The 57,671-nt window shown below is 71.8% G+C and carries 46 protein-coding genes (2 of these 46 only partly in view); 35 read left to right on the top strand and 11 right to left on the bottom strand.

The features are described 5' to 3' along the window. The 3 genes in view from ABT137_RS18895 to ABT137_RS18905 are tightly spaced (at most 7 nt apart) and all read right to left on the bottom strand, a layout consistent with a single transcriptional unit that may run on beyond the window. Positions 1-98, bottom strand: partial view of an ABC transporter ATP-binding protein gene (locus tag ABT137_RS18895; protein WP_351710124.1) — the start only. Its footprint begins 565 nt before the window's first position; only the first 98 of its 663 coding nucleotides appear in the window; it begins with the start codon at positions 96-98; the stop codon falls past the left edge of the window. Next, the gene (locus tag ABT137_RS18900) at positions 85-819 is read right to left on the bottom strand and encodes an ABC transporter ATP-binding protein (RefSeq protein WP_351710127.1); all 735 of its coding nucleotides are present in this window, start codon (positions 817-819) and stop codon (positions 85-87) included. The genes ABT137_RS18895 and ABT137_RS18900 overlap by 14 nt, the downstream gene beginning before the upstream one ends. Before the next feature lie 7 nt (positions 820-826). Beyond that, the gene (locus tag ABT137_RS18905; RefSeq protein ID WP_351710130.1) at positions 827-1,462 is read right to left on the bottom strand and encodes a hypothetical protein; all 636 of its coding nucleotides are present in this window, start codon (positions 1,460-1,462) and stop codon (positions 827-829) included. Positions 1,463-1,615: 153 nt separating this feature from the next. Between ABT137_RS18905 and ABT137_RS18910 the strand changes: the two genes are divergently transcribed. After that, positions 1,616-2,938: a HAMP domain-containing sensor histidine kinase gene (locus ABT137_RS18910; RefSeq protein ID WP_351710133.1), complete on the top strand. Its 1,323-nt coding sequence runs from the start codon at positions 1,616-1,618 to the stop codon at positions 2,936-2,938. Between the two features lie 59 nt (positions 2,939-2,997). Here ABT137_RS18910 and ABT137_RS18915 read toward each other — a convergent pair whose 3' ends face one another. The 3 genes from ABT137_RS18915 to ABT137_RS18925 all read right to left on the bottom strand — a co-directional run bounded on the left by ABT137_RS18915 (position 2,998) and on the right by ABT137_RS18925 (position 5,893). Beyond that, entirely contained in the window at positions 2,998-4,092 is a 1,095-nt protein-coding gene (locus tag ABT137_RS18915; RefSeq protein WP_351710136.1) for an ABC transporter substrate-binding protein, read from the bottom strand. A gap of 62 nt (positions 4,093-4,154) precedes the next feature. Next, entirely contained in the window at positions 4,155-5,036 is an 882-nt protein-coding gene (locus ABT137_RS18920; protein WP_351710139.1) for an ABC transporter permease, read from the bottom strand. After that, entirely contained in the window at positions 5,033-5,893 is an 861-nt protein-coding gene (locus ABT137_RS18925) for an ABC transporter ATP-binding protein (RefSeq protein WP_351710142.1), read from the bottom strand. Before ABT137_RS18925 ends, ABT137_RS18920 begins: the two co-directional genes overlap by 4 nt. Before the next feature lie 257 nt (positions 5,894-6,150). Between ABT137_RS18925 and ABT137_RS18930 the strand changes: the two genes are divergently transcribed. After that, the gene (locus ABT137_RS18930; protein ID WP_351710145.1) at positions 6,151-7,845 is read left to right on the top strand and encodes an ATP-binding protein; all 1,695 of its coding nucleotides are present in this window, start codon (positions 6,151-6,153) and stop codon (positions 7,843-7,845) included. Next, positions 7,842-8,531 (top strand): response regulator, encoded by a 690-nt coding sequence (locus tag ABT137_RS18935; RefSeq protein ID WP_351710148.1) that lies wholly within the window; start codon positions 7,842-7,844, stop codon positions 8,529-8,531. The genes ABT137_RS18930 and ABT137_RS18935 overlap by 4 nt, the downstream gene beginning before the upstream one ends. Before the next feature lie 6 nt (positions 8,532-8,537). On the opposite strand, the gene ABT137_RS18940 is transcribed toward ABT137_RS18935, so the two are convergent. Then, positions 8,538-9,320 (bottom strand): COG4705 family protein, encoded by a 783-nt coding sequence (locus tag ABT137_RS18940; RefSeq protein ID WP_351710151.1) that lies wholly within the window; start codon positions 9,318-9,320, stop codon positions 8,538-8,540. Positions 9,321-9,489: 169 nt separating this feature from the next. Between ABT137_RS18940 and ABT137_RS18945 the strand changes: the two genes are divergently transcribed. The 4 genes from ABT137_RS18945 (at position 9,490) to ABT137_RS18960 (ending at position 14,238) form a co-directional block, all read left to right on the top strand. Beyond that, positions 9,490-10,653 (top strand): sensor histidine kinase, encoded by a 1,164-nt coding sequence (locus ABT137_RS18945; RefSeq protein WP_351710154.1) that lies wholly within the window; start codon positions 9,490-9,492, stop codon positions 10,651-10,653. Next, on the top strand, positions 10,650-11,312 hold the full coding sequence (locus ABT137_RS18950) for a response regulator (protein WP_351710157.1): 663 nt from the start codon (positions 10,650-10,652) through the stop codon (positions 11,310-11,312). The genes ABT137_RS18945 and ABT137_RS18950 overlap by 4 nt, the downstream gene beginning before the upstream one ends. Before the next feature lie 194 nt (positions 11,313-11,506). Further along, complete coding sequence (locus ABT137_RS18955; protein ID WP_351710160.1) at positions 11,507-13,282, top strand: hypothetical protein; 1,776 nt, start codon at positions 11,507-11,509, stop codon at positions 13,280-13,282. A 119-nt stretch (positions 13,283-13,401) separates the two neighbouring features. Further along, complete coding sequence (locus ABT137_RS18960) at positions 13,402-14,238, top strand: COG4705 family protein (RefSeq protein ID WP_351710163.1); 837 nt, start codon at positions 13,402-13,404, stop codon at positions 14,236-14,238. A gap of 36 nt (positions 14,239-14,274) precedes the next feature. On the opposite strand, the gene ABT137_RS18965 is transcribed toward ABT137_RS18960, so the two are convergent. Continuing rightward, complete coding sequence (locus tag ABT137_RS18965) at positions 14,275-15,768, bottom strand: sensor histidine kinase (RefSeq protein WP_351710166.1); 1,494 nt, start codon at positions 15,766-15,768, stop codon at positions 14,275-14,277. Then, entirely contained in the window at positions 15,765-16,526 is a 762-nt protein-coding gene (locus ABT137_RS18970; protein WP_351710168.1) for a response regulator transcription factor, read from the bottom strand. The genes ABT137_RS18965 and ABT137_RS18970 overlap by 4 nt, the downstream gene beginning before the upstream one ends. A gap of 599 nt (positions 16,527-17,125) precedes the next feature. Between ABT137_RS18970 and ABT137_RS18975 the strand changes: the two genes are divergently transcribed. From ABT137_RS18975 to ABT137_RS19000, 6 genes are all read left to right on the top strand, one after another. Continuing rightward, positions 17,126-18,715, top strand: coding sequence for an IucA/IucC family protein (locus ABT137_RS18975; RefSeq protein ID WP_351710171.1), 1,590 nt, complete (start codon positions 17,126-17,128; stop codon positions 18,713-18,715). Between the two features lie 17 nt (positions 18,716-18,732). After that, the gene (locus ABT137_RS18980; RefSeq protein WP_351710174.1) at positions 18,733-20,463 is read left to right on the top strand and encodes an IucA/IucC family protein; all 1,731 of its coding nucleotides are present in this window, start codon (positions 18,733-18,735) and stop codon (positions 20,461-20,463) included. Beyond that, positions 20,460-21,671 (top strand): type III PLP-dependent enzyme, encoded by a 1,212-nt coding sequence (locus ABT137_RS18985; protein WP_351710177.1) that lies wholly within the window; start codon positions 20,460-20,462, stop codon positions 21,669-21,671. The genes ABT137_RS18980 and ABT137_RS18985 overlap by 4 nt, the downstream gene beginning before the upstream one ends. A gap of 41 nt (positions 21,672-21,712) precedes the next feature. Next, positions 21,713-22,993 carry an MFS transporter gene (locus ABT137_RS18990; RefSeq protein WP_351710180.1) on the top strand — a complete coding sequence of 427 codons (1,281 nt, stop codon included), beginning with the start codon at positions 21,713-21,715 and terminating at the stop codon, positions 22,991-22,993. A 508-nt stretch (positions 22,994-23,501) separates the two neighbouring features. Next, a complete protein-coding gene (locus ABT137_RS18995; RefSeq protein WP_351710183.1) occupies positions 23,502-24,755 on the top strand; it encodes a COG4705 family protein in 1,254 nt (417 codons plus the stop codon). A gap of 311 nt (positions 24,756-25,066) precedes the next feature. Next, positions 25,067-27,535 (top strand): transglycosylase domain-containing protein, encoded by a 2,469-nt coding sequence (locus tag ABT137_RS19000; RefSeq protein WP_351710186.1) that lies wholly within the window; start codon positions 25,067-25,069, stop codon positions 27,533-27,535. Between the two features lie 51 nt (positions 27,536-27,586). Here ABT137_RS19000 and ABT137_RS19005 read toward each other — a convergent pair whose 3' ends face one another. Next, the gene (locus tag ABT137_RS19005; protein ID WP_351710189.1) at positions 27,587-28,267 is read right to left on the bottom strand and encodes a hypothetical protein; all 681 of its coding nucleotides are present in this window, start codon (positions 28,265-28,267) and stop codon (positions 27,587-27,589) included. A 64-nt stretch (positions 28,268-28,331) separates the two neighbouring features. On the opposite strand from ABT137_RS19005, the gene ABT137_RS19010 reads away from it, so the two are divergent. The 17 genes from ABT137_RS19010 (at position 28,332) to ABT137_RS19090 (ending at position 49,410) form a co-directional block, all read left to right on the top strand. Continuing rightward, on the top strand, positions 28,332-28,823 hold the full coding sequence (locus ABT137_RS19010) for a CGNR zinc finger domain-containing protein (protein ID WP_351710192.1): 492 nt from the start codon (positions 28,332-28,334) through the stop codon (positions 28,821-28,823). Between the two features lie 214 nt (positions 28,824-29,037). After that, entirely contained in the window at positions 29,038-29,748 is a 711-nt protein-coding gene (locus tag ABT137_RS19015; protein WP_351710195.1) for a DUF1275 family protein, read from the top strand. Positions 29,749-29,937: 189 nt separating this feature from the next. Next, positions 29,938-32,058: a DUF8189 domain-containing protein gene (locus ABT137_RS19020; protein ID WP_351710198.1), complete on the top strand. Its 2,121-nt coding sequence runs from the start codon at positions 29,938-29,940 to the stop codon at positions 32,056-32,058. Positions 32,059-32,072: 14 nt separating this feature from the next. Then, on the top strand, positions 32,073-33,362 hold the full coding sequence (locus ABT137_RS19025) for an ABC transporter substrate-binding protein (protein WP_351710201.1): 1,290 nt from the start codon (positions 32,073-32,075) through the stop codon (positions 33,360-33,362). A 1-nt stretch (position 33,363) separates the two neighbouring features. Continuing rightward, on the top strand, positions 33,364-34,299 hold the full coding sequence (locus ABT137_RS19030; RefSeq protein WP_351710204.1) for a carbohydrate ABC transporter permease: 936 nt from the start codon (positions 33,364-33,366) through the stop codon (positions 34,297-34,299). Further along, the gene (locus tag ABT137_RS19035) at positions 34,299-35,159 is read left to right on the top strand and encodes a carbohydrate ABC transporter permease (protein ID WP_351710207.1); all 861 of its coding nucleotides are present in this window, start codon (positions 34,299-34,301) and stop codon (positions 35,157-35,159) included. Before ABT137_RS19030 ends, ABT137_RS19035 begins: the two co-directional genes overlap by 1 nt. Next, positions 35,156-37,213, top strand: a complete 2,058-nt coding sequence (locus ABT137_RS19040; protein ID WP_351710210.1) for an alpha-galactosidase — start codon at positions 35,156-35,158, stop codon at positions 37,211-37,213. Before ABT137_RS19035 ends, ABT137_RS19040 begins: the two co-directional genes overlap by 4 nt. A 40-nt stretch (positions 37,214-37,253) precedes the next feature. Then, the gene (locus ABT137_RS19045; protein WP_351710213.1) at positions 37,254-38,027 is read left to right on the top strand and encodes an SDR family NAD(P)-dependent oxidoreductase; all 774 of its coding nucleotides are present in this window, start codon (positions 37,254-37,256) and stop codon (positions 38,025-38,027) included. Positions 38,028-38,067: 40 nt separating this feature from the next. Beyond that, entirely contained in the window at positions 38,068-38,823 is a 756-nt protein-coding gene (locus ABT137_RS19050; protein WP_351710216.1) for a FadR/GntR family transcriptional regulator, read from the top strand. Beyond that, positions 38,820-39,965, top strand: a complete 1,146-nt coding sequence (dgoD, locus tag ABT137_RS19055) for a galactonate dehydratase (RefSeq protein ID WP_351710218.1) — start codon at positions 38,820-38,822, stop codon at positions 39,963-39,965. Before ABT137_RS19050 ends, dgoD begins: the two co-directional genes overlap by 4 nt. Beyond that, positions 39,962-40,792, top strand: a complete 831-nt coding sequence (locus ABT137_RS19060) for a hypothetical protein (protein ID WP_351710221.1) — start codon at positions 39,962-39,964, stop codon at positions 40,790-40,792. Before dgoD ends, ABT137_RS19060 begins: the two co-directional genes overlap by 4 nt. Before the next feature lie 45 nt (positions 40,793-40,837). Further along, the gene (locus ABT137_RS19065) at positions 40,838-41,473 is read left to right on the top strand and encodes a bifunctional 4-hydroxy-2-oxoglutarate aldolase/2-dehydro-3-deoxy-phosphogluconate aldolase (protein WP_351710224.1); all 636 of its coding nucleotides are present in this window, start codon (positions 40,838-40,840) and stop codon (positions 41,471-41,473) included. Continuing rightward, entirely contained in the window at positions 41,470-42,471 is a 1,002-nt protein-coding gene (locus tag ABT137_RS19070) for a sugar kinase (RefSeq protein WP_351710227.1), read from the top strand. Before ABT137_RS19065 ends, ABT137_RS19070 begins: the two co-directional genes overlap by 4 nt. 394 nt (positions 42,472-42,865) lie before the next feature. Then, entirely contained in the window at positions 42,866-44,689 is a 1,824-nt protein-coding gene (locus ABT137_RS19075; protein ID WP_351710230.1) for a glycosyl hydrolase family 28-related protein, read from the top strand. 207 nt (positions 44,690-44,896) lie between these two features. After that, entirely contained in the window at positions 44,897-45,067 is a 171-nt protein-coding gene (locus ABT137_RS19080) for a hypothetical protein (protein WP_351710233.1), read from the top strand. Positions 45,068-45,292: 225 nt separating this feature from the next. Further along, positions 45,293-48,313 (top strand): alpha-mannosidase, encoded by a 3,021-nt coding sequence (locus ABT137_RS19085; RefSeq protein ID WP_351710236.1) that lies wholly within the window; start codon positions 45,293-45,295, stop codon positions 48,311-48,313. A 98-nt stretch (positions 48,314-48,411) separates the two neighbouring features. Then, positions 48,412-49,410 carry a hydroxyacid dehydrogenase gene (locus tag ABT137_RS19090; RefSeq protein WP_351710238.1) on the top strand — a complete coding sequence of 333 codons (999 nt, stop codon included), beginning with the start codon at positions 48,412-48,414 and terminating at the stop codon, positions 49,408-49,410. A 34-nt stretch (positions 49,411-49,444) separates the two neighbouring features. Here ABT137_RS19090 and ABT137_RS19095 read toward each other — a convergent pair whose 3' ends face one another. Further along, positions 49,445-50,365: an NADP-dependent oxidoreductase gene (locus ABT137_RS19095; protein ID WP_351710240.1), complete on the bottom strand. Its 921-nt coding sequence runs from the start codon at positions 50,363-50,365 to the stop codon at positions 49,445-49,447. Positions 50,366-50,778: 413 nt separating this feature from the next. Between ABT137_RS19095 and ABT137_RS19100 the strand changes: the two genes are divergently transcribed. The 5 genes in view from ABT137_RS19100 to ABT137_RS19120 are tightly spaced (at most 8 nt apart) and all read left to right on the top strand, a layout consistent with a single transcriptional unit that may run on beyond the window. Next, positions 50,779-51,756: an ABC transporter permease gene (locus ABT137_RS19100; RefSeq protein ID WP_351710243.1), complete on the top strand. Its 978-nt coding sequence runs from the start codon at positions 50,779-50,781 to the stop codon at positions 51,754-51,756. Beyond that, positions 51,753-52,694 carry a carbohydrate ABC transporter permease gene (locus ABT137_RS19105; protein WP_351710246.1) on the top strand — a complete coding sequence of 314 codons (942 nt, stop codon included), beginning with the start codon at positions 51,753-51,755 and terminating at the stop codon, positions 52,692-52,694. The genes ABT137_RS19100 and ABT137_RS19105 overlap by 4 nt, the downstream gene beginning before the upstream one ends. Positions 52,695-52,702: 8 nt before the next feature. Further along, a complete protein-coding gene (locus ABT137_RS19110; protein WP_351710249.1) occupies positions 52,703-54,358 on the top strand; it encodes a type 2 periplasmic-binding domain-containing protein in 1,656 nt (551 codons plus the stop codon). After that, positions 54,355-56,340, top strand: coding sequence for a DUF2264 domain-containing protein (locus ABT137_RS19115; protein ID WP_351710252.1), 1,986 nt, complete (start codon positions 54,355-54,357; stop codon positions 56,338-56,340). Before ABT137_RS19110 ends, ABT137_RS19115 begins: the two co-directional genes overlap by 4 nt. Further along, positions 56,333-57,671, top strand: partial view of an alpha-mannosidase gene (locus ABT137_RS19120; protein WP_351710255.1) — the beginning only. The gene runs 1,769 nt beyond the window's last position; the window shows 1,339 of its 3,108 coding nt (coding positions 1-1,339); the start codon lies at positions 56,333-56,335; the stop codon falls past the right edge of the window. Before ABT137_RS19115 ends, ABT137_RS19120 begins: the two co-directional genes overlap by 8 nt.

Genomic DNA, 57,671 nt, shown 5'->3' on the forward strand with positions numbered 1-57,671 from the left:
TCCAGGTCTGCGCCGTGCACGGCAACGACCGCCTGCGGGCCCCGGCCGAAGGTCAGGGCCGCCTCCGCGCAGCCGACGAGCATCTCATCCGACGGCATCGTGCGCCTCCTCGCGGTCCTGCCGCCGGGCGTCGGTGGCCTTCCCGTCCGTCAGGGTGATCACCCGGTCCGCGATGCGGACGGCTTCCCGGCTGTGCGTGACGATCAGCACCGCGCACCCCTCCGCGGCCCGCTCCCGCAGCATCGACAGGACCAGCTGCTCGGTCTCGCCGTCCAGTTCACCGGTCGGTTCGTCGGCGAGCAGGACGGCGGGCGCGTTGGCCAGCGCGACGGCGAGCCCGGCCCGGGCCAGCTCTCCGCCGGACAGCTGGCGCGGCAGGGCATGCGCCCGGTCGGCCAGCCCCACCCGGGCCAGCAGTTCCCCGGCCGGGACGGGGGCCCGGCGGCCCCGCGCCCGCTGCGGCAGGCGCACGTTGTCCCGCACGCTCAGGTGCGGCAGCAGGTTGCGGTTCTGCAGCAGGACGCCGATGTGCCGGGCCCGCAACCGGGCCCGCTCGGTCTCGGGGCGGTGGCTGATCCGTACGCCGTCGACGTGGACCTCGCCGCCGGAGGGCTCGTCGAGTCCGGCCAGGCACGCCAGCAGGGTCGACTTGCCGGCCCCGGACGGGCCCACGACCGCGACCGTCTCGCCGCGCCGCACCCTCAGGGACACCCCGCGCAGCGCGAGTGTCTCCTCCTCCCCGGCCCGGTAGAAGCGGTACAGCTCGCGGGCCGTGAGGACATCGTCGGTGACGCCGTTCAGGTGTGTGCCGTCGGGCATGGTGCGCTCACCGCCAGCCGAAGGAGTCGCTGACGATCCGCCACGGGTCGACGTTGTCGGCCTTGACCGGCCCCGACAGGGTCAGGTCCACCTCGTGCCCCGCGCGGTGGAACGCGTACCGCTCGAAGGCGTCCCGCACCACCTTGCCGGTGACCGGGTCCTTCGCCGAGTCGCCCTGATAGGTCAGCAGGACCGCACGGCCGGCGTGCCGGGTCACCTCGCTCACCTTGGGTGAGGAGAACTTCGGCACCTGGGTGCGGAGTTGGGGTACGACCGCGTTGGTGACCGAGCCGGCCGTGGGCGCGGCGGAGACGGAAACCGCGGTGATCGTCACGGTGTTGAGCTTGTCGGTGAACGCGGTCGTGCCGCCCTGGCTGGTGCGGGCCCAGCCCTCGGGCACCTTCAGGGTGAAGCCGGTGAAGGAGCCGCCGGCAGGCCGGTAGGAGACGTACACCTGGTTGTCGGGGATGTCGCCGGGCGGGTTGGACTCGGTGGGTGCGGGCTTGTTCTGTCCGCTGACGGTGGTCGGACCGGACGCGGGGCCACCGGAGCCGGCGTGCGACCCGGAACCGGAACAGCCGGCCGTCACCGCCGCCACGAGGGTCAGCCCGACGACCGCGTACGTCCTTGTGTGTGCTGCCATGGCCAATGCCCTCCAGAGGAGCCTCGGACCGGACGGTCATGGCACCGACGCTAGGAAGCGGCCGGTTAACGCCCCGCCCGCCGAGGGTTAGACGACGGCAAAAGCGTGTGGCGCGGCGCATCCGCGCAGGTGAGCGGCGCGCATGATGAGGGCATGAGACAGCGCGTGGTGCGAGTCGCCCTGACCGCCGCTCTGGTCGCCGTCGTCCTCCTCGCCGTCCCGCTGGCCCTGGCGATCAGGTCGTCCCTGTACGCCGACCAGCGCGACACCCTGGAACGGTCGGCCCTGGCCGCGGCCGTACGCGTGAGCCCGGACTTCGTGACCGGCGACCCGGTGGAACTGCCCGCGCCCCCGGCCGGCGGGCGGCTTGGCCTGTACGACCCCCAGCTGCGACTGCGCGCGGGCAGCGGCCCACGGCCCGGCGACACCCCGGTCCGGCAGTCCCTGGGCGGTGCGGCGGTACGGGGCCGGGCGGGCGCCGACCTGGTGGTGGCCGTGCCCGTCTCGCACGCCGAGAAGGTGATCGGCGTCGTACGGGCCTCAACTCCCGCAGCCGCCGTACGCAACCGGGTCTTCGCGGCCTGGACGCTGCTGCTCGGAGTGGCCGCTCTCGCGCTGGCCGTCGCCGTCCTCGTCGCCCGCCGGCAGGCCCGGGCGCTGGCCGCGCCGCTGGAGGACCTCTCCCGCCACTGCCGGGCGGTGACCGAGGGCGACCTGACCGCACGGGCCGCCCCGAGCAGCGTCGCCGAGATCGACCAGGTCGCCCGCACGCACAACGAGATGCTGCACAGTCTCTCCGAACTCCTGCGCCACGAACGCGACTTCACCGCCAACGCCTCCCACCAGCTGCGCACCCCGCTCACCGGCCTGCAACTCGCCCTGGAGGCGGGCCTCGCCCAGGACGACGACGCCCGGTTGCGGCCCGTGCTGACCGAGGCGCTGGCCACCACGCAACGCCTGCACCGCACGGTGGAGGAGGTGCTGCGCCTGTCCCGCTCCGGAGAGACGGCTCGCCCCGCCTCCGGGACGGTCGCCGTACGACAGCTGCTGCGGGAGACGGAGGAGCGGTGGCACGGCCTCTTCGCCCAGGACGGCAGACGCCTGGAGTGCGCCGGCCAGGACGCACCGGCCGACGTCCGTGTTCCGGGCGCGTCCGTGTCGGAAGTGCTGGGCATCCTGCTGGACAACGCCCGCGTGCACGGGCGCGGCACGGTCCGCGTGGCGGTGCGGGACCTCGAAGACGCCCTCGCCTTCGACGTGAGCGACGAGGGCGCCGTGACGGGCGAGCCGTCCCGGCTCTTCGACCGCGGCCGCACCGGGGACGGGCACGGAACGGGCATCGGCCTGGCCCTCGCCCGTGACCTGGCCGTCTCGCTCGGCGGCCGGCTCTCCCTGACCGGCCGGCACCCGGCAACGTTCACCCTGCTCGTTCCCGTCGACCAGGACGAGACGCAGGGGGTGGGGACGGTGGGGTGAGCATGCCGCGGGGCCGCTCGGGTGGATGTCAACCTGAGCGGCCCCGTGTCCGGTGGGGATCAGCCGGTCGGTCCTGCCGGTGTCGTGGTGGTCTTGAAGCCCTCCGTCTTGTCGGCCTGGAGGGCGAACGTGTTGGTGAACGTCTTGCTGAGATCCACCGCCCCCTTCACGTTGCCGACCAGCTGCTCCGTCGCCAGGGAGGTCTTCGGGCCTCCGGCCGGCATGATGCCGTCCGGGAGGAACTGTCCCTTGTCCTCGGTCAGGGCGGTGATGTAGTCGGCCTTGGTCACCAGCTGGTTCGACACGAACGACGCCGGCAGCTTGTTCGCGATGTCGGCCGCGCTGTGCGTGTTGATCCAGTGCATGGTGGCGACCAGCGCGTCGACGACCTTCTGCACCGTGTCTTTGTGCGCGTCCACCCAGTCGGTGCGGGCGAGCACGCCGGCCGCGGGGTAGGCACCGCCCATCGCCGCCGTGGCGCCCTGCGTGGTGGCCAGGTCGATCGCGGAGGTGCCGACACCCTTTTTCTGGATCGCGGCGACCGTCGGCTGCGTCGTCATCACGCAGTCGACCTTGCCGTTCTGCAGGGCGGCGATGGCCGTGGAGCCCGCGCCGACCCCGATCCGGTGAAACTGACTCGTCTTGACGCCCTTCTTGGCGGCCAGGAACTGGGTGAGCGTGTCGGTGCCCGAGCCCAGGTCGGTCACGCCCAGGGTCTTGCCCTTGAAGTCGGCGCCCGAGGCGACGCCCGACTTCTTGGTGCACATCTCCCGCTCGCCCGGCGCGCCGGAGAGCTGGACGACGTCCTCCACCGCCTTGCCCTTGGCCTGGAACTCGATCGTGTGGTTGTACCAGGCACCCGCCATGTCCACCTGCCCGGAGGCCATGGCCTCCTCCGCGCCGACACCGCCGTCCTGCTCCGTGCTGAGCTGTACGTCGACGCCGTACTTCTTGTAGAAGCCGAGGTTCTGGGCGAGCTGGTAAGGCAGGTAGATCTGCTTGTCGATACCGCCGACCATGAGCTTGACGGTCGGTGTGCCGCCGGAGCCGCTGCTCGCGGTGGTGCTGCCGGAGTTGCCGGAACAAGCGCTGACCGCGCCGAGGACGAGAACGGCGAGGAGCGACGCGGCGATGGTGGCGGGTCGTCTGGACATGGCTGGCCACATTCCTTTTCTGGGGTCGAACAGGGAAGAGCGAGGGAGGGGGAGAGGGCGGGTCAGAGTGCGTTCGACGCCTCGGACGGGGCCGGCGGGCGCCAGGACAGCAGCCGGCGTTCGAGCTTGCCGATCACCCACTCGGCGCCCAGCACGATGACCGAGATGACGAGCATCGTCGCGAACACGCCGTTGGGGTCGAAGTTGTTCTGCGCGGTCTTGATGACCAGGCCCAGGCCGCTCTGCGCGCCGAGCACCTCCCCGACCAGCGCGCCGACGATGGCGAAGCCGAAGGCGCTGTGCAGGCTGGCGATGATCCACGTGAGCGCGGAGGGCACGGTGACGTGCCGGATGATCTGCAGCTGTGAGGCGCCGAGCACCCTGGCGTTGGCGAGGATGTTGCGGTCGACCTCGCGCACGCCCTGGAAGGCGTTGAAGAAGACGATGAAGAACACCAGCACCGCGGCGAGCAGGATCTTCGGCAGCACGCCGATGCCGAACGCGACGATGAAGATCGAGCCGAGGACGATCCGCGGGATCGCGTTGACCATCTTGATGTAGGGGCCGAGGACGTCCGCGAGGAAGCGGCTCTGGCCCAGCGCGACACCGAAGACCACGCCGGCGACGGCCCCGAGGACGAAGCCGACCAGTGCCTCCTGGATCGTCGTCCAGATGTTCGCGTAGAAGGACCCGAACTCGGTGCCGTGCTGGAAGAGGTCGGCCAGCCGCCTGGCGATTCCGGATGGTTGCCCGAAGAAGAACGGGTCGACGATCCCCCAGGTGGTGAACGCCTGCCAGCCACCGAGGACGAGGACCGCGAGACCGATGCGGCCCGCCCACACCAGGGCGACGCGGCGCCGGCGGGCGCGCTTGGCGGCCGCCCCGGCCGAGAGCGGTGCGCCGCCCTTGAGAGGAGCGGGGGAAACAGCGGACGTCGTGCTCATGCCGTACCTCCTGCGGTGCGTGCGTAGGCGCGCTCCACCTCCTCGCGCAGCGAGTCCCAGATCCGGTGCTGAAGTTCGATGAAGCGGGGCTGGAAGCGGATCTCCTGGACCGAGCCGCGCGGGCGCGGCAGGTCGATGTCGAAGACCGCCTTGACCGACCCGGGGCTGGACGTCATGACGACGACCCGGTCGGCGAGCGCCACCGCCTCGTCGAGGTCATGGGTGATGAAGATGACCGAAGGCCGGATCTGCTCCCACAGGCCGAGCAGTTCGGTGGACATGATCGCCTTGGTCTGCACGTCCAGGGCGCCGAACGGCTCGTCCATGATCAGGATCCGGGGTTCGTTGATCAGCGCCGCGGCCATCGCCACGCGCTTGCGCATACCGCCGGAGAGCTGGTGCGGATAGCGGTCCTCGAATCCCGTGAGGCCCACCCGGCGCAGCCAGTCGCGCGCCGAGATCTGGGCCTGCTGCTTGGGCACCCCGCGGAAGACGGGGCCCATGAGGACGTTGCCGAGCACGGTCTTCCACGGCAGCAGCGCGTCGGCCTGGAACATGAAGCTGACGCCGTCGGTGACGCCGTCCACCTCACGGCCGCCGACCCTGACCGAGCCCTCGCTGGGCCGGTCGAGCCCGGACACCATGCTCAGCGTCGTGGACTTGCCGCAGCCGGTCGGGCCCACCACCGCGCAGAACTGACCGGGCTCCACGGTGAACGAAACGTCCTGCAGTGCCGTGAACACCTCACCGGCAGGAGTCAGAAAACGTTTGGTGAGCCCGGAGATTTCGACTCGCGCGTTGTCCTGGCCGGTCTTCTCGGCGACCGGACTGACCGCGGAATCGTTTCGCGAAGCCATCTGAGGCCGTCTCCTTCCTAACCTCGGGGGTCGTACCTCGGGGGTCGAGGAAGGCAGACGCTAGAGGCCGCCGGGTGTTACGTCGCTGTTTCATCCGTATCCCGCGTTAGCCGTGTTAGCCGGAGTTCTGCTCGTTCTGCTTAGCGATCCGGGGGTGGGCAGAAGGCCGACGGCGGGGCACAATCGCGCCACCACGGGTACGGCGCAGGGGCCGAGCCCGGCAGCCGTACGACAGGCGAGAGACGCGAGGGACACCGGTGAAACCCATCCGTATCCCGGTCGGACGTGGCGGGAAGGGGCGGCTCTCCGCGCGGATTCTGGCCAACCAGCTGGTCATCCTGGCGTTGACCGGCCTGATCGGTTTCGTGCTGTTCGCCTTCGCGCAGCGGGGCGAGATCGACCGCGCCTACGAGCAGCGGGCGCTGGACATCGCGCAGACCACGGCCGCCGACCCGCAGATCCGGCACGCCATGGAGTACGGGGGCGGCGGTGACGTGGTGCAGACCGTGGCGGAACGGATTCGCAAGGCGTCGGGGGCGTCGTACGTGGTCGTGCTCGATCTGCGCGGCATCCGCCACTCCCACCCCGACCCGGTGCTGATCGGCGACCCGACGGGCGATCCGATCGTGGTGCTGGACGGCAGGCCCCACGTCGGCACCGACCAGGGCGCGACCGGGCGTTCCGCCAACGGCAAGACTCCGCTGTACGGACCCACCGGCAAGCTGGTCGGCGAGGTGTCCGCGGGCATTCCCGAGCACTATGTGCTCGGCGAGCTGTGGCGCGAGCTGCCGACCTTCGGCCTCTACAGCGCCATCGCCGTGGCGCTCGGCTCGGCGGCCGCGTTCCTACTGGCCAGGCGGCTCAAGCGGACGACGTTCGGGCTGGAACTGGAGGAGATCGCCGGGTTGTTGCAGGACCGGGAGGCGATGCTGCACGGCATCCGTGAGGGAGTCGTCGCCTTCGACCCGGGCGGCAGGATTACGGTCGTCAACGACGAGGCCCGCGACCTGCTCGGCCTCGGCACCGCGCTGGGCAGCACGCTGGCGGAGGTGCTGCCGGACGGGCGGCTGCGCCGCGCCCTGGACGGCACCCTGACCGGCAGCGACATCAGCGTGCTCACCGACGACCACTGCCTGGTCGTCAACCGGATGCCGGTGGCCCTGCACGGCCGTGAACTGGGCGCCGTGGTCACCGTGCGCGACCGCACCGAGCTCATCGGGCTGTTGCGCGAACTGGACTCGGTGCGCGGGCTCACCGACGCGCTGCGCGCCCAACAGCACGAGTTCACCAACCGGATGCACACGGTGGCCGGCCTGCTGGACATCGGCGACCACGACGCCGCCTACGAGTTCGCCGTGGAGACGGCCGGCGCCGAGCAGGCGCTGACCGAGTCCGTACGGGAACGGATCGGCAACCCGCTGCTCGTGGGACTGATCGTCGCCAAGATCACGGTGGCCGCGGAACGCGGGGTGCGGATCGTCCTCAGCGACGACTCCGCCTCGGGCGAGGATCCGCCGCATCTGCGTCGGCTGCTGACCATCGTCGGCAACCTGCTGGACAACGCGATCGACGCGTCGGCGATCGGACCGGCGCGGCCGGGCGGCTGTGAGGTGCGGCTGTCCTTGATCGAGGCTGTCGACGTGGTGCGGGTGGAGGTGGCCGACACCGGGCCGGGCATCCCTCCGGGCACCGCCGAGTCGATCTTCGAGGACGGCTGGTCGACCCGTCCGGACCGCGGTACCGCGCGGCGCGGCCTCGGACTCGCCCTCGTCCACCGGCTGGTGCAACGGCACGGCGGCACCATCACGGTCAGCGCGGGGCCTGGTGCGGTCTTCACCGTGTCGTTGCCCGTGCCCGACACCGCCCCGGCCCCGCAGGGCGCTCTGTTCACGACGCCTCCGCCGGTGCCGGTCGGCGCGCCGGACGGCATCGCAGGAGGTGACCGCTGGTGATCCGGACCCTGGTGGTGGACGACGACTTCCGGGTCAGCCGCATCCACTGCGACTACGCGTCCCGGGTCAAGGGCTTCGAGGTGGTCGGCCAGGCGGCGACCGTGGACGCGGCGCTCGACGCTGTGCGCACCCTCCAGCCGGACCTGCTGCTGCTCGACATCTTCCTGCCGGACGGCAGCGGACTCGACGTGCTGCGCCGGCTGAGCGGGGACGAGGGCGGCGACCGCCCCGACGCCATCATGATCACCGCCGACCGGGACATCACCTCGGTGCGGATCGCGATGAAACTCGGCGCCGTCGGCTACCTGGTCAAACCCTTCGGCGCGCCCGACCTCGCCGAACGGCTCACCGCCTACCGCGAGCTCCAGCACCGCATGGACGCCCTCGGTACGGTCCCGGAGACCGACCAGGCCGATGTGGACGCCCTGTTCAGCGCCGCGCGCCCGCCGGCCGTGCCCCGCGTCCCCGCCAAGGGCCACTCCGCCCCGACGCTCGCCCTCCTGCACCAGACCCTGCGCACCGCGCACGACGCCCTGTCGGCCGCGGAGGCCGCCCAACGCACCGGGGTCTCCCGTGCCACGGCCCAGCGCTATCTCTCCTACCTCGTCAAGGAGGGCATGGTCCGGCTCGAACTGCGTTACGGAGCCACCGGCCGCCCCGAGCACCGTTACCGCGCCGCGCACTGAGCCGGATCAGGGCAGGGCGGCGGGAGTGGGCGCCGGGGTGTCGTGGTCGTCGCTGGGGTGGGACAAGGCGAGGTAGCCGACCAGCGCGGCGCACACCAGCGCGGCGAGGATCGCCGTGGTGCCGAAGCCGACGCCGATACCGAGCGGCTTGTCCATGCCGAGCCAGTCGGCGAGTGAGGCACCGAGGGGGCGGGTGAGCACGTACGAGGCCCAGAACGCGGCGATGGCGTTGAGCCCGGCGAAGCGGTGCAGCAGCCACGGCACGAGGATCGCCGCGCCGAACAGCAGCGCGGAGTGCACGAACCCGAGGTCGAGGTAGAAGCCGGTGAGGTCGCCGGCGGCGGTGCCCAGGGCGAAGGTGAGCAGCACGGTCAGCCAGTAGAAGACCTCGCGACGGCGCGTGGTGACGGTGTGGATCGACAGCGTGCGCTCGGTCGCGTACCAGGCGGCGAAGCACCCGGCCAGGGCGATCGCGTACCCGGTCGTCGTGACCGGCAGGGGCACGTGCAGTCCGACCCGGAAGCAGTCCGCGGCGGCGGTGCCGAAGACCGCGATCATCGCGACGGTGAACCAGTACGGCACGGGGTGGTACCGCGAGGAGCGGAACTGCCACCAGAAGGCGCCCACCAGGGCGGCGGCACTCGTCCCGGCGGACAGCCACAGGCTCCACTGACCGAGAAAGTCGGAGGTGGCCTCACCCATGCCGGTGGTGAGGACCTTGACGATCCAGAAGAGCGCGGTGGCCTCGGCGACTTTCGTCGGCGTATTCGCCGATGTTTCCTTTTCCATTTCCGATCCTCTGCTTCTCTGTGATTTCTCTGTGTCATTTTCGGGGTGTCCTTCCGGCGAGGTTAGAAATGCGGGCGGGAGCGGCGCGTCAGCCGATGGTCGCTACTTTCCGCAGGTGTACGACCTTCGGTTGATGTCCCGTGCGCCGGTGTCCCGTAGCCTCGGGAGCGTGATTTCGATCGGCCCGGAATTCCTGGAGCGTGTGCGACGGCCGGCCCTCGCGCCTCTGCTGGTGTTCGGGCCGCCCCTCGTCTGCGCCGCCGTCGCGATCCACGAACTGCATTACAACCGGGCCGGCGTGGTGGACTGGACGCTGGCGGCGGCGGTGATCGCGCCGTTGGTGCTGCGCCGCCGGGCCCCGGTCGCCGTCTTCTGGTGCTGCTGGGTGGTGGCCGTGCTGACCTGGGCCCTGGGCACCGTGTCGCTCGCCGAGTCGGCCGTCCTCGTCGCCCTGTACACCGTCGCCGCCGAGCGCGGCCTTCGGTACTCGCTGAGTGCGGCGGTCGCCGTCGCGGCCGGTGCCGGGGTGGTGGCGGTGCGGTTCGGGCCGCCGGGCAGCGTGAACGACGTCGTGGTGGTGCTCACCGGCCTGGCCGCGGCGGCCTTCTTCCTGGGTACGACCGTGCGGGCGCAGAGCCGCTACCTGCTCTCCGTGGAAGACCGCGCCCAGCGGCTGGAGCAGGAACGCGCCCAGCAGTCCCGGCTCGCCGCGGCGGCCGAACGCACCCGTATCGCACGGGAGATGCATGACATCGTCGCCCACGGGCTGGTCGTCGTGGTCGCCCTTGCCGACGCCGCCGCGGCCACGACGCCGACCGATCCGGACGGCGCCCGCGACAAGATGCTCCAGGCCGCCTCGACCGGCCGGCAGTCCCTGACCGGCATGCGCCGCCTGCTCGGCGTCCTGCGGGCGGAGGACGGGGCCGACCGGGCACCGCAGCCGGACCTGGGCTCGCTCAAGACCCTGGTGGACGAGACCCGCCGCACCGGCCTGGACGTGCGGCTGACCGAGACCGGCGCCGAGCAGCAGTTGGACGCCGAGGTGCAGACCACCCTCTACCGGATCGTGCAGGAGTCACTCACGAACGTCGTCAAGCACGCGGCGGAGGCGTCGAAGGTCGACATCGTCCTGGACTGCGATCCCCACCGGGTCGCCTTCACCGTCACCGACGACGGCAGACCGGCCCCCGGCCCCCGGCCAGGCGGCTCCACCGGCAACGGCCTGACCGGGATGCGGGAGCGGGTCGCCCTGTTCGACGGCGACCTGACCGTGGGATCCTCCGCCACGGGCTGGACGGTCTCCGGTGAACTGAAGCTCAGCGAGCCGCGATGACCATCAAGGTCCTCCTCGCCGACGACCAGGCGCTCGTCCGCATGGCGTTCCGCAGCCTGCTCGGCACGATGCCCGACATCACGGTCGTCGCGGAAGCCGCCGACGGCCGGGAGGCCGTCGACCTCGTCCGGCGGACGGCACCGGACGTGGTCCTCATGGACGTCCGCATGCCCATGATGGACGGCATCGAGGCGACCCGTCGGATCACGAACGCCTCGCCGTGCCGCGTCCTCATCCTGACCACCTTCGACCTCGACGAGTACGCCTTCGAGGGGCTGCGGGCGGGAGCCTGCGGATTCCTCCTCAAGGACGTCGTCCCGGCCGTGCTGCACGAGGCGATCCGGGCCGTGGCCGGCGGTGACGCGGTACTCACCCCGCGCATCACCCGCGACCTCGTCGACCGCTTCGCCAAGGCCGCGCCCTGGCCGCGTGACGAGGCGGCCGGCGCGCTGTACGCCCAGCTGACGGCCAGAGAACGGGACGTCTTCGAGCTCATCGCCACCGGCCTGACGAACGCGGAGATCGCCCAGCGCCTCCACCTCACCGAGGCCACTGTCAAGACCCACATCACGCGCATCCTGGCCAAGCTGCAGCTCCGGGACCGGGTGCAGGTGGTGATCTTCGCGTACGAGCAACGACTGCGCCCGCACGGAGCCTGAGCGCTCGTGCCCGCAAGGCGGCGGTAAGAGGGGTGCCTTCCGGTCGGTGATTTCACGCAAACCGCTTACCGACTACAGCCTTGTAGACGTCAAGTGAACAACAGATGATCGAAACGGGGCGTCCGTTCGTCCCTGCCCTGAACCGCGACACCTGCGGTTTGCGCCCAGCGGGGGCGAGGCAGAGGAGGCAGGTCTTGGCTGACACCCATCGTGGCGGAACGGGCGTCCAGGTCCGTCGTCGTACCGTGACGCACCTGGCGGCACCGCCCCCGCCCCGGGCCTCAGCCCTCGCTGCCCCGGATGCCGGGCCCCAGCAGTGGCACCGGGGTATGACCCTGGTGGCCACGATCAGCCTGTTCATCGGCACGCGCGCCGCCTGGACGACCGCGATGGCGTCGAGCCCGCCGGTCGCCGCCGTCATCTCCGTCTGCTACGCCTCGATCCTCGTCTGCGCCGTCCTCAGCCTCCTTGTACGCGGCCGGCGGGCGCTGATCATGGTCGACGCGGCCGTGCTGGTCACCGCCGTCGCCCTGGTGGTCTGCGGTTACCTGCTCGACCACGCAGGCAGCGACGAAGGCGTGCTGACCGCCCAGGCCGCGACCGCGATACTGCACGGGCAGCCGGTCTACGGCCAACAATGGCCCTGGTTGTTCGCCACGCACGGCGTCGGGATCACCAAGACCATGTCCGGCGGCGCCGACTACACGTACGGCTATCCGCCACTGACCGCCCTGCTCGCCGCACCGGTGTACGCCGTCCTCCACTCGACGGCGGCCGCCACCCTGGTCCCGACCGTCGCGCTCCTCGCCACCTCGGTTCTGCTCTGGTTCCTGCTGCCGGCGCCCTGGCGGTCCGCGGCCACGGCCGTCTGCCTCGGTTTCGGCTTGCTGCCCCACTACGCCTACTCCGGCTACCCGGCCATCACGACCCTCGCCCTGCTCGTCCCCGTCGTGGTCCGCTGGCCCAGCACGGGCGAGGGCGGCCGCCTCGACGCGGCGGGCGTCCTGCGGGCGGCCTGTCTGGGTGCCGCCTGCGCCGCCCAGCAACTCGCCTGGTTCCTCGCCCCGTTCCTCCTGATCGGCCTGTACGCCGTCCGGCGCGGAGAACTCGGCCCCCGGCGCGCCCTCGCGGTCACCGCCCGGTACGCGGCCACCGCCGCCCTCACCTGGTCCGCGGCCAACGCGTACTTCGCCGTCCAGGACTTCCCGGCCTGGCTGAACGGGATCCTGCTGCCCCTGGAGCAGAAGGCGATCCTGCACGGTCAGGGCGTGATGGGTATCTCCTACTACTTCACCGACGGCAGCAGTCACCTCGACTACTACTCCTACGGCAGCCAGTTGCTCCTGCTCGGCCTGCTCGCGGCCACGCTGCTGTTCGTACGACGGCTGGGCCCTGCCCTCACCGTCCTGCCCTGGGTCGCCTTCTACCTGGCCACGCGTTCCCAGGACGGCTACTTCCTGATGATGACCCCGCTGTGGCTGGCGGCCGCCGCCACCGTCCCGGCCTCCGCGTTCGCCACCGCCTGGCAGCCACGCCTGCCCCGCCTCGACGGCCACCGGGCCAGGACCGTCGTCGCGGCCGGGCTGCTCGCTCCCGCCCTCGCGTGCGTCGTGATCGCCGCCGCGAGCCCGCCGCCGCTGCGCATGAGCCTCGCGGCGCGCTTCGCCAGGCACGGGTCACGTGTCGGTGTCACCACCATCGACGTCCGGGCCGTCAACACCACCGGTACGGCACTCGAGCCGCACTTCGCGAGCCGTACCGGCCAGGGCGCCTCCACCTGGTGGACGATCGCCTCGGGTCCCGCCGTGCTGGCCCCGCACGCCGCCGCGGACTATCGAGTGGAGCCCGCGGGGGGATTCCGCGCGATGCCCGGTGGCCACGGGCCGGGGAGCTACCTCATCGCCGTCACCGGCACGCCGATGACGATCACCTCCGCCCACATCCCGGCCGTCACTTCGGCCGTCCGGTAAGGCGGTCTTCCTCCGTGCCGGTGCACGGGGCCATGTCGCTCGTGCGGGATCGTCAGGGCGGGCCGATGCGCGGCGGCGGTCAGGATATGTTCAGGAACGGGCTGGCATGGTCGGGCAGCGTGACCCATGAAACGTCTGAGAGCCAGGTGGTTCCGGAGGCCGGCCGGACAGCCGCTTCGGGTCATCGCCCGCGCCGGAACAAGGTGCCCGAACCCACCGTCCACTTCTGGATCATCAAGGTCCTGTGCACGACGGTCGGCGAGACCGCTTCCGACCTGCTCAACGAGAAGGCAGGCCTGGGGCTGACCGGTGTCTCGGTGCTGATGGGCGCCCTGCTGGCCGTCGCCCTGGTGGTCCAGTTCCGCACGAGCGCCTACCGGGCGGGCGTGTACTGGCTCGCCGTGGCGCTGATGAGCGTCGTCGGCACGCTGATCAGCGACAACCTCACCGACAACGTGGGTGTGCCGCTGGAGACCGGTACGACGGTCTTCGCGGTCATCCTCGCCGTCGTGTTCGTGGTCTGGTACCGGCGCGAGCGGACCCTGTCCATCCACCGCATCGACACCACCGGCCGCGAGTCCTTCTACTGGCTGGCGGTGCTCTTCACGTTCGCCCTCGGCACCGCCGCCGGTGACCTGGTGGCCGAGCGCCTGGACCTCGGGTACTGGCTGTCCGCCACACTGTTCGCGGCAGCCATCGCCGCGGTGGCCATCGCGTACTTCGCGCTGGACCTGGACGCGGTGTGGAGCTTCTGGATCGCCTACCTCCTCACCCGCCCCCTCGGCGCCTCCATCGGCGACTACCTCTCCCAGCCCACCGGCGACGGCGGCCTGGGCCTGGGCACCGTCGTCACCAGCACCCTGTTCCTGACGGTCGTCGTCGGCATGGTCGTCCACCTGTCCGCCACCCGCCGCGACATCCCCGAACCGAAGCACCCGGAGGCACCCGCGGCCTGAGCCGTGGGAACAGCGGTACTGCAACATCACCGGCCATCACGGCTCCGCGCCCGGGACGGTCTCGGTGATCGGCCGGTTGCCCGTCGTGCTGTTGTTGCGCAGTGGCGGGATCTTGCGATGGACCGCCGAGTGGGTCCGGGCGCGGACCGCCGGCACGGGCCGTAGCGTGACGACAGCGTCCAGGCCACCGCCCGGCGCCGCGTTCAGGGCGACGTCTCCACCGCCGGCCCGGGTGAGCCGCTGAACCATGGAGAGGCCCAGGCCGGTGCCGTCGTGGCGGGCGTCGGCGGCACGCCAGAAGCGGTCGAAGGCCCGTTGCCGGTCGGATTCGGTCATGCCTGGGCCCTGGTCGATCACATGCAGTTCGACCGTGCCGCCGTCGTCCGTGGCTGCCGTAGTGGTCGCCAGGGTGATCGTGGTGCCGGGCGGGGAGACGCTCAGCGCGTTGGACAACAGGTTGTCGAGGATCTGTTCGAGTGCGCCCGCGACCGCCCACACCCGGCCGACCTTCGTGCCGCCCACCGCAATGCCGACACGCTGATCGCCGGCGAACGCCGTCCAGATGGCCGCGCGGTCGGCGACGACGGCGTCGAGGTCCACGATCTCCGGGGTGATCGCCGAGTTCTCCAGCCGGGCGAGGGCGAGCAGCCCCTGGACCATGCGGCTGAGGCGGGCGACTTCGTCGATGGCGTCGCCGAGACTGTCCTGGGCACAGGCGGCGAGGTGGGGCTCGAAGTTCTCCAGACGCAGACGCAGGGAGGTCAGGGGCGTCTTGAGCTGGTGCGACGCCTCGGAGGCGAAGGCCTGCTGGGCGTGGAGCAGGTGCTGGAGGCGGGTGGCCGTGCGGGTGAACGTGGCCGTCACCCGGCGTAGTTCGGGCGGCCCGCGGTCGGTGGCCGGAGGGTCGGTCAGGCGGCCGTCGGCAAGTTGCGTCGTGGCGCGCTCCAGAGCCCGCAGCGGGCGGGTGATCCAGCGAGCGAGCGCGAAACCGATCAGCGCGACCACCGCCAGCACGCCCAGGCCGACGACGCCGAGTGCGGCCCAGGTGGCATGCACCTTCTCGGCGATCGGGGTGAGCGGGTAGAGGGTCCGGACGACGCAAGGGACGGTGTCGCCGGACCCGCCCGGCACGGTGGCGAACAGGACCTTGACGCCCGGGACGAGGTCGTCGCGGATCCCGGTGGCCGGCCGGTCGTGGAGGGCGATGGCGATGTCCGGCTGGGAGGCGAGGTTCGTGCCCACGGCGGTGACGTCGGCGGAGTCGGTGAGGACCGTTCCGCCCCGGTCGGTGATGACCACACCGCTACCGGTGCGCCGGGCGTAGTCGCGGGCGAACTCGGGCAGGTCCGACGCCCGCCCGTGCTCGAGTTTCTCCTCGCACACGGAGGCGAGCGTGACCGCGCTCAGCTCCGCGGTGTGGGAGAAGCGGTTCAGCTCGTTGCGGGCGTAGACGAAGCCGAAGGGAACTTCCAGGGCCAGCAGAACGAGCGCCATGAGGCTGAGGTAGCTGAGCAGCAGACGGCGCGTCATCGGGTGCCTCTGCGGGGCCGGTCCGGTACGGCCGGGGTCGGGTCGGGGCCCGTGGGCGGAACGAGACGGAACCCGATGCCGCGGATGTTCTCGATCCAGGAGGGGTCACCGAGTTTGCGGCGCAGGGCGGCGATGTGTACATCGAGGGTCTTCGTGGGACCGAAATAGTCCGGCTCCCACACCGTGTCGAGGATCTGCTGGCGGGAGAAGACGGCCCCTGGATCTTCGGCCAGGCAGACGAGCAGGGAGAACTCCTTGGGAGCCAAGGTGATCGGCACCCGGCCCACGCGAACCTGACGGGTCCGGCGGTCGACGCTGAGGGGGCCGATCCGCTGGGCGCCGGCCGCACCGGCCGGGTCCCGGCTGCCGGAGGCTCCTGTCACCGGATCACCCGCGGCGCCGGGCACGGCCCGGGTCCGTCGAGCCACGGCCCGGATCCGCGCCACCAGCTCCCGGACCCCGAACGGCTTCGAGACGTAGTCGTCCGCGCCCAGTTCCAGACCGAGCACCCGGTCGGCCTCGGAATCCCGCGCGGTGATCATGATGATCGGGACCGCGGAGCGGGCTCGTAGCTCCCGGCAGACGTCGATGCCGTCCATGTCGGGGAGCCCCAGGTCCAGGAGCACCATCGCCGGCTCCGCGGCGGACAGGCCGTCGGCACCGGTTCGCGCGTGTTCCACGGTGAACCCGAAGCGGCCCAGTCCCTCCAGCAGGGGCTCGGCCACCCGGTCGTCGTCCTCGATCAGCAGCAGATGCATGCCGACAGGCTCACAAACAGCAGCCCCACCGCGCTGTACAACCGCCGCACTATTCCCTCGTATCAGTGACCCTCCGGGTTTCTCATGTGACGGCGGCACACACGAGATCGTCGACGGGCGCGCCCGGAATTCAGCTGGACGGCGTACTTGTGAAGGGAGGGCAGTGCCAGGACATCCAGCGTGTTGCCAGCTCCTGGTGAGGAGATGGTTAGGAAACAGGACATCGGGAGCACCGAGTTTCTGCGGAAGTGCCCGCTGCGGGCAGGTGGAAGTAGCCCATGACCTGTGACTTTCCGCGTGGCAGGCATGGCTGCTCTGTGCTGTGGGCCCATGTTGTGTCGCCGCCACAAGGCTGCGGAAACACTCGTGCGCGGCCCTGGTTTTCTGGCGTTTCAGGTTTTCGCCGCCGGGTTTTCTGGAAAACACCTGTATTTCCGCTGGATTGGCGCTTACGCGCCTTCCCGTAGTGTCCGATGTGCGGTCCGGTCCAGGTCCGCCGCGTGCTGGAAAAACCACTCGACCTCCGGGAATCCGCCATGCCTTCAGGTACCCCCCACACGTCCATGAGTCCGCCGCTCCTGCACGGAAGAGGTGAGGGGATGTCCGAGGGAACGATCGACGAACTGCGGCGGGTGCGCCCGGATCTGGCGGAGCCGTTCGCGGCGGCCTTCCCCGGAGCGCGGGCCACCGTCCTGGGGCGGCTGTGGGGCGCCCTCGCGCGGGAGCCGCTGCCCGGCGTGACCGTCCGGCAGCGCGAGGCGGACACACTGGTCGTGACGCTGCGCAACGGTGACCGGCTCACGGCGCCCGGCATGTGTGCCGAGCGGTTCGCCCGGACGCCCGAGGACTTCACCGTGTCGGGGCCCGCAGGGCCGGTTCGCGGGCCGGCGCAACTCCTCGCCCGGCTGGGGCTGTCCGGCTCGGCCGTGGACCGGCTCGCCGCCGAGCTGGACAACAGCGTCGTCAACCTCGCGCTGGCCCGCGCCGCGAATCAGGAAAGGCCCGGCAGGCTGCGCGATTCGGCCGACGCGGAGCAGGCGGTGGTCGACGGACATCCGCAGCACCCGTGCTGCCGTACCCGTACCGGCATGTCCGTCGCCGAGGTCCTGGCCTACGCGCCCGAGCACCACCCGGTGGTCGAACTGGCCCTGCTGCCCGTCCCGGCCGACCGCTGGCAGAGCGCGGGCACCTGGCCGGCGGAACTGCGGGACGGCTACACGCTCCTGGTTCCGGTCCACCCCTGGCAGCGGGACCACGTACTGGCGCGCCACCGCGACCTCGCCGTGACAGCGCGGACGATCCCGGCCCGGCCACTGCTGTCGCTGCGTACGCTCGCACCGGTGGCCGAGTTGCCCGGCTGTCACATCAAGACCGCCCTGGACGTGCAGGTCACCAACTACCGGAGGACCATCTCGCCGGCGGAGGTGGCCGACGGACCGGCCCTGTCGGAGCTGGTCTCGGCCGTCGTCGACAAAGCCGGGTTCGGTGCGAGCCTGCGCGTGCTCCGTGAGCTGGGCGGCGGCGCGGTCCGGGTGGGTGGGCGCGCGTCCGACAGTTTGTCCGCGATGCTCAGGGAGTCCACCGACTCCCACCTCGGGGACGGTGAGATCGCCGTCCCGCTGACGGCGGTGCACGCGACCGGCGCCGCCGTCGTTGCGGGTGATCCGGTGCGCTGGCTGCGGGACTTCGCCGCGCTGGTGCTGCCGCCCGCGGTGACCCTGCTGTCCATGGGAGTCGCGCTGGAGGCCCACGGCCAGAACACCCTGGTCGTCCTGCGGGACGGGAGGCCGGTCCGCGTGCTCTACCGGGACCTGGACGGGGTCCGGGTCAGCCCGCGCAGGCTGGCCGCCTGCGGATTCACCCTGCCGCCCCTGGCCGGCACCCGGGCGGGCGACGACCCGGACGCGCTGCGCACCAAGCTGTTCGGCGCGCTGGTCAGCGGGGTCTTCAGCGAACTGGTCGACGTCCTCGCCCGCACCCGTGCCATCGACTCCGGGACGCTGTGGGAGACGGTGGCCGAGGCCGGCCGCCGGGCGTACGCCGAACTGCCGGACCACGGGGACGAGGCCGTCTTCTTCGGCGACACCCTGCCGTTGAAGGCCACCATCGCGATGCGTCTGGCCGACGACCCGGGCAGGGCCCAATGGGTTCCCCTCCCCAACCCCCTCACCCGGTACCGCCACTTCTGACGCACTGGAGCCATCCCATGACCACCTCCGCCCTCGCGCCCGGCACCACGACCTCGGCACGGACCGAGCAGCCGGACGAGACCGCCGGCGCCGTCACCGCCCACACCCTGCTCAACTGCCTCGTCCGCGAGGTGTCCGCCCCCGAGCATCAGGTGACCGTCGACCACGACCACCTCCTGCTGCGCCTGCCCCACCGGGACCTTCTGCTGCGGGCCCGGCTTCGCCGGGTCTCGATGATCGGCGCCCACCGTTTCCAGGGCCCCGTCCAAAGGCTTCACGACGCCTCGTGGGCCACCGTCGACTGGCGGGAACTGGCCGGCTACGTCCGGGAGGAACTGGAACTGCGCACCGGCACCGCCAACGACGAGTTCCTGGACCAGGTCGCCGACAGCCACGAGACCATCCGCGCCACCCTGCACCACCGCATCACCCTGGAACACCAAGCCCGTCCGGCACCACAACCGGACCTCTGTCCGGACCTCTATCTGGCTTCGGAGCAGGCGCTGGTGTTCGGACACCGCTTCCACCCCACGCCCAAGGCCCGCAGCGGGGACCCGGCGGACTGGCTGGCGTACGGACCGGAGACCGGGGCCCGGATCCGCCTGCGCCACCTGGCCGTACGCCGCGAACTGGTGCGGGAGGAGGGGGAGCCGGGTGAGCTGGACGGGCTGTGTCCGACGACGGACCCGGAGTTCGTGGCGCTCCCGGTGCATCCCTGGCAGTTCCGGCTTCTGCGCGGCCACCAGGGGCTGTGTGCGGCGATGGCGGAAGGCGCCGTCGTGGACCTGGGCGTCAGCGGGCCCGAATGGGTGCCCACCGCGTCGGTGCGTACGCTCTACCAGCCGGACGCGGACACCTTCCTGAAGTTCAGCCTGAACGTCCGTATCACCAACTGCCTGCGCAAGAACGCAGGGTACGAACTGTCGGGTGCCGTTGCCCTGAACCGGCTGGTCCAGCCCGTCATGACCCGGCTCGCCGACCGCTTCCCCGGCTGCGCGCTGCTCGCCGAGCCCGGCTACCGCACAGTCGCCGCCGGCGGTGACACCGACCTGGTCGAGGGTTTCGGCGTCATCGTGCGCTCCGGCCTGCGGCCCCACCTCCGACCGGGCGTGACGCCGCTGCTGGCCGCCGCGATCGCGGACGAGTACCCCACCAGCCAGGCTCACGTCTCCCACCTGCTGGCCCGAGGCGACGGGGACCCCCTGGCCTGGTGGGAGGCGTATCTCGGGTTGCTGCTGCCACCTGTGCTGGCCGCGTACTTCGAACACGGCATCGTCCTGGAACCCCACCTGCAGAACGTCGTCGTCGGCGTGCGAGCGGACGGCATGCCCGCGCAGATGCTGTTCCGCGATCTGGAGGGCACCAAGCTCCTGCCCCGCCATCACGAGCGGTTTCTGTCCACTCTGCCGGAGGACGTCCGCGGGCCGTTGACCTACGACGCCGAACGCGGCTGGAACCGGGTCGCGTACTGCCTGCTGGTCAACCACGTCGCCGAGGTGCTCGGCGCGCTGGCCGACCTTCGGCCGGCGCTGGAACCCGCGCTGTGGGGCCTGGTCCGTGACCGCATCGACGCCTACGCCCGCAGCGCCGGTGAACCGCCCCGGCTGCGTGCCCTGCTCTCCGGCGTCCCGCTGCCCGCCAAGGCCAACCTCCTGCTGCGCTGGTCACGCCAGGCCGACCGGCACGCCCGCTACGTTCCCCTGCCCAGCCCGCTCGGCGCGGACTTCCCCCGTGAGGTGACGCCGTGAGGCCCGCGCTTCTGCACCAGATCGGCCGGTTGGCCGACGACGACCTGCCCGCCTACCTCTACGACCTGCCCGGCCTGCGCGAGCACGTCCGCGCCATCCGGGCCGCGCTGCCCCGCCGCGTCGAACTGCTGTATGCGGCGAAGGCCAACTCCGACCCCCGCCTGCTTCGGACCCTGGCCGAGCACGTCGACGGGTTCGAGGTCGCGTCCGGCGGCGAGATCCGCCACGTCCGCGGCCTCCTTCCCGAAGCCCGGATCGCCTTCGGCGGCCCCGGCAAGACCCCGGCGGAACTGGCCGAGGCCCTGGACGCGGGCGTGGAGCGCCTCCATGTCGAGAGCGAACACGAGCTGCGCACGCTGACGACCGTGCTGGGCGACCGCACGGTCGACGTGCTGCTGCGCGTCAACGTGCCGGTGCTGCTCCGCTCGGCCTCACTGGTCATGGGCGGCTGTCCCAGCCCCTTCGGTCTGGACCCCGCCCAGCTGGACCGCTGCCTGCGGATCATCACGGCCGACGGCCGTGTCCGGCTGCGCGGGCTGCACGTCCACGTGGCCAGCGGCCTCGACGCGCGCGCTCACCTGGCCCTCGTTGTCCAGGTCATGGCCTGGACGGACCGCTGGGCACACCAACAGGGGATCGCACTCGCCGAGGTCAACATCGGCGGCGGGATGGGCGTCGACTACACGCGTCCCGACGAGGTCTTCGACTGGGCCGCGTTCGGTGTCGGGCTGTGCCGGACGCTGGAGCGCCACCCCCGTGTCACGCTGCGGATCGAACCGGGTCGCTCGGTCACGGCCTACTGCGGCTGGTACGTCACCCAGGTCCTGGACGTCAAACGCAGCCGCGGCCAGGCGTTCGCCGTCCTGCGCGGCGGCACCCACCACCTGCGCACACCGGCCGCGAAACAGCACGACCAGCCCTTCGAGGTCATCCCCGACCCGTCCTGGCACCACTCCTGGAACCGGCCGGAGGTCTGCGGCGAACCGGTGACACTGGTCGGGCAGCTCTGCACCCCCAAGGACGTCCTGGCCCGCCGCGTCATGGTCGACCGGCTACGGACCGGCGACCGGATCGCGTTCGCCATGGCCGGCGCCTACGCGTGGAACATCTCCCACCACGCCTTCCTCATGCATCCCCACCCGGCCTTCCACCACATCGACGACCTGGACGCGCCCGTCGCGGACGCGTACGCAGGCGGACCGACATGAGCCTGCGGTGCCGCCCGCCCCGCGGAAGAGAACACGGTTCGGTGCTCGCCACCCTCGCCGTCCGGGCCTTCCGCCGTTACCTGCTCGGCCAGCTGGCCTCCAACATCGGCACCTGGATGCAGCGAGCCGCCCAGGACCTCCTGGTCCTGCAGCTGACCGGCAACAGCGGCAGGTCGGTCGGCATCGTGACCGCACTGCAGTTCCTGCCCCAGACCCTGTTCGGCCTCACCGGGGGAGTCCTCGCCGACCGCTGCCCCAGACGCAGGCTGCTGCTGGTCACCCAGACCACCATGGCGGCGCAGTCACTGCTGCTCGGCGTCCTGACCGTCACCGGCACGGTGAGCCTGCCCTCCGTCTACGCCCTGGCCGTGGCCCTCGGCACCGCCACGGCCGTGGACGGTCCCGCCCGTAACGCCCTCATATCGGACCTGGTCGCCCGCGACCAGGTGGCCGCCGCTGTCAGCCTGAACTCCGCCCAGTTCAACGTCGCCCGCATCCTCGGCCCCGCCGCTGCGGGCCTGACCGTGGCCGCCGTCGGTACCGGCCCGGTGTTCCTGGTCAACGCGGTCTCCTACCTGGCGGTCCTGTACGGGCTGTGCACCCTTCCGTCCGGTGAACTCCGCCACCCCGAACGACGCCCACCCGGCCACGAGCGCCTGACCGACGCCTTCCGCCACATCGCCACCACACCGGAACTGCTCCTGCCGATCGCGCTCATCGCCTTCGTCGGCACCTTCGGACTCAACTTCCAGGTCACCGTCTCCCTCGTGGCCGTCACCGTCTTCCACTCCGGCGCGGCGGCCTTCGGCTGCCTCTCCGCCGCCTATGCCGCGGGCGGCCTCGTCGGCGCCCTCCTCGCAGCCGGCGGGAAGCATCCGCCCACCGCACGACGGCTGATCACGGCCACGGTCGCCTTCGGCGTACTGGAGGCCACGCTGGGCCTGATGCCCGGCTACGGCACGTTCACGGCCCTGCTGGTCCCCGTCGGCTTCGCCGCGGTGATCGTCACCACGACCGCCAACGCCCTGACACAGCTGCACGTCGACCCGCACCTGCGGGGGCGTGTGCTGTCCGTCTACTTCCTCGTGCTCCTCGGCGGCACCCCCGTCGGCGCCCCCCTCGTCGGCGTTGTCTCCGACGCGCTCGGCCCCCGCTCCGCCCTGATCCTCGGCGGTGCGATCTCAGCGGCCTCCGCGCTCGCTCTTTCGGCTTGGAGCACCAAGCGGCACCGACTCGATCAGCGGCGAAAGGCGACAGGCCCGGCCGGTGCACCACTCGCTGAGACAAGCGACACATGGGCCGGTGGAGCGGCGAGGCCCTGACCTGCCGCGGGGCGAGTGATACGCACGGTGGCAGTCAGGATGTGTTCAGGTTCCAGCTGGCACAGTCGGCCACTATGACCGATGAAACGTCTGATAGCCCGGTGCTTCCAGAGGCGGGCATCCGCCGGCGAGGAAACCAGCGGCGGGCCGGCGAACAAGCGGCTGAGACGGGCTCACACCACTTCTCCGGAACCGGATGGACGGGGATCCCGGAATTCCGGCGAATTTTAAGACCGGGATTCGCAATGGCTCGATGACTTCTTTGGGCCGGCCAGGGAACGGGGGGCATCCGGCCGACCGGCATGTCTCTCCACCTCGGCGGCCCCCAGCAGCGGGATCAACGCCTTCGTAGTGCCTCCCTGCCTGGACGGGTTTGACGAGCAATCGAAGTCGTACCGCAGCCCTGCGGATCTGAGACTGCGCCTGGCCATGCATTTCCAGAAAATTACCGTTCCGCAGACGTGAGGGACGCCCCTCCGCGCTGCCACTCGTTCCTTGCGAGGATCACATGACAACTGCGACGACGCCGGACGGCCTTCGGGCGCCTGCCAAGCAGATGCTGAACAAGGTTCCCGAAGTCACGATCTGGTTCTGGATCATCAAGATCCTGTGCACCACGGTCGGCGAAAGCTTCGCCGACTGGATCAATATGAACCTCGGCGTCGGCCTGATCAACACGGCATTGATCTTCACCGTGGTGCTGGCAGGCGCCATGGGCTGGCAACTCAGCACCAAACGCTACGTCCCGTTCGTGTACTGGCTCGCCGTCGTGGTGGTGAGCGTGACCGGCACCCTCTACACCGACATCCTCACCGACAGCCAGGGCGTTCCCCTCGCGTTGAGCAGCAGCGTCTTCGCCGGCCTCCTGGCCGTTGTCTTCGGGATCTGGTACGCCCGCGAGCGGACCCTGTCGGTCCACACCATCACCACCCGTCCCCGCGAGCTCTTCTACTGGCTCGCGGTCCTGGTCACCTTTGCCCTCGGCACCGCGACCGGCGACTGGACCCTGGAACTGACCGGCTGGACCGCGGGTGTCTCCGTGTTCCTGCCCCTCGGGCTGATCGTCGCGATCATCCTCGGTTGGCGCCTCGGCGCCAACGCGGTGCTCTCCTTCTGGCTGGCCTACATCCTCACCCGCCCGCTCGGTGCCAACCTCGGCGACTGGCTCGGCTCGCCCAGCGGCGACGGCGGCCTGGGTCTCGGCACCGCGGTGACCAGCGTGATCTTCCTGGGCGCGATCCTCGCCACGGTCGTGTACCTCACGGTGAGCCGCAGCGATGTCATCGAGACCCACGATCTCGCTCATGCCCCACAGGCGCTGAACCCGGCGCGTGAGCGGATCATGCTCGGTTACTACGCCGTCGTGGCGGTCGCAACCGCGGCGCTTCTCGTCTGGGCACACCACCAGCCCCACGCGGCTGCGGCCAGTGAGGAAGACGCCCCCGCACCGGTAACCGCCCATCTCACCCCGAAGCAGGCGACGTCGCCGTTCCCTCCGGCCGAGATCGCGACGTTCCGCACGATCGCAGCCGACACCCTGGCCAAGCTCAATTCGGGCGACCAGTCGGCCGCGACCACCCGAGTCACCGACCTCGAAACCGCTTGGGACAAGGACCAGTCCGCCCTCGAGCCCAAGAGCGAGCAGTCCTGGCACTTCCTCGACGGTGAGATCGACCAGGTCCTCACGGCGCTGCGCGCTCCGAGCCCCGACAAGGCCACCGAGGTCAAGGCACTCAACACCCTCCTCACCTCGCTCGGCTGACCAGGTACGACGACGGACTGCCCCGACGCATCCCAGGTGCCGGGGCAGTCGGCGGGCCGAGCCGGACTCGGGGCACGGACCGCCGGCAGCCGTGGCCGCCGGCACCGGAAGCCGCGGCAGGGGCTGATGCCGGGCGACGGCTCGTTCTTGGCCGGGCGGTTGCATGCGTTTTGCGAGTGCGACTTACTCTTACAGCTTGTAGGAGTTTCCAGGGAGGGTGTCGGCGTGTCCGGGTCAGGCCCCCAGGAGGCACCCGGCGGACGGTCTCGCGGCGATGGCGGGGCCGTGTCCTTGGTTGAGGAGTGGAGAGAATGAGCGAACACCGGCGCCGATCGTCGGGGAGGACCGCGCCGTCCGGCTCTGACGGTATGCCGTACGGCGGCCGGGCCGCGGCACGCAGGGCTGCCCAGGCCCAGGCCCGGGGCGGGCGCGCCCGCCGTGCGGGCGGCCCGCGACGTGCGGACGCCGGACGTTCCGGTCGGCGCCGCCTGATCGACTATCCGCGGGCGGGCAGACGCGGCCTGCGGCGGTGGCTGCCCTCCTGGAAGCTGGTCTCCGGCACCTTCCTGCTGTTCGTCGGCAGCCTGCTGGGCCTGTTCGGCTACGCCTACGCCACGACGACGATCCCCGGCGCGAACCCCAGTACGCAAGCGCAGAGCAACACCTACTACTGGTCGGACGGCTCGGTCATGGCCACCCAGGGGTCGACCAACCGGCAGAACGTCGATCTCGCCCAGGTCCCGAAACTGGTCCAGTGGGACTTCCTCGCCGCGGAGAACGCCACCTTCTACTCCGATCCGGGCATCGACACCCAGGGCATGCTCCGCGCCGTCTACCACATGGCCACGGGCGGTGAGGTGCAGTCGGGGTCCACCGTCACCCAGCAGTTCGTGAAGAACACCTACCTCAGCCAGGACCAGTCGGTCACCCGCAAGCTCAAGGAGATCATGATCTCCCTGAAGATCGGTGGCCAGATGTCCAAGCAGGACATACTGCAGGGCTACCTCAACACCTGCTACTACGGCCGGGACGCCTACGGGATCGAAGCCGCGGCCCGTACCTACTACCACGTGCACGCCTTCCAGCTGAACGTCAGCCAGGGGGCGTTCATCGCCGCCACGGTCAACGAGCCGAGCCTGCTGATGCACGCCGACACCGACCCGCAGGCCAAGGCCCAGGCCAAGGCGCGCTGGAAGTACGTGCTGGACCGGATGGCCAAGATCCACCAGATCACCGACGCCCAGGAACAGCACTACCTGGCGTCGGGGTTCCCCACGCCCAAGCCGTACTCGCCGTCGGCGGGAATGTCCGGGCAGACCGGTTACCTGGTGCAGGCCGCGCAGAAGTACGTCGAAGCCCACGCCTCCCTCACGGACCAGCAGCTGGGGCGCGGCGGCTACCAGATCTACACCACCTTCGAGAAGAAGAAGGTGAACGCGCTGTCGGCGTCCGTCGCGGCGATGGAGCACCGGCACCTCGACCCGCAGCACCGCTCGGCCGACAAGGACGTCCAGGTCGGCGCGGCGTCGATCAGTCCGTCCACCGGCGCGATCGTGGCGCTGTACGGCGGGGCCGGCTGGAACAAGGGGCACTGGACGGACAACGCGGACGCGACCGGTGTGCCGGTCGGCTCCACCTTCAAACCCGTCGACCTGGCCGCCGCCCTCGACCACGGCGCCGTCCTCTCTCCCGGGCAGCCGGCCTCACCGATCACCCCGGCCTCGAAGTTCAACGGCGACGACGGCATCACCATCAAGAACCAGCAGGGCCAGGAGCTGCCGGACTCGAACGACCCCACGGGGCTCCTGCACCAGCGCAACGACGTGTCCACGAAGTGGGGTTACATCACCCTGCGCAAGGCGATGGAGCAGTCGGTCAACACCCCCTACGTCCAGCTCGGCGAGTACGTCGGCTACGACAACGTGGAGAGCGAGGCCCTGAAAGCGGGACTCCTGCGCACGAGCCTGCAGTACGACACCCCCGGCTTCTACATCGGTACCTCCACACCGTCGGCGATCCGCATGGCAGACGCGTACGCCACCTTCGACGACGGCGGGATCCAGCACGAGCCGTACTCGGTGACCAAGGTCGTCGCCGACGGACGGCAGCTGACCGGCTTCGACAAGCCCAAGGGCACCACGGCCATGCCCGCCTCGACCGCCGACACCGTCACCGACGTCCTGCGAGACGTCGTCAAGAACGGCACCGGTACCAACGCCCAGGCACTGGGCCGCCCGGCGGCAGGCAAGACCGGTACGACCGACGACTACAAGTCCGCCTGGTTCATCGGCTACACCCCGCAACTGACCACGGCCGTGAGCATGTTCAAGGAGAACCCGAAGAACGCCGGCCTGCAGTCCATGCAGGGCGTCGGCGGCTACGCCAAGGTCTTCGGCGCCGACATGCCCACCGAGGTGTGGACCGGCTACATGACCGCCGCCCTCCAGGGACAACCCGTCCAGCAGTTCCCGCCCGCACCCCAACTGGGCCAGAGCACGGACGAATACGGCGCACCCTCGCCCACCCCCACCCCCTCCGCCACCGCACCCCAGAGCACCCCCACGGCCACCCCGACCGCACCGGCCACCCCGACCACCGCACCGTGCCACAGGCACAGGAGGCACTGCGCCGGCCCAAGTCCGACCGACACCGCCGGCACCACGACCGGCACCACCGCCGGCACCGGCGGCGGGCTGCTCGGCGGCACAACCGGCGGTAACACCTCACCCTCACCGACGACCGGCTCACCGGCCCCGGGCGTTACCCGCGGAGGGCCTTGAGCCGCGTCACGGTGGCCCGTGGGTTGCCCGCCGGTAGCAACCCCGGGCCGGTCAGTTCTCGGACAGGAGCCACCCGACGCGCAGTTCTTCCGCACCCGGGCGGAACGTCCGCATCAGTTCGGCGCGCTCGGGGTCGCCCTCGGGGAGGTTGTCGGCGAGCAGGGCCTGCGCGGCGACGGTCTGCGGCCGGGCGCCGAGCGCGGCGCGCAGGTGGAGTGAGCGGCGCAGCATCGCGATGCGCTCGGCGGGCTCCTTGTGCGGTGCGAGGTGGCGGATGATGTAGGACTCGAAGTAGCCGTCGCCGGTCCTCGTGGCGATCTCGAGAGCGGTCTCGTAGCGGGGGAGGGCGCCGGCCGGGTCCTCGTCGATGTTGTCCAGCAGGACGGCCCAGTGGTACTCGGCCCAGCCGCGCAGCTTCTCGTCGCCGCTCTCGGCCGCCGCGCGGTAGCCGGCCTCGGCCACGGCGCGGTCGTCGGGGCGGGGGGCGTACCGGAACAGCAGGCGGCTGTAGGCGAGTCGCGCCGTGAGCAGATGGGCGGTCGGCGAGGCGGGGTCGAGCGCCGCGACCGCCTTCTCGGCCTCCTCGTGACCGTCGATCCGGAAGAACCAGCGGTCGACGGCGATCTCCGCGCGCAGCTCGGGCGCGGCGTCCGGGCCCAGGGCGGCGAGCGCGGCGTCCCACTCCCCGAGCAGCAGCAGGCGACGGGCCACGTAGGTGTCATCGACTATCATGACGCCTACACTAGGAAGCGGCGATGTAGGTGGTCAAGTGCAATACGGTGACTACATTGGGAACGTGACGCGGTTGGCCGTCGAGTTGGCCAACACCGGGACCCTCGACCAGCACGGCGAACTGGCCGCAGCGTTCTTCGCCGAGCACGAGGTCACTCCGCCGCCGGACGGCGACTACGGCGAGCTGCCGGACCTCGTGCGCACGGCCCTGGCACAGTCGGTCGACGGCGCCGCCCCCGATGCCGTGCACCGCCTGCTGCGCGACTATCCGCCGGAGATGCACCTCTCCGATCACGACGGCCCCGGCAGCTGGCACATCCATTTCAGCCGCAACGGCACCCCGGCCAGGCGCTGGGTCGGCCAGCTGATCGCCGCCAAGCTCGCCCTGGTCGTGGCCGGGGATCCGGCGGTGACGCTCGGGCGGTGCGCCGCGGCCGGGTGCGGAAACTACTTCGTGGACCAGTCACGGAACCGGACGCGACGGTTCTGCTCCAACGCGTGCGCGAGCCGGACGACGGTCGCGGCCCATCGGGCCCGGGCGGCGAAGAACGCCTGAGCGCTCCGCTGGGAGCGCCGCGATGTGCCGTCCGCCGTGTGCTGACTGCGGCGCCGTCGTGGCTGGTCGCGCCCACGCGGCGGAGCCGCATATTGATACAGCCCCGCGCCTCTTCAGGGGCGTTACGTCCTCGCGCTCCTGAAGGGGGCGTCGATGGCCCGGCCGGGCCGCTGAAACCGGGAGCGGCCCTCACCTCGCGTTACGCTCGGGAACTGTGAGTGACGCGCCGCGCAAACAAGCGACAGAGGCCCCCGGGGACCCACCGGCGGAACCGGGGACCGCCCTGCGCGCCGCCGTCGTGCTTCTGGTGGCGGCCTCCGGGGCGGTGGAGACCATCTCCTTCACCGCGTTGGACCATGTCTTCGCCGGGGTCATGACCAGCAACCTCGCGCTGCTCGGGATGGCGGTCGGCCGCGCCCAGAGCACGGGTGTGACCGCGGCGGTGCTGGCGCTGGCGGGATTCGGGCTGGGCGCGGCCGTCACCGCCCGGTTCACCCGCCGGTGCGAGGGCACCGCCACGCACTGGCCGCGGCCGGTGCTGCTCTGTCTCGTCGGCGAGGCGCTCCTGCTGGCCGCGGGCGCGGTGGTCTGGGCCGTCCTGGGCGGAGCGCCGGGGCAGACGGCCCGGGACGTCCTGCAGTTCGGTGCCGCGCTGACGATGGGCATCCAGTCGGGAGCCATGGTGGCGGCCGGCCGGGCGGCGGCGCCGACCACCTATCTGACCGGCACGCTGGCCACCTACATCGTCAAGGGCGTGGGAGCAGGCCGCCCGAACCGCTGGGTGCCCGTCCGGCTGGCAGCCCTGTTCGCGGGCGCGGCGGCCTGCATGGCGGTACTGCGGGCGGCGCCGGGCTGGGCCGGAGTGCTCCCGCCGGTGCTCGTGGTGGGTGCCCTCCTCGCCGCAGGTGCTTCCGGCGGGGAGTGAGGGAGGGCCGGTCTCCTGCCGGGCCGGGCTGCCCGGGAGGCTCACCCTCGGCCTGCTTCTACTAAATTAGTAATTAATCTTGACACAGTTTCGGCCACGGGCCACAGTCGTCGCCGTGACGACGCAGGCCCGCTCCGGCAGAGCGGTCCGCGTCTCGTTCTCCTGCTTCCCAACCCCCGGGAGACGCAAGTGACTTCGCACCCGCCCGCAGCCAGACCCCCGCACCACCGGTTCACCAGGCCCGCCCTCGCGGCCGCCGTCGCGGTGGTCCTGGCCGCCACCGTGACCCCCGACGCCGTCGCGCAGACGGCAGTCGACCAAGGCGCTCCCGCCGGCTACGACAGCGGCCTCGCGCCCACGCCCTACATGGGCTGGAACACCTACTACGGGCTCGGCGCGCCCACCGAGAAGGAGGTACGCGCCGTCGCCGACAAGCTGGTCAGCAGCGGTCTGCGGGACGCCGGCTACGACATCGTGTGGCTGGACGGCGGCTGGCAGGCCGACAACCCCCGTGACGCCGAAGGCCGGCTGACGGCCAACCCGGACCGTTTCCCCTCCGGTATCCCGGCCCTCGTCTCGTACCTGCACAAACGTGGACTCCGGGCCGGTATCTACACCGACGCCGGTACCTACGACGGCGGCAAGAGCTGCGGTCTCGGCAGTCGTGGGTACTACGACCAGGACGCACGGCAGTTCGCGAGCTGGAAGATCGACGCGATCAAGGTCGACTTCCTCTGCGGGATCGGCGCGAAACTCGATCCGGGGCCCGCCTACAAGGAGTTCAGCGACGCGGTCGCCAAGTCCGGCCGCAGGATGCTGCTGAACCTCTGCAACCCGCTCACCGACGACTGGGGCCTGCCGCACACCCCCGAACAGGACGCCCACAACACCTACGTCTACGCCCCGGCGATCGCCGACTCCTGGCGCACCGGCACCGACATCGCCTGGGGCACCCCCAGTCCCGGCGAGTGGCCCAACATCCTGCGCAACATGGACGCCAACGCCTGGCACCCCGAGGCGCAGGGCCCCGGCCACTACAACGACCCCGACTACCTCATCCCCATGCGGAAGATGACCGACGGGACGTACGAGCTCACCCAGGAGGAGTCCACCACGCAGTTCGTGATGTGGGCCGAGATGGGCTCGCCGCTGATGCTGGGCTCCGACCCGCGGACGCTGTCCGACTCGATGCTCGCCACGCTCCGCAACCCCGAGATCATCGCCGTCGACCAGGACCCCCTCGCCGTCCAGGGGGTACGGGTGGCGACCGACTCGGTCGGCGACGTCTACAGCAAGGTCCTGCAGGGGCACGGGCAGCGCGCGGTCGTGCTGCTCAACCGCTCCGACCAACCGGCCCTGCGTACCGTGCAGTTCGCCGACACCGGTCTCGGCGGCCCGGTCCGGGTCCGTGACCTGCGGGCACGTGCCGACCGGGGCACGCACACCGGGTCGTACACCGTCGAGGTCCCCGCGCACGGCACCGCCTTCCTGAAGCTGACCGGCGCCGACGCCCTGCCCGGGACGGACCTGGGCGTGACGGCCACGGCGAGCCCCGCCGTGGTGAGCGACGGCTCCGCCTTCTTCCGGGGGCCGCACGGCTCGCTCGTCGAGAGGACCGGCGGGCGGACCCAGGACCTCGGCGGTCCCGCGCAGGGCAGGATCCTCGGCCAGCCCGCCGCGTACGCCTCCGCCGGCGGCCGGATCGACGTCTTCGTGCGCGGCGCCGACTCGCGGGCCTACCGGCGGGTCTACGCCGACGGCCGCTGGGGGCGCTGGCAGTCCCTGGGCGGGGAACTGACCGACGCGCCGTCCGTCGCCTTCACCGATCCCGCCCACTGGACGCTGTTCGCGCGCGGCGCCGACGGCACGGTCGTGCAGCGCGGCCCGGCGACCGGCTGGTCCTCGCTCGGCGAACCCGGGAACCGGACGGTGTACGGCCGTCCGTCCGCCGTCGTCGACGCCCAGGGGCGCGTCCATGTCGCCGTACGCACCGCCGCGGACGACGTGTGGACGCGGACACGGGACACGTCGGGGGAGTGGTCCGACTGGACCTCGCTCGGCGGGACCGTCAGCGGCAGCCCGACGCTGGTCGCCGTCGGGGACACGGTGCTGCTGTACGCGCGGGCCGCCGACTACACGCTCTGGCAGCAGCGGTACGCCGACGGCGCCTGGCAGGGCTGGAGCAAGCGGCAGGAGTTCCCGAGCGCCGCGTTCGACGGCGCGCTCGGCGCGGTCGCCGCCCCGGACGGAGCCGTGGACGCGGTCTTCCGCGGCGTCGACGGCCACGTGTACCGGACCCGATTCAACTGAACGAGGAATTCACCATGGCCAACCCCCAGACCAGCAGACGGCGTTTCCTCGCCGGACTCGGTGCCACCGGGACCGCGGCACTGCTCAGCGGCTGCGTCACCTCCACCTCCACCGGGAAGACCTCCTCGAAGGGCCCGGCGACCCTCCAGTCCAACCTCTCCGCCCCGCAGGCCAAGGCCGCGATGGAGGACCTGGTCGCGGCCTACGGCAAGAAGGGGTCCGGCAGGGCGAGCCTGAACACGGTCGCCGCCGAGACCTTCCGCACCCAGCTGCCGACCTACCTCACCTCCGCCAACCCGCCGGACGTGTACACCTGGTACCCCGGCTCGGTCGCGGACGCCTACGCCAAGAAGAACCTGCTGCTCGACCTCGACGAGGTGTGGAGCTCCTCGCCCGACCTCAAGCGGTACACCAAGGCGCTCGACTCGCTGTGCACCGCGAGCTCCGGCAAGAAGGTCTTCGTGCCCAACACCTACTACTGGTGGGGCATGTTCTACCGGAAGTCCAACTTCGCCAAGTGGGGCGTGAGCGAGCCCACCAGCTGGGACGGCTTCCTTGACCTGTGCGACAAGCTCAAGAGCAAGGGCGTCGCCCCGATCGGGCTCGGCGCCGGCGGCAACACCCCCTGGGTGGCGTCGGCCTGGTTCGACTACCTCGACATCCGGATCAACGGCGCCCAGTACCACCGTGAACTCCTCGCCGGGAAGCACCGGTTCGACGACCCCGAGGTGCGCAAGGTCTTCGACCGCTGGCAGGAGGTGCTGCCGTACTTCGACCCGAACGGCACCGCCCTCGCCTTCCAGGACGCCACGACCGCCCTGCTGGGCGGCAAGACCGGCATGATGCTCATTGGCACCTTCTTCGCCGACTCGGCACCCAAGAGCGCTCTGGACGACATCGACTTCTTCCGCTTCCCCGTCATCGACTCCAAGATCCCGCTCGCCGAGGAGGCGCCGGTCGACGGCTACTTCGCCAGCGCCCGCACCGGCCGCCGCGACCAGGTCTTCGACCTGCTGAAGTACCTCGCCACGGCCGAGGCCCAGGAGATCTACATCAAGGGCTCCTCCGGCACCGTCCTGCCCTGCAACCCGGACGCCAAGGACGCCGGCACCGCACTGGTGAAGAAGGGCCGTGCGCACGTCGCGGAGGCCGCCGAGATCACCCAGTTCTTCAACCGGGACTCCAGCGACGCCCTCCAGCCCACCGCGGACACCGCCCTGACCAAGTTCCTGGCCAAGCCGAAGCAGATCGGCGGCATCCTGACCGACTGGCAGCGCGATGCCCAGAAGATCTGGAACGCCTGACGTGGCTGTGCTGACCGCCCCCGACCGGACGTCCCCGGCCCGCCTGCCCGTCAGCGGCAGGCGGGCCCGGGGCCCCCGGCGCACCCCGCCGATGGTCCTCGCCTTCGTCCTGGTCCCGCTGCTCGCCGAGGCCGTGTGGGTGTTCTGGCCGGCCCTGCAGGGCTTCTACCTCGCCCTCACCAAGTGGGACGGCGTCTCCCCGCCGCAGTTCATCGGCCTGGACAACTTCCGGGAGATGGCCCACGACGACGTCTTCCGCAGCGCCCTCGGCCACACCGTCCTGTGGCTGGTTCTCTTCGGCGGCCTCTCCGCCGTGCTTGGCCTCGCCGCCGCGCTGCTGCTCCAGCAGGAGCGGCGCGGCGTCGGCTTCTACCGGGCCGCCCTGTTCCTGCCGGTCGTCTTCTCGCTGGTCGCCACCGCCCTCGTCTGGCAGGCGATCTACCAGCCCGACGGCGTCCTGAACCGGGTGCTGGAAGGAGTGGGCCTCGGCAGCCTCCAGCACGCCTGGCTCGCCGACCAGGACACCGCCCTGTACGCGGTGATCGTGCCCGCCCTGTGGCGCCAGATCGGCTACGTCATGGTCCTGTACCTGGCCGGCCTCAAGGGCATCGACCCGGCGCTCTACGAGGCGGCGAAGGTCGACGGCGCGAGCGCCTGGCAGCGCTTCCGGCACGTCACGCTGCCCCAACTGCGCAGTGTCAACGCGGTCGTCCTGTCGGTCATCGTCATCGACTCGCTGCGCTCCTTCGACGTCGTCTGGTCCCTCACCCGCGGCGGCCCCTACCACTCCTCCGAGCTGCTCAGCACCTACATGTACTCCACCGCCTTCCAGTCCCTGCGACTCGGCTACGGCTCCGCCCTGGCCGTCGTCATCTTCGTCCTCGCCTTCGGGGTCATCGCCTCCTACCTCGTGCGCGCCTTCCGGGAGGCCGACTGATGTCCGCCGACACCGCGGCCAACTCCACCGCACTGCGTCGCAGGCGGGCCGCCACCGCCGGATTCCACCTGGGCGCGGGCGCGTTGGCGGTGCTGTGGCTGCTGCCCATCGCCCTGGTCCTGGTGACCAGCCTGCGCTCCTTCGACGACATCGCCGCCCACGGCCTGGGCAGCCGGCCGCACTCCTTCACCCTGTCCAACTTCGGCCAGGCCTGGACCGACGGCGGCCAGCAGCAGGCCCTGATCAACAGCCTGCTCGTCACCGTCCCCTGCGTCCTGGTGACCCTGGCCCTCGCCGCAATGGCCGCGTTCGCCCTCAGCCGCTACGAACTCCCCTTCCGCCGCTCCCTGTTGCTGCTCATGCTCGGCGGCAACCTGCTCCCGCCGCAGATCCTGCTGATCCCCGTGTCCAAGCTCAGCGAAGTGATGGGCGTCTACGACACCCTGCCCGCGCTGATCGGCGTGCAGATCGGCTTCGGCGTCGGCTTCTACGTGTTCGTCCTGCACGGGTTCATGCGGTCGATCCCGGTGGAGATCCAGCAGGCGGCGGTCGTCGACGGGGCCGGACCCTGGCAGATCTTCTGGCGGATCATCCTCCCGCTGACCCGCCCCGCCCTGGCCGCCCTCAGCGCGCTGTCCTTCACCTGGATCTTCAACGACCTGCTCTGGGCGATCACCGTGCTGCGCAGCGACACCAAGATGCCGATCACCGCCGCCCTCATCGGGCTCCAGGGCCAGTACGTGTCGGAGTGGAACGTGATCGCCGCCGGGTCGGTCATCGCCGCCGCGCCCACGGTCGCCGTCTTCCTGCGCTTCCAGCGGCATTTCGTAGCCGGCCTCAACCTGGGAGCGGTCAAGTGACGTACCCGCGCTGGACCTTGCGGACAGCCAACAGCAGCTACACCGTCCGGCTGTCGCCGGACGGGCCGTGGGCCGAGCTCGACGCCTGGGGCCCGCCGGGGGTCGAGGACGGGCCGTCCGCCCTGGACTGGTCCCACCGCACCCACTTCATCACGCCCGCCGACGCGGCTCCGGCCGAGTATCTGCCGTACGGGCTGCGGCCGTTCACGGGCTCCGAGCTGGTGGCGGGTGAGGGCCGTGGCGTGTGGTGGGAGTTCGCCGGCGCGGAGGAGACGGAAGGGGCTCTTCGGCTCGCCTTCGTCGACGAGCTGATCGGCCTGCGCACGGTCCTCTGCTACGAGACCGTCCCCGGCACCGACGTGATCCTCCGCTGGGCCGAGTTCACCGCCACCACCGAACTCCGCCTGGAACGGCTCGACTCGGCCGCCATCACCGTCCCCGTCAGGGGCGCGGCCCGGCTGACGTATCTCTCCGGTCAGTGGTCGCAGGAGTTCCAGCACACCCGACTCGACCTCACCAGGGGCACGTTCACCATCGGCAGCATGCAGGGCGCGCCCGGCCACGCGTACGCGCCCTGGCTCGCCGTGCAGGACGACGAGGAGGCCGCTTACGGTGTCGCCCTCGAATGGCCCGGCAACTGGCACATCACGGCGGAGGCGGAGCCGGGCGGGACCGTCCGGATCCGGGCCGGCCGGGTCCCGCACGAGGGCGCCGTACGCATGGCTCCCGGGGAGACCCTGGTGACCCCCCGTCTCGCCTGTGCCTTCAGCCCGGACGGACTCGACGGCCTGTCCCGGGTCTGGCACCGCTACGAGCGCCGCCTCGCCGGCGACCGGCTGCACCGCCCCCGCAAGGTGCTCTACAACTCGTGGGAGGCCACCGGCTTCGACGTCGACGCGGCCGGGCAGCTGGAACTGGCGAAGGCGGCCGCGGACATCGGGGCCGAGCTGTTCGTCGTGGACGACGGCTGGTTCACCGGCCGTGCCGACGACACCGGGGGACTGGGCGACTGGTACCCGGACCCGGAGGCGTTCCCGCAGGGCTTCGACCGGTTCGTGGCCGACGTCCGTGCCCTCGGCCTGGACTTCGGCCTGTGGGTGGAGCCGGAGGCGGTCAGCCCCGGCAGCCGGCTGTACGCCGAACACCCCGAGTGGGTCTACCGCATCGACGGCCGCCCGACCCGTCTCGTCCGCAACCAGCTGCTCCTCGACCTGGGCCGGACCGACGTCCAGGACTTCGTCATCGGCACCCTCGACCGGCTGCTCGGCGACTACGGCATCGGCTACCTGAAGTGGGACATGAACCGGCCGCCCACCGAACGCGGCCGCCCCGGCGCAGGTCCCGCCGACCTGGTCGACCTGGACGCCGAGCACGTCGCCGGATACCTGCGGGTCCTCGACCACCTGCGCGCCGCCCACCCCGACGTCACCGTCGAGGGCTGCGCCGGCGGCGGCGGACGGATCGAGCACGCCACCCTCGCCCGCACCGACGTCGTCTGGCCCAGCGACAACACCGCGCCCCTGGACCGGCTGCGCATCCAGTACGGCTTCCTGCACGCCCACGCGCCGCACGTGATGAGCTCCTGGGTCACCGACGCCCCCGGCATCTTCGACCCGCGCCCGCGCAGCCTCGCCTTCCGCTTCGTCAACGCCATGTGCGGAGTCCTCGGGATCGGCGCCGACCTGCGCGCCTGGACCTCGGAGCAGCGCTCCGAGGCGGCTCGGTGGATCGCCCGGTACAAGGAGGTGCGGGACGTCGTCCACCACGGCGAGGCCCGGCTGCTCGGGACACCGGACGACCCCACCTGCGGCGTGCAGTACGACGCCGGCGACCGTACCGTCGTCGCCGCGCTCTCCACCGGCCGCCTCGACGGGGCACCGCTGCTGCCCGGCCGCCCCGCCCGGCTCCGGCTCCGGGGCCTGGACCCGGCGGCGCGCTACCGGGACGCGGCGACCGGAACGTCGTACGGCGGAGCCCATCTGCTCCACCACGGCCTGCCGTTCGCGTGGAGTGCCGAACACGATGCCGACCTGGTGGTGCTGAGGCGCCTGTAGGACGCATATGTTTCCAGCAGCTCACCCTCTAAGGAGCCCGATGGACCAGTCCGTACGACGGTACGGTGCCCGCTTCACCGGCCGCACCGCCGTGGTGACCGGCGCCGCCTCCGGCATCGGAGCCGCCACCGCCGCACGCCTCGCCGGGGAGGGCGCCGCCGTCGTGCTCGCCGACATCGCCGACGAACGCGGCCAGGCCGTGGTGGACGGGATCGAGAAGGACGGCGGCCGGGCCCGGTACGTGCACGCGGACGTCGCCGCAGAGGACGACTGGGCGCGGATCGTCACCGCCGCCCATGCCTTCGGTCCGGTCGACGTGCTCGTCAGCAACGCCTACACCGTCGAGGTCGTACCGGCCCACGAGCTGACCCTGCCGTCCTGGCAGCGGCAGCTCGCCGTCAACCTCACGGGCGGCTTCCTCGGCGTCAAGGCGGTCCTGCCCGACCTGCGCGCCCGCCGCGGCGCCGTCGTCCTCACCTCGTCGGTGCACGCCCACGCGGGCATCCCCGGCCACCCCGCCTACGCCGCGGCCAAGGGCGGCCTGCTCTCCCTGTGCGGGCAGCTCGCCGTCGAGTACGGGCCCGAGGTGCGCGTCAACGCGGTACTCCCCGGCCCGATCCTGACCGGGGCCTGGGACCGGGTGGAGCCCGCGGAACGGGAACGCAGCGTCGCCGGAACGGCCGCCCGCCGCTTCGGCACCCCCGAGGAGGTGGCCGCCGCGATCGCGTTCCTCTGCGCCGACGAGGCCTCCTACATCACCGGGTCCAGTCTCGTCGTGGACGGCGGCTGGAGCGTCGTGAAGGCCTCCGCATGATGCCCTTGGACCGGACAGTGGAAGAGAAAGGCTGTACGACATGACGCCCTACGCCCGCCGCGGTGTGCACGGCCAGACCGTGGAGGCCCTGGCGCGCCGCATCCTGGGCGGCGAGATCCCGGAAGGGGCCACGCTGGACCTGGTGGCGCTGCAGAGCGAACTCGACGTCAGCCTCACCGCCCTGCGCGAGTCCCTCAAGGTGCTCGCCGCCAAGGGCATGGTCGACGCCCGCCAGAAGCGCGGCACCTTCGTACGGGCCCGCGCGGACTGGAACCTGCTCGACGCCGACGTGCTGCGCTGGCAGTTCGAGGGCGGTCCTACGACCGGCGCGGAGCGGTCGCTGCTGCGCAACCTCGCCGAGGTCCGCGCCATCATCGAGCCGGCCGCCGTCCGGCTCGCCGCCGAGCGCCGCACCGAGGCCGACCTGCTGTCCCTGGAGACGGCCGTGGCGGCGATGGCACGAGAAGAGGCCGACCCGGGCCACGCCGTCGACGCCGACCTCGCCTTCCACCGGGCCCTGCTCGCCGCCACCCACAACGAACTGCTCGAACGCATGGAGATGGTGATCGAGTCGGGGCTGGCGCACCGCGACCGGATCGTGCACAGCTCCCCGCACAGCGAGGACCCCGTCCCCGCCCACCGCGCCGTCCTGGACGCCGTACGCGACCGCGACCCGCAGGCGGCCGAGACGGCCATGCGGGCCCTGCTCGACCAGGCGGGCCGCGACCTGGCCCGGCTCGACAGCCCCGAAGAGGGGACCGGGAGCGACGACATGGAAGGCAGCGGCGGCCGGTGAAGATCGAGCGGATAGAGACCTTCCTCGTCCCGCCGCGCTGGCTGTTCTGCCGCGTCGAGACCGACGACGGAGTGGTCGGCTGGGGCGAACCCGTCGTCGAGGGGCGCGCCGAGGTCGTCCGCGCGGCCGTGGACGTCCTCGCCGAGTACCTGGTGGGGCAGGACCCGCTGCGCATCCAGGACCACTGGCAGGTGCTCACCAAGGGCGGCTTCTACCGGGGCGGTCCGGTGCTGTCGAGCGCCGTCGCGGGCCTCGACCAGGCCCTGTGGGACATCGCCGGCAAGACCTACGGCGCACCCGTGCACGCCCTGCTGGGCGGCCCGGTGCGCGACCGGGTGCGGGTCTACGCCTGGGTCGGCGGCGACGAACCCGCCCAGCTGACCGAGCAGATATCGGCCCAGGTGGCGGCGGGCTTCACCGCGGTGAAGATGAACGCCGCCGGGGCCACCTCGCCGCTGGCGACGGCCGCGGAGACGGCGGCCGTGGTCGCCCGGGTGAGCGCCGCCCGGGACGCCCTCGGCCCGGACCGGGACGTCGCCGTCGACTTCCACGGCCGCTTCACCGCCGCCAGCGCCCGCCGCGTCCTCGCCGAACTCGCCCCGCTGCACCCGCTGTTCGTGGAGGAACCCGTCGTCCCCGAGCAGGGCCACCTGCTGCCCGGCCTGGTCACCGCGAGCCCGGTGCCGCTGGCCACCGGTGAACGCCTCTACTCGCGCGCCGAGTTCCTGCCCGCCCTCGCCGCCGGCATCGCGGTCGCCCAGCCGGACCTCTCGCACGCCGGCGGCATCTCCGAGGTGCACCGCATCGCCTCGCTGGCCGAGACCTACGGCGCCCAGCTCGCCCCGCACTGCCCGCTCGGCCCCATCGCCCTCGCGGCCAGCCTCCAAGTCGCCTTCGCCACCCCGAACTTCCTCATCCAGGAGCAGAGCCGGGGCATCCACTACAACAAGGACGCCGACCTCCTCTCCTACCTCGTCGACCCCGAACCCTTCCGCTTCGTGGACGGGCACGCGCACCGCGGTGACGCCCCCGGGCTCGGCATCACCCTCGACGAGGCGGCCGTCCGCGCGGCCGACCGCGCCGGGCACCGGTGGCGCAACCCGGTGTGGCGGCACGCCGACGGCTCCTTTGCGGAGTGGTGACCGTGCCCCTCGACGTCGTGACCGACCTCGCGCACGGCGGCCGCTGGACCTCCCTGCGACACGGCGACCGCGAATGGCTGTGGCGGCGCGAGAGCCCCGAACGGGACGGTGTCGCACCGGGCGACGCGTTCGTGGACGCCGGGGGAGTGGAGGAGTGCGTCCCGTCCGTGCGCGGCACCCCCGACCACGGGGACGCGTGGTCCCGGCCCTGGACGCGGGACGGGGGAGGTGACGGCGACGGCGAGACGGTTCGCTGCGACCGCTTCGCCCTGACGCGCACGCTGCGGGGTACGGACGACGGGGTGGAGGCCGCCTATGTGCTCACGGCCGAGCCCGGTTTCCGCTTCCTCTGGGCCGCCCACGCCCTGCTGGACCTCTCCGAGGAGGCCGTCGTGCGGGCCCGGGAGGGGGCGCCCACCCGGCTGTTCCCGGAGGCGGCGCCCCTGCTGGGCCGTCCCTGGCCGGACGGCGCCCCCTGGGTGGAGGGTGCCTGGCCGGCCCCCCGGGGGCTGCGGCTCGACCGGTTCGGGCCGGACGACGGTACGGCGGTCGGGGCCGTGGTGGACGGCGGCCGGTGCTGTGTGCACGACGGCGCGGACCGGCTCGCCCTGGCCGTCGAGGCGGACGGGCAGCCGCTGTCCGTCGCCCTGTGGCGCAACCTCGGCGGCTTTCCCGCCGGCCGGCCCTACCGCAGTACGGGCGTCGAGCCGATGCTCGGCCGCGTCTTCGACCTCGCCGACGCGGGCCCGGACGACGCCGCCCGTGTCCCCGCCTCGGGCGAGGTCCGCTGGCGGCTCACCGTGACCGCCGAATGCCGCTGCCCCTGAGCCCTGAGCCCCTGAGCCCCTGAGACACAAGGAAGGAGCCCGCTCGTGGATCTGCGAGCCGCCCTCGCCGCCCACCGTCTGCTCGCCATCGTGCGCGGCGGCGACCCGGACGCCGCCCTGCGCACCGTGCTGACCCTGGCCGAGGAGGGCATCGAGCTGATAGAGGTCTCACTGAGCGGTACGGACGCGCTCACCGTCCTCAGCCGGGCCGGCAAGGAGCTGGGCCCCGGCCGGCCGCTGGGCGCCGGCACGGTGCTGACCGCCGCCGACGCGCACGCCGCCCACCGTGCGGGCGCCGGCTTCGCGGTCACGCCCGGCCTCGGCGCGGGCGCCGACACCGCGCGGCAGCTCGGCATGCCGGTCCTGGCGGGCGTGCTGACCCCCACCGACGTGATCGCGGCGCAGGCCCGTGACGCGGCCGCCCTGAAGCTCTTCCCGGCCGCCGAGGCAGGAGGAGCGGCGTATCTGAAGGCGCTGCGCGGGCCGTTCCCCGACGCGGCGTTCGTCCCGGTCGGCGGGGTCGACGTGCCGGCCGCGCGGGCCTACCTGGCCGCCGGGGCCACCGCGGTCGGCGTCGGCTCCCCCCTCGTAGGGGACGCGGCGGACGGCGGCAGCATCACCGCCCTGCGCGACCGGGCCCGCGCGTTCCGGGCCGCCGTGCGGGAGGAGGGGCCCGCGTGACGGCCGCCTGGCGTCCGGCCCCGGGACCGGTCGTCTGCCTCGGCGAGACGATGGCCGCCCTCGCCCCCGACCCGCCCCGGCCGCTGGCGGACGCCGGGCAACTGCGGCTGTCCGTCGCGGGAGCCGAGTCGAACGTGGCCATGTACCTCGCGGACCACGGCGTCCCGGCCCACTGGCTCTCGGCCGTCGGCGACGATCCGCTGGGCCGCCGGGTGCGCGCCGCGGTCGCCGCCGCCGGGGTCGACGTGACGCATGTGCGCACCGACCCGCACCGGCCCACCGGCCTCCTCCTCAAGAACCCGGGACCGGCCGGAACCCGCGTCCACTACTACCGCACCGGCTCGGCGGCCTCGGCCCTCGGCCCCGGCCTGCTCGACGGCGAACCGCTGGGCTCGGCCGCCCTGTTGCACCTCACCGGCATCACCCCCGCCCTCTCCGCCTCCTGCCGCGCCCTGGTCACCCGGGCGCTCGCCCCGCCCGCCGCCGACCGGCCGTACGCCGTCAGCTTCGACGTCAACCACCGTGCCGCGCTGTGGCCGGACGGCACCGCGCCGACGGTGCTGCGCGCCCTCGCCGACCGGGCCGACATCGTCTTCGTGGGCCTCGACGAGGCCCAGGAGCTGTGGGGCGGCGACCTGACCGTCACCGGGCTGCGGGACCTGCTGCCCGGGCCGCGGATCCTCGTCGTCAAGGACGGTGCCCGGGCCGCGACCGCGGTGACCGCGAACGGCTTGTGCACGGTGCCCGCGCTGCGGACGGCCGTGGTGGAACCGGTCGGGGCGGGTGACGCGTTCGCGGCGGGCTTCCTGGCCGGGCTGCTGCGCGCGGAGACGCTGCCCCGTGCTCTCCGGCTCGGCCACCTCACCGCCGTCTCCGCGCTCAAGGTGACGGGGGATCACGGACCTTTGCCCGAAGCGACGGACATCGCCCGGCTGCTCGAACTCCCGGACCCGGACTGGCAGCGGTACGAGGAAGACGCCGGGACCGTTCGAAGTTAGTTAATCAAGGCGATGGAATAATCGGGGTGCCGTCGCTAGACTCGCCAGCGCGATCGGTGGGCCAGGGACGGCCTCGCCGGTCCGGCCGGGAAGGCGTTTCCAGGGCGTGGGGTGCCTGCTCGGCGAAGTGATTCCTCCTTCGTCCGTTCACCCCTGTGGCAGTCGAAGGTGTTTCCGCGGACCTCGTCTTTGCGGCGTTGGCATGGGCCAGTGTCGGCATGGTCCGGTACGGCTGCGTGGCGGTGGCGGTGCCGGTGTCGGTACGAGGTCAGTTTTGGCATGTACGTGCCATTCGCATGCCGTGAAGCAAGTGTCCTGCACCCCGTTCGGACAGCGAGGGAGTGTGGGACCGGTCGGTCCCGCGCCGCCTCCGTTTCTCGTCAAGAGGTGACACATGCTCCGAAGATTCCGACGACCCTCATTCTGGCTCGGCGGCACGGCCTCCGTCGCCGCCGGTGCGCTGCTCGTCGTTCCCGGCACCGACGGCCGGGCCGCCGCCACGGTCGGCGCCCGTGCCCGGCCGGCCGCCGCGACCGCCGGGGCCACGACACCGTTCGTGACCGTGGAGGCCGAGACCGGAACGCTCGGCGGCGGCGCGGCCGTCCGCTCCCTCAAGCCGGGAGCGACGGTGCCGTCCGTGGCCACCCTGGAGACCGAGGCCTCCGGGAACGCACTGGTCGAGCTGAAGAGCACCGGTGACGCGGTGACGCTGAAGAACAGTTCGGGGAAGGCGGCCAACACCCTGGTGGTGCGTGCGTCCATCCCCGACGCGGCGAACGGCGGCGGCATCGACGCGACGCTGAACCTGTACGTGAACGGCAGCTACCGACAGGCGATCACCCTGAGTTCCAGGCAGGCCTGGAACTACCGCGACGCGACCACCAACCCGGACGACCCGCACGCGGGCGGAATGCCGTACCGCTTCTACAACGAGTTCCCCGTCTGGGTCACCGGCGCCGCCATCCCGGCGGGCGCCACCGTCACCCTCCGCAAGGACTCCGCGAACACCGCCGCCGTCTACGACGTCGACTCCGTCGACCTGGAGAACGTCGCGGCCGCGCGGACCCGGCCGGCCGACTCGCTCTCCGTCGTGGACTACGGCGCGGACCCGAACTTCGGCACCGATTCGACGGCGGCCATCCAGAACACGGTCGACGCGGCCAGGACACAGGGCAAGTCGGTGTGGATCCCGCCGGGCAAGTACCTGACGAACAGTCTCTCCGGCACCACGCTGAACCTCACCGGTGTCACGGTGGAGGGCGCCGGCATGTGGTACACGACGATCTACCGCAAGCCGCCGCTGCCGGCCACTTGGCGGTCACAGATCCTGGTGGGCTCGGGCACCACGCTGCGGGACGTCCAGATCGACACCAACGCCGTCTGGCGGGGCGTCGGCGGCTCCGGCGGCGCGGACTACGGCATCAACGCCAGCGGCGCCGGCGGCTGGCTGGTCGAGCGGGTCTGGACCCGGCACACCGACGCCAACTGGCTCTCCGGCTCCAACGGCACCGTCAGGGACAGCCGGACCGCCGACTCCTACGGCGACGGCTTCAACATCAACAACAGCAACACGCCGAACCCGGACAAGCTCGGCTACCACATCACGGTCCAGAACAACTTCGCCCGGGGCACCGGCGACGACTCCTTCGCGACCTACTCCGACGCCGGCGCGAGCGGCACCAACGGCCAGGTCGACGGTGCGAAGATCATCGGCAACACCGCCGTCGCGCCCTGGTGGGCCAACGGCCTGCGGATCGCGGGCGGGCGCAACGTCGAGATGACGGACAACCTGGTGAACAGCGTGTCCTCCAACAGCGCCCTGGACATCGGGGTGTTCGGCGACACCGGCCACCCCCTGGAGTCGGCCACCGTCAGCGGCAACGTCCTGATCGGCGGCGGCGGTTGGAACGGAGTCCGGCACGGGGTGCGGATCAGCTCGCCGGCCGCCACCTCGCTGTATCCGGACGCCTACACGAACGTCACCCTGACCGGCAACACGATGCGTGGAGCCTTCCGGGCGGGTCTCTACATCGACCGCAAGAACGTCGACGTGACGCTGACGGGTAACACGATCGACGGTCCGGCCAACCAGGGGATCTGGATCACCTCGGGGGTGACCGGCACCGGGACCTTCTCCGGCAACACCATCCAGAACCTGAGGCCGGGCCAGGTCGCGACCCAGAACGACTCGGCGTCCACCTTCTCGATCACCGGCTGACCGGCGCCCGCGCGGACGCCGCGACCGTACGCACGGGCGACGCCCCGGCCGTGCGTACGGTCCGGCGCGGGCGGGCCCCCGAACAGGGTTCGTAAAACGTATTGACAAACCAGGGAGGCGTTCATAGGTTCACATCGCCCCCCGTCCGACCCGCCCTTTCAACACCGACCGCCGCCCGCAACCACGCGGCGCCGATGGGAGCGTGCGATGACCTTGACCACCGACATCCGGCGGGCGCCCGTCGTCCGCGGCGGTCGGGACGGGCATCAGCCCGTGACGATCGGCGACGGCTTCGCCACCACCTTCCCGCCCGACGACTTCGACGTGCCCGACGTACACACGGCGGCCGAAAGGGGACCGCTGTGGGCGAGCCCCTGAAGCCCACCGGGACGCCGGCCGCGGCATCGGCCTCGCCGATCTCGCCGAGGCCCTCGCGCAGGGGCGCCCGCACCGGGCGTCGGCCGAACTAGCCGCCCATGTCCTGGACGTCATGCTCACCCTCACGGACGCGGCGGACCAGGGCCGCGCCCTCCCGGTGACCAGCACCTGCGAACGCCCCGCGCCGCTCCACCGACCCTCACCCCGCAACAGGAGACCCCCTTCATGCACGACGACCGGAACCTGGTCGAGGCACGTCTGGAACGCGTCCTCAGGGAACGCATCCGTCCCGCCGTCCACCCCGTCACCACACCGCTGAGCGTGGAGATCTGGTCCACCCCGGACGAACCCGTCCCGGTGGCCGAGGGGCTGGCCGCCCCGACCCGCCCCATCGCCCCGGGCACCCCGTGGGGCACGCCGTGGGGAACCAGTTGGTTCAAGGTCACCGGCACCGTCCCCGCCGAGTGGGCCGGCCGTACCGTCGAGGCCGTCCTCGACCTCGGCTTCACCCCGCGCACCCCGGGTTTCCAGTGCGAGGGCCTCGTCCACCTGCCCGACGGCACCCCGGTGAAGGGCCTGCACCCCCGCAACGCGTACGTCCGCGTCGGCTCGCCGGTGGCCGGCGGGGAGCAGGTCCACTGGCGCATCGAGGCCGCCTCCAACCCCGACCTCGACGCGAGCGGCGTGCCGTTCCGGCCCACCCCGATGGGCGACCGGGCGACCGCAGGCGACGCGCCGCAGTACGTGCTGGGCGAGATGCGGCTGGCCGTCTTCGACGAGACCGTGTGGAACCTGGTCATGGACCTGGAGGTCCTCGGCGAGCTCATGGCGGAGCTGCCCGTCGACGGGGCACGCCGCTGGGAGATCCTGCGCGCGGTCGGCCGGGCGCTCGACGCCGTCGACCTCCAGGACGTGAACGGCACGGCCGCCCGGGCCCGTTCGTGTCTCGCCGAGGTCCTCGCCGCCCCCGCCGCCCCGGCCGCGCACCGCATCAGCGCCGTCGGGCACGCGCACATCGACTCGGCGTGGCTGTGGCCGCTGCGCGAGACGGTCCGCAAGGTGGCCCGTACGGCGTCCAACATGACGGCCCTCCTGGCGGAGGAGCCCGAGTTCGTCTTCACCATGTCCCAGGCCCAGCAGTTCGCCTGGATCAAGGAGCACCGGCCCGAGGTGTGGGCGAAGGTGAAGAAGGCGGTCGCGGACGGGCGGTTCGTGCCGGCCGGCGGGATGTGGGTCGAGTCGGACACCAACATGCCGGGTTCGGAGGCGATGGCCCGTCAGTTCGTGCACGGCAAGCGGTTCTTCCTCGACGAGTTCGGCATCGAGAACGACGAGGCGTGGCTGCCCGACACCTTCGGCTTCGCGGCGGGCCTGCCGCAGATCATCAGGGCGGCGGGCTCGACCCGCCTCCTCACCCAGAAGATCTCGTGGAGCCGGACCAACAGCTTCCCGCACCACACCTTCCAGTGGGAGGGCATCGACGGCACCCGCATCTTCACCCACTTCCCGCCCGTCGACTCCTACAACTGCGAGATGACGGGACGTCAGATCGCGCACGCGGCGCGCAACTTCAAGGAGAAGGGCGTCGCCACCCGCTCCCTCGCGCCGACCGGTTACGGCGACGGAGGCGGCGGCACCACCCGGGAGATGGTCGCCAAGGCGGCCCGGCTGCGCAGCCTGGAGGGCTCGGCCACCGTCGAGTGGGAGGCGCCCGCCGACTTCTTCGCCAAGGCCGAGGCCGAATACCCCGACCCGCCCGTCTGGGTCGGCGAGCTCTACCTCGAACTGCACCGCGCCACCCTCACCAGCCAGGCGCAGACCAAGCGCGGCAACCGGCGCAGCGAACACCTGCTGCGCGAGGCCGAGCTGTGGGCCGCGACGGCCGCGGTACGGACCGGGTTCCCCTACCCCTACGAGCAGTTGGACCGGATCTGGAAGACGGTCCTGCTCCACCAGTTCCACGACATCCTGCCCGGCTCGTCCATCGCCTGGGTGCACCGCGAGGCCCGCGAGACCTACGCACGGCTGGCCGGGGAACTGGAGGACGTGATCGGCGCGGCGCAGCGGGCCCTGGCGGGGGAGGGGACCCGGGAGCTGGTCTTCAACTCCGCTCCGCACGCCCGCCGCGGAGTCCCGGCCGGGAGCGCCTCGGCGCAGGCCGTCCGGGGCGGTACCGCGACCCCCGTCCCGCGCGAGGGCGGCGGCTACGTGCTCGACAACCACCTGCTGCGGGTCGAGATCGACGGCCGGGGACTGGTGGTCTCGGCGTACGACAGGGCCGCGGACCGGGAGGCGATCGCACCCGGACAGGCCGCCAACCTGCTCCAGCTGCACCCCGACTTCCCCAACCAGTGGGACGCGTGGGACGTGGACGCCTTCTACCGCAACGTCGGCAGCGACCTCACCGAAGTGACCGCACTGGAGGTCCAGGGCGGTGCGGTGCGCGTCGAGCGGGTCTTCGGCGGCTCCCGCGTCACCCAGCTGCTGTCGGTCCCCGCGGACGCCAAACGCCTCGACATCGACACCGAGGTGGACTGGCACGAGACCGAGCGCTTCCTGAAGCTCGCCTTCCCGCTCGACGTCAAGGCCGACCGGTACGCCTCCGAGACCCAGTTCGGGCACGTCCACCGGCCCACCCACCAGAACACCAGCTGGGAATGGGCCAAGTTCGAGGCCTGCAACCACCGCTTCGTGCACCTCGACGAACCGGGCTGGGGCGTCGCCGTCGTCAACGACGCGACCTACGGTCACGACGTGACCCGCGCCGTACGCACCGACGGGGGCACGACCACCACCGTACGGGCGTCACTGCTGCGCGCGCCCCGCTACCCGGACCCGGAGACCGACCAGGGAGTGCACCGCTTCCACCACGCCCTGGTGCCCGGCGCGACCGTCGGCGACGCCGTCCGTGAGGGCTACCGGGCCAACCTCCCCGAGCGCCGGGTCACCGGAGCCGCCGCCGAGGTGACGCCGCTGGTGACCGTGGACAACGAGGCCGTCGTCGTCAGCGCTGTGAAGCTGGCCGACGACCGCAGCGGCGACCTCGTGGTCCGGCTGTACGAAGCGCACGGAGGCCGGGCCCGCGCCACCGTCCGCAGCAGCGGCTTCGCGGCGGACCGGGCCGTCCGCACGGACCTGCTGGAGCGCCCGCTCACGGACACCGAGCCGCCCGCCACGGCGGACGGCGCGGTCGTCCTCGCCCTGCGGCCGTTCCAGCTGGTGACGCTGCGGCTGCCGCGCGCGTGACCTGACGGTGCGGCACTGGGCCCGGCGCGTCCGCCGGGCCCGGTGCCGCATCCGTATCCGCTTCCGTTTCCGTACGGACCGAAAGAGGACCCAGCACCATGACAGTCCCCCCGTCCGACCGGCCCACGGCCGTGTCCGTCATGGACCCCGTCGTCGCCGGCCAGGTGCTCCCCGCGGAGCTGCGTGACCGGCTCGCCGGGCACGTCCGGCTCGCCCCCGGCCCGGTGGGGGCGGTGTTCCCCGCCGCGTTCGCCGAGGCGGAGGTGCTGATCAGCGGCTGGGGCTGCCCGCGCCTGACCGCGGACGTACTGGCGAAGGCACCCCGGCTGCGGGCCGTGGTGCACGCCGCCGGCACCGTCAAGGGGCTGGTGACCGACGCGGTCTGGGAGCGCGGCATCGTGGTGTCGTCGGCGGCCGACGCCAACGCCGGTCCCGTCGCCGCCTACACCCTGGCCCTTGTCACGCTCGCCGCCCGGCGCACGCTGACCATGGCGGCCGGCTACGGCGCCGGGTGGCCGGCCTTCGAGAGCCGTACCGGCGCCGACGGCAGCACGGTGGGCATCGTCGGCGCCTCCCGCATCGGGCGCGCGGTGCTGGCCGGGCTGCGCCGGTCCGACGCGGGCCACCGGCTGCTGCTGAGCGACCCGTACGTCACCGACGAACAGGCGCGCCGGCTGGGCGCGGAGCGGGTCGGACTGGCCGAACTGTGCCGCCGCTCGGCGGTGGTGAGCGTGCACGCGCCGCTGCTGCCGGAGACGACCGGTCTGCTGGACGCCGGGATGCTCGGCCTGATCCCGGACGGCGGCGTGCTCGTCAACACGGCCCGCGGCGCCATCGTCGACACGGAGGCGCTGACCCGCGAGTGCGCGTCCGGCCGGCTGGAGGCGTACCTCGACGTGACGGACCCCGAACCGCTGCCGCCGGGCCACCCCCTGCTGTCCCTGCCCAACGTGCTGGTCACCCCGCACATCGCCGGCGCCCAGGGCAGCGAGGTGGGCCGGCTGGGCCGGTACGCGGTCGCGGAGGTCGAGCGCTGGGCGGCCGGCGAGCCACTGCTCGGGGAGGTGACCCGGGAGGCGCTGCACCGACTGGCCTGACCGGGCCGTTCCGAGCGTGGCCGCCGTGACGCTCTCAGTCCTCCGCCACCCGGACGATCGTCCGGCCGGGCGTGCGCTTGTCCGGGGTGAACGCGGCGATCGCCTCGGCCAGCGGCAGGACCGCGCCGACGATCGGCGCGAGGCGCCCGTCCCGCACCCGTGCGGCGAGGTCGGCGAGGCGTGCGCGGTCGGGTTCGACGACGAAGAAGACCGCCCGCCCGTCCGCGGGGTGCACGGTGACCGGACGGGCGATGGTGACCAGCGTGCCGCCGGGGCGGACCAGCGCCGTGGAGCGGTCGAGGATCTCGCCGCCGATCACGTCGAACACCACGTCGACCTCGCCGATGTCCTCCAGCCGCTCGGCCTGGAGGTCCACGAAGGTGTCCACGCCCAGGTCGCCGGCGAGGTCGCGGTCGGCCGCCCGGCCGGTGCCGATCACCCGCGCGCCCGCCTCCCGGGCCAGCTGTACGGCGACCGAGCCGACACCGCCCGCGGCACCGTGGATCAGCACGGTCTGCCCGGTGGTCAGGCGGCCGTGGTCGAACAGCCCCTGCCAGGCGGTGAGCCCGGAGACCGGCAGGGCGGCGGCCGTGACGTGGTCGACGTCGGCCGGGAGCGGGGCGAGGTTGCGGGCCTCGACGGCGGTGTACTCGGCGAGTGTGCCGTCGCGGGCCCAGTCGGCGAGCCCGAACACCCGCTGGCCGACGGTCAGTCCGGTGGTCCCGTAGCCCAGCGCGGTGACCACGCCGGACAGCTCGTGACCGGGCACGCTCGGCGTGCGGTCGCGGCCGGCCCGGTCGGTCCAGGTGGCGGGCCAGGTCAGCTCGCCGGGCGTGAACCCGGCGGCGTGCACGCGCACGATCACGTCGTTCTCGGCGGCGTGCGGATGCGGCAGCTCGGTGAGGGCCAGGCCGCCGACTCCGGCGTCGCGGTCCTTGACGGTGATGGCTCGCATGAGGGGTTCCTCTGGGGAGGTGGGGGGAGTCGGGGCGACGGACAAGCCACGCCCGTCGTGACCCATCTCAGCGCCTGGCGCCCGGCCCTGCCACCGCAGACGGCGGCGGGCCGGGGTGAGCGGCGGGCGCTGCTGTCGTCACGCTCTCGACTCTATGCCGGAACCGGCCCGGAACCCTGGGCCACTTTCCGCCCTGCGGCGCGGGCCACTTCGCCCCACGTTCCGCGCGCCCCGCGCACCGGCGGTCATCCCGCCGGCCGCCCCCGCTCCTCCCGTAAGCCGCAAGCCCGCCCACGAATTTACCCGCCGGAAGCATTGACGTTAGCCCATCGATTGGATTTACATACTCGTGCCGGTCCGGGGTGGCCGGAACACGCCCGTCTCACGTCTCTCGGCGAAAGGGCTCCCTCGTCATGACAACTCTGCACCAACCGGTCGCTCGTCCGGCCGAGGAGGGCGGGCCACCGGGCAGGGACCGCCCGAGGCCGAGGCGACCGGGACGCCGCCGCGACCTGAGCCTGTTCTGGTTCGTGATACCGGGTCTCGTGGTCCTGCTGCTGTTCCACTACATCCCGCTGCTCGGCAACATCATCGCGTTCCAGGACTACCAGCCGTACATCGGCATCATGCACAGCCCGTGGAGCGGGCTGAAGAACTTCGACGTGCTGTTCAACGGTGACGAGCAGTTCCTGCACGCGCTGGTCAACACCCTCGAACTCACCCTGATCCAGGTCGTGTTCGTCTTCCCCGCGCCGATCCTCCTGGCGCTCGCCCTCAACAGCCTGGTCAGCGAACGCGTCAAGAAGTGGGTGCAGAACGTCCTGTACCTGCCGCACTTCCTGTCCTGGGTGGTCGTCGTCTCCCTGTTCCAGCAACTGCTGGGCGGCAGCGGCATGCTCAACCTGTTCCTCCAGGCCCACTCCATGGGCACCTGGAACATCATCGGCAACCCCGACCTGTTCAAGACGCTGCTCACCTCCCAGGTCATCTGGAAGGACACCGGCTGGGGCACGATCCTCTTCCTCGCCGCCCTCTCCCGGGTCGACAACAACCTCTACGAGGCGGCCGCCATGGACGGCGCCAGCCGTTTTCGGCAGACCTGGCACGTCACCCTGCCGGCCCTGCGCGGCCTGGTGATCCTGCTGCTGATCCTCCGGCTCGGCGACGCGCTGTCCGTCGGCTTCGAGCAGATCCTGCTCCAGCAGACCGGCGTCGGCCTGGACAACAGCGAGGTGCTGGACACCTACGTCTACAACCACGGCCTGATCGCCGGCGACTGGGGGGTCAGCGCCGCCGTCGGACTGGTCAAGGGCCTGGTCGGCGTGGTGCTCGTGCTGGGCGCCAACAAGATCGCCCACCTGTTCGGGGAAGAAGGTGTCTACCGGTCATGACAACGCTGTCGCCGACCCGTCCCGTGCGCCGCGGACCGCGCCGCGCCTACAGCGCCATCCCGGGGGAGACCCCGGGCACCCTGCCCTGGCGCACCGCCAAGTCGCTGATCCTGCTGATCTGCGTGGTCCTGGTGGTCCTGCCGTTCGTGGCGATCGTCTCGACCTCGCTCGCGGACTCCGCCCAGGTCACCAAGGCGGGCGGCTACGTCCTGTGGCCCCACCACCCCACCGTCCTCGCCTACAGGGCGCTGCTCAACGGCGGGATCGTCTCCAAGGCCATGCTCGTCAGCGTCGGCGTCACCGTCGTCGGCACGGCCCTCAGCCTGGTCTCGTCCATCATGCTGGCGTACGGCCTCAGCCGCCCCGGGTCCTTCGGGCACAAGCCCGTGCTGCTCCTGCTGCTCCTGTCGATGCTGTTCGTGCCGGGTGTCATCCCCAGCTACCTGATGGTCAAGCAGCTCGGGCTGATCAACAGCTACTGGTCGCTGATCCTGCCCTCCATGATCAACGCGTTCAACGTGATCGTGCTGCGCTCCTTCTTCATGAGCCTGCCCGGCGAACTCATCGACGCGGCCCGCATCGACGGCGCCTCCGAGTGGAAGATCCTCACCAGGCTGGTCCTGCCGCTGTCCAAGGCGTCCGTCGCCGTCATCGGCCTGTTCTACGCGGTGACGTACTGGAACGCCTTCTTCAACGCCCTGCTGTACATGAACGACGCCTCGAAGTGGCCCATGCAGATGGTGCTGCGCACCTACGTCGTCAACAACGCGGCGCTCAGCGGCGGTCAGGTGGACGTCGCGGCCGGCGCGCCGCTGCCGCCGACCCAGTCGCTGCAGGCGGCGATCCTGGTTCTGTCGATCGTGCCCATCGTGGTCATCTACCCCTTCCTGCAGCGGCACATGAACAAGGGCGTGATGGTCGGGGCGGTGAAGGGATGAACACCCCCGTGAACACGCCCGTGAACACCCCCAGGAACCGCGGATCCCTGAGCCGGCGTGGATTTCTCGCCTCCGCCGCCGGTGTCACGGCGGGGCTGACCCTGGCCGGCTGCGGGGACTACCGCCCGGCCACCGCCCGGGAGGCCAACGCCCAGGCCCGGCTGCCGACCTACCTTCCGTTCAAGGGCGTGGCGACGTCCATGCCGGCCACCGCCGACGGCGTCGCACCCGGCTACCTGAACTATCCGGCCGACCCCGTCAGGGCCTTCCCGGACGGGCCGCCCGCCAAGGGCCCCGCCATCGACATCATGACGCTGATCTTCAACCCGGTACCGCCGCCCGAGGGGCGCAACGTCCTGTGGCAGAACCTGAACAGAAGCGTCGGCTGCGACCTCAACTTCGGGATCACCCCGGTCGGCGACTACCCGGCCAAGTTCGCCGTGACCATCGCGGCCGGCGACCTGCCCGACGCGATGCTGATGCTACGGCCGGACCAGAACTCCGCGGCCACCCCGGACATGCTGGACACCCTCTTCGAGGACCTCACCCCGCACCTGTCCGGCGACAGCATCCGCGACTACCCCTACCTCGCCAACATCCCCACCGCCTCCTGGGCGCCCTGCGTGCGCAACGGCGGCATCTACGCGCTGCCGATGCCCCGCCCGCTCTCCGGCGGCCCCACCTACACCCGGCTCGACCTGATCAGGAAGCGCGGGCTCGACCCGAACCCGAAGAACTGGACCGAGTTCGTCCAGCTGTGCAAGGACGTCACGGACCCGAAGCGCAACCAGTACGCCCTGGGCGACAGCATCACCGCCTGGAACCTCGTCATGCAGATGCTGAAGGCCCCCAACAACTGGCGTGAGGAGAACGGCAGGTTCACCTGGTACTACGAGACCGACGAGGCCAAGCAGGCGCTGGACGCCGTCCGCCGGCTCACCAAGGCCGGGTACATGCATCCCGACTCGTACAGCGTGCTCAACAAGGCCAAGGACTGGTTCGGCGGCGGACAGACCGTCATGAACCCCGACGCGCCCGCCGCGTGGAACGACTACTACACCAACTACGCCCCGGCCACGGGGGGCTTCGAGCTCGGCTACATGATGGCGCCCGGCTACGACGGCGGCGCGGGCGGTCAGTGGCAGGGCTCCGCCAACTACGCCACGCTCATCGTCAAGAAGGCGCCCAAGTCCCGTATCCAGCAGATCCTGCGCGCCATGAACGCCCTCGCGGCCCCCTTCGGCACGGACGCCTACCTGCTGCGCAAGTACGGGGTCCGCGGCCCGGACCACACCCTGAAGGGCACCGACCCGGTCCTCACCCCGCAGGGCCAGGCCGAGGCCACCCTGCCCACCATCTTCGCGACGGACGCGCCGTTCACGCTGTACTACCCGGCCAGGCCGGACATCGTGCACGAGCAGTACGCCTTCCAGAAGGAAGCCGTCGAGGTGCTGATCCCCAACCCCGCCGAGCCGCTGTACTCGCCGACGGACTCCAAGAAGTCCAAGCTGTTCGGCACGCTCCTGGACGACACCCGCAAGGGCATCATGCAGGGCCGGCTCCCGCTCAAGGCGTGGGACGACGCGATGAAGAACTGGCGCACGGAGGCCGGCGATCAGATCCGCGCCGAGTTCGAACAGGCATGGGAGACCCGGAACTCATGAACCGCACACCAGCCGAGGACCGCGCCCACTGGGAGTCGACCGCGGACCGGATGCTGCTCGCCGTCCGGCCGTACGCCACCGAGGACCACGCGCTGGTCCGGCTCCCCGGAGTGCCCAGCGCCAACGGCACGCTCAGCGACGGCCTGGAGGGGTTCGCCCGTACGTTCCTGCTGGCCGGTCTCCGGCTGGCGGGGGCGGGCGGGGCCGACCCGCACGACCTGGCCGGCTGGTACGCGGCCGGCCTGGCCGCCGGCACCGACCCGGACCACCCGGACCGCTGGCCCACCTTCGCCGAGCGCAACCAGGCCAAGGTCGAGGCCGCCTCCATCGCCCTCGCCCTGCACGAGACCCGGCCCTGGATCTGGGACCGCCTCGACGACCGGGTCAGACAGCGGATCCTCGACTGGCTCGCCCCGATGGTCGGCGACGCCATGCCCGGCAACAACTGGATCTGGTTCCAGGGCGTCACCGAGGCCTTCGCCCGCACGGTCGGCGGAGAGTGGCGCCGGCAGGACCTGGACCGGGTCATCGCGCTCACCGACGGCTGGTACGCGGGCGACGGCTGGTACTCCGACGGCCTCACGGGCGGCGAGCGGCGCAACTTCGACCACTACAACGGCTGGGCCATGCACCTCTACCCGCTGTGGTTCTGCCGCATCCTCGGCGCCGCCGCGCCCGCCGGACTCCTCGACCGCTACCGGGCCCGGCTGCACCGCTTCCTGGAAGACCAGCGCCTGCTGATCGGCGCCAACGGCTCGCCGCTGATCCAGGGCCGCTCGCTCACCTACCGGCACGCGGCGCTCGCCCCGCTGTGGACCGGCGCCCTGTTCGACGCCACCCCGCTGGCGCCGGGGGAGACCCGGGCCCTCGCCAACCGCATGCTCGACCACTTCGGCACCGACGCCGACGGCCTGCTCACCCTCGGCTGGCGACGCCCGTTCCGCGGCATCCTCCAGGTGTACTCCGGCCCCGCCTCCCCGTACTGGGCGGCGAAGGGCTTCATCGGTCTGCTGCTGCCGCCCGACCACCCGGTGTGGACCGAGCCGGAGCACCAACTCGCCGTGGAACAAGGGGACTTCACGCGCCCCCTGGCCGCCCCCGGCTGGCTGGTCTCCGGTACCGCCGCCGACGGTGTCGTACGCGTCGTCAACCACGGCGGCGACCACGCCGACCCGTCCCGCCCGCACGCGGACGACCCCTGCTACGCGCGGTTCGCCTACTCGACGCACACCGCGCCCGAGACCCCCGGTGACCCCACCGTCCCCGGCGGGAGCGCGGCCGCCGACCCGCTCGACAACGCGGTCGTGCTGCTGGACGCCGCGGGCCGCGCCTCGCACCGGCGCCCGGCGACCAGGGTGTCCCTCGACGGAGCCACGGCCGTCTCCCGCTCCCGCGCGCACTGGCCCGTGGACGCGACCTGGGACCCGTTCGGCGGCCCCGACACCCGCTACACCCCGGGACCCTGGATCACCGTGGGGTCCGCGCTGCGCGGTCCGGTCGAGGTACGGGCCGTACGCGTCGACGGCGACCCCGGCGACGGGCACGTGCTGCGCGTCGGCGGTTGGGCCCTGGCCGGCCGGGCGGACGGCGGCCCCACCAGGAGCACCGGCGACGACCACGGCGCGGCCGCCGAGGCCGTCGGCGCCGCCGCCCGGGTCGCCGGCGACGACGGGCTGGTCTCGCTCGTCGTGGGCGAACGGGGCCTGCCGCGGGCCGCCGTGGCCGTCGGCGTCGACAGCAACGCGCTCGGCTCCCCGTCCGCCACCCCCTTCGCGGAGACCGCGGGGCCCGTCGCCCACGGCACCCTGCACATCGCCCTGATCCACCTCGGCGGCACCGACCCCACCGCCCTGCCCCAGGTCACCGCCCGCGCCGAGGGCACCACCCTGCTCGCGGACGTGATCTGGCCGGACGGCACCCGGGACACCCTCCGGCTGCCCCACCCCGAGCACGACGTACGGAAGGACCAGCACCGTGCATGACGACCGCCGGATCACCGAGACCCGAATCCGCAAACTGCTGGACCGGGTCGTCCGCCCCGCCCTCTACAGCGCCGTACGCCCCTTCGAGCTGAGCGCCTGGTTCGTGGACGGCGAACCGGTCCCCGTCGCCGACGCGCTGCGCGCCGACTACGCACCCTTCACGCTCGGCTCCGCCTGGGGCGGCCCCTGGGCGACGACCTGGCTGCGGGCGAGCGCGGAGATCCCCGCGGAGTGGGCGGGCCGGCGCGTCGAGGCCGTCTTCGACCTGGACTTCGACCTGACCAAGGGACCCGGCGGTCAGGCGGAGGGCCTGGTCCACGACGCCCAGGGGGCGCCGATCCAGGGCCTGCACCCGTACAACCGGACCGTGCTCCTGGCCGGCTCCGCCACCGGCGGCGACCGGGTCGATCTGCTGGTCGAACTGGCCGCCAACCCGCCGATCGTCGCCAGCGCGAGCGTGGGCGTCCACTACGGCTCGCCCGACACCGCGGGCACCGCACCCCTCTACCGGCTCGTCCAGGCCGAGATCGCGGTGCGCGAGGACGAGGTGTGGCACCTCGTCCACGACATCGAGGTCCTCGACGAGCTGATGCACGAACTGCCGGCCGGATCCAGCCGGCGGCACGAGATCCTGCACGCGCTGCGCCGGGCCGCCGACGCCGTCGACCCGGCGGACGTGGCGAGGACGGCAGCCGCGGCCCGGGAGCGGCTGGCCGAGGTGCTGTCCCGGCCCGCGCACGCCTCCGCGCACACCGTCGCCGCCGTCGGTCACGCCCACATCGACTCGGCGTGGCTGTGGCCGGTGCGCGAGACCGTGCGCAAGTGCGCCCGCACCTTCACCAACATGACCACGCTCGCGCAGGAGTACCCCGAGCTGGTCTTCGCCTGCTCCTCGGCGCAGCAGTACGCGTGGATGAAGGAGCAGCGCCCGGAGATCTTCGCCCGGATGAAGAAGGCCGCGGCCGACGGGAACTGGGTGCCGGTCGGCGGCATGTGGGTGGAGGCGGACGGCAATCTGCCCGGCGGCGAGGCACTCGCCCGCCAACTCGTGTACGGGCGGCGCTTCTTCGCGGAGGAGTTCGGCGTCGAGCAGAACGGCGTGTGGCTGCCCGACTCCTTCGGTTACACCGCCGCCTATCCGCAGCTCGCCAGGCTCGCCGGAGCCCGGTGGTTCCTCACCCAGAAGCTCTCCTGGAACGAGACGAACAGGCTGCCGCACCACACCTTCGCCTGGGAGGGCATCGACGGCACCCGGATCTTCACCCACTTCCCGCCCGTGGACAGCTACGTCGCCTCCCTCACGGCGGGCGAACTCGCCCACGCCGAACGCA

This window comes from Streptomyces sp. NPDC001980, assembly GCF_040296885.1.
Taxonomy (GTDB): Bacteria; Actinomycetota; Actinomycetes; order Streptomycetales; family Streptomycetaceae; genus Streptomyces.

What these genes read in the sequence shown, in the direction of transcription:
- ABT137_RS18970 (WP_351710168.1), bottom strand. Translation starts at nt 16,526, where the DNA reads ATGCATCTGCTGCTGATCGAGGACGACGACCGGGTGGCCGAGCCCCTG.
- ABT137_RS19105 (WP_351710246.1), top strand. Translation starts at nt 51,753, where the DNA reads ATGACAACGCTGTCGCCGACCCGTCCCGTGCGCCGCGGACCGCGCCGC.
- ABT137_RS19075 (WP_351710230.1), top strand. Translation starts at nt 42,866, where the DNA reads ATGCTCCGAAGATTCCGACGACCCTCATTCTGGCTCGGCGGCACGGCC.
- ABT137_RS19085 (WP_351710236.1), top strand. Translation starts at nt 45,293, where the DNA reads ATGCACGACGACCGGAACCTGGTCGAGGCACGTCTGGAACGCGTCCTC.
- ABT137_RS18900 (WP_351710127.1), bottom strand. Translation starts at nt 819, where the DNA reads ATGCCCGACGGCACACACCTGAACGGCGTCACCGACGATGTCCTCACG.
- ABT137_RS18925 (WP_351710142.1), bottom strand. Translation starts at nt 5,893, where the DNA reads ATGGCTTCGCGAAACGATTCCGCGGTCAGTCCGGTCGCCGAGAAGACC.
- ABT137_RS18995 (WP_351710183.1), top strand. Translation starts at nt 23,502, where the DNA reads ATGACAACTGCGACGACGCCGGACGGCCTTCGGGCGCCTGCCAAGCAG.
- ABT137_RS18965 (WP_351710166.1), bottom strand. Translation starts at nt 15,768, where the DNA reads ATGACGCGCCGTCTGCTGCTCAGCTACCTCAGCCTCATGGCGCTCGTT.
- ABT137_RS18940 (WP_351710151.1), bottom strand. Translation starts at nt 9,320, where the DNA reads ATGGAAAAGGAAACATCGGCGAATACGCCGACGAAAGTCGCCGAGGCC.
- ABT137_RS19050 (WP_351710216.1), top strand. Translation starts at nt 38,068, where the DNA reads ATGACGCCCTACGCCCGCCGCGGTGTGCACGGCCAGACCGTGGAGGCC.
- ABT137_RS18905 (WP_351710130.1), bottom strand. Translation starts at nt 1,462, where the DNA reads ATGGCAGCACACACAAGGACGTACGCGGTCGTCGGGCTGACCCTCGTG.
- ABT137_RS18915 (WP_351710136.1), bottom strand. Translation starts at nt 4,092, where the DNA reads ATGTCCAGACGACCCGCCACCATCGCCGCGTCGCTCCTCGCCGTTCTC.
- ABT137_RS19000 (WP_351710186.1), top strand. Translation starts at nt 25,067, where the DNA reads ATGAGCGAACACCGGCGCCGATCGTCGGGGAGGACCGCGCCGTCCGGC.
- ABT137_RS19115 (WP_351710252.1), top strand. Translation starts at nt 54,355, where the DNA reads ATGAACCGCACACCAGCCGAGGACCGCGCCCACTGGGAGTCGACCGCG.
- ABT137_RS18975 (WP_351710171.1), top strand. Translation starts at nt 17,126, where the DNA reads ATGTCCGAGGGAACGATCGACGAACTGCGGCGGGTGCGCCCGGATCTG.
- ABT137_RS18980 (WP_351710174.1), top strand. Translation starts at nt 18,733, where the DNA reads ATGACCACCTCCGCCCTCGCGCCCGGCACCACGACCTCGGCACGGACC.
- ABT137_RS19045 (WP_351710213.1), top strand. Translation starts at nt 37,254, where the DNA reads ATGGACCAGTCCGTACGACGGTACGGTGCCCGCTTCACCGGCCGCACC.
- ABT137_RS19100 (WP_351710243.1), top strand. Translation starts at nt 50,779, where the DNA reads ATGACAACTCTGCACCAACCGGTCGCTCGTCCGGCCGAGGAGGGCGGG.
- ABT137_RS19005 (WP_351710189.1), bottom strand. Translation starts at nt 28,267, where the DNA reads ATGATAGTCGATGACACCTACGTGGCCCGTCGCCTGCTGCTGCTCGGG.
- ABT137_RS19025 (WP_351710201.1), top strand. Translation starts at nt 32,073, where the DNA reads ATGGCCAACCCCCAGACCAGCAGACGGCGTTTCCTCGCCGGACTCGGT.
- ABT137_RS19095 (WP_351710240.1), bottom strand. Translation starts at nt 50,365, where the DNA reads ATGCGAGCCATCACCGTCAAGGACCGCGACGCCGGAGTCGGCGGCCTG.
- ABT137_RS19080 (WP_351710233.1), top strand. Translation starts at nt 44,897, where the DNA reads ATGACCTTGACCACCGACATCCGGCGGGCGCCCGTCGTCCGCGGCGGT.
- ABT137_RS19035 (WP_351710207.1), top strand. Translation starts at nt 34,299, where the DNA reads ATGTCCGCCGACACCGCGGCCAACTCCACCGCACTGCGTCGCAGGCGG.
- ABT137_RS18920 (WP_351710139.1), bottom strand. Translation starts at nt 5,036, where the DNA reads ATGAGCACGACGTCCGCTGTTTCCCCCGCTCCTCTCAAGGGCGGCGCA.
- ABT137_RS18950 (WP_351710157.1), top strand. Translation starts at nt 10,650, where the DNA reads ATGACCATCAAGGTCCTCCTCGCCGACGACCAGGCGCTCGTCCGCATG.
- ABT137_RS19090 (WP_351710238.1), top strand. Translation starts at nt 48,412, where the DNA reads ATGACAGTCCCCCCGTCCGACCGGCCCACGGCCGTGTCCGTCATGGAC.
- ABT137_RS18910 (WP_351710133.1), top strand. Translation starts at nt 1,616, where the DNA reads ATGAGACAGCGCGTGGTGCGAGTCGCCCTGACCGCCGCTCTGGTCGCC.